The organism is Colwellia sp. F1 (genome assembly GCF_056238625.1).
This window is the reverse complement of sequence record NZ_JBWDLI010000008.1, coordinates 1-57,671: the sequence shown is the minus strand read 5'-3', so window position 1 is coordinate 57,671 and position 57,671 is coordinate 1. Positions and strand designations below refer to the sequence as shown.

General features: G+C 40.1%; 53 protein-coding genes and 1 pseudogene. 35 read left to right on the top strand and 19 right to left on the bottom strand.

Annotated features, from left to right (window positions below; all coding sequences use genetic code 11):
• Positions 1–6 precede the first annotated feature (6 nt).
• The 7 genes from tolA to AC0UA9_RS09165 all read right to left on the bottom strand — a co-directional run bounded on the left by tolA (position 7) and on the right by AC0UA9_RS09165 (position 6,433).
• The gene (gene tolA / locus AC0UA9_RS09195; protein ID WP_475659442.1) at positions 7–939 is read right to left on the bottom strand and encodes a cell envelope integrity protein TolA; all 933 of its coding nucleotides are present in this window, start codon (positions 937–939) and stop codon (positions 7–9) included.
• 1 nt (position 940) lies between these two features.
• The gene (gene tolR, locus AC0UA9_RS09190) at positions 941–1,366 is read right to left on the bottom strand and encodes a protein TolR (RefSeq protein WP_475659441.1); all 426 of its coding nucleotides are present in this window, start codon (positions 1,364–1,366) and stop codon (positions 941–943) included.
• A gap of 15 nt (positions 1,367–1,381) precedes the next feature.
• Positions 1,382–2,065 (bottom strand): protein TolQ, encoded by a 684-nt coding sequence (tolQ, locus tag AC0UA9_RS09185; RefSeq protein WP_475659440.1) that lies wholly within the window; start codon positions 2,063–2,065, stop codon positions 1,382–1,384.
• Positions 2,055–2,522 carry a tol-pal system-associated acyl-CoA thioesterase gene (gene ybgC, locus AC0UA9_RS09180; RefSeq protein WP_475659439.1) on the bottom strand — a complete coding sequence of 156 codons (468 nt, stop codon included), beginning with the start codon at positions 2,520–2,522 and terminating at the stop codon, positions 2,055–2,057. The genes tolQ and ybgC overlap by 11 nt, the downstream gene beginning before the upstream one ends.
• Before the next feature lie 556 nt (positions 2,523–3,078).
• A complete protein-coding gene (gene lolE, locus AC0UA9_RS09175) occupies positions 3,079–4,434 on the bottom strand; it encodes a lipoprotein-releasing ABC transporter permease subunit LolE (RefSeq protein WP_475659437.1) in 1,356 nt (451 codons plus the stop codon).
• 24 nt (positions 4,435–4,458) lie between these two features.
• Positions 4,459–5,178, bottom strand: coding sequence for a lipoprotein-releasing ABC transporter ATP-binding protein LolD (gene lolD / locus AC0UA9_RS09170; protein ID WP_475659436.1), 720 nt, complete (start codon positions 5,176–5,178; stop codon positions 4,459–4,461).
• Positions 5,171–6,433 (bottom strand): lipoprotein-releasing ABC transporter permease subunit, encoded by a 1,263-nt coding sequence (locus tag AC0UA9_RS09165; RefSeq protein WP_475659435.1) that lies wholly within the window; start codon positions 6,431–6,433, stop codon positions 5,171–5,173. Before AC0UA9_RS09165 ends, lolD begins: the two co-directional genes overlap by 8 nt.
• A 201-nt stretch (positions 6,434–6,634) precedes the next feature.
• Between AC0UA9_RS09165 and AC0UA9_RS09160 the strand changes: the two genes are divergently transcribed.
• The 3 genes from AC0UA9_RS09160 (at position 6,635) to can (ending at position 8,227) form a co-directional block, all read left to right on the top strand.
• Entirely contained in the window at positions 6,635–7,243 is a 609-nt protein-coding gene (locus tag AC0UA9_RS09160) for a PilZ domain-containing protein (RefSeq protein WP_475659434.1), read from the top strand.
• 52 nt (positions 7,244–7,295) lie between these two features.
• Complete coding sequence (locus tag AC0UA9_RS09155) at positions 7,296–7,487, top strand: DUF2897 family protein (protein ID WP_475659432.1); 192 nt, start codon at positions 7,296–7,298, stop codon at positions 7,485–7,487.
• 104 nt (positions 7,488–7,591) lie between these two features.
• On the top strand, positions 7,592–8,227 hold the full coding sequence (gene can, locus AC0UA9_RS09150) for a carbonate dehydratase (protein WP_475659431.1): 636 nt from the start codon (positions 7,592–7,594) through the stop codon (positions 8,225–8,227).
• 99 nt (positions 8,228–8,326) lie between these two features.
• On the opposite strand, the gene hppD is transcribed toward can, so the two are convergent.
• Positions 8,327–9,400, bottom strand: coding sequence for a 4-hydroxyphenylpyruvate dioxygenase (gene hppD / locus AC0UA9_RS09145; RefSeq protein WP_475659430.1), 1,074 nt, complete (start codon positions 9,398–9,400; stop codon positions 8,327–8,329).
• 1,578 nt (positions 9,401–10,978) lie between these two features.
• On the opposite strand from hppD, the gene AC0UA9_RS09140 reads away from it, so the two are divergent.
• From AC0UA9_RS09140 to lysA, 8 genes are all read left to right on the top strand, one after another.
• Positions 10,979–11,959, top strand: a complete 981-nt coding sequence (locus tag AC0UA9_RS09140; protein WP_475659429.1) for a hypothetical protein — start codon at positions 10,979–10,981, stop codon at positions 11,957–11,959.
• A 326-nt stretch (positions 11,960–12,285) separates the two neighbouring features.
• Positions 12,286–13,473, top strand: coding sequence for a methionine adenosyltransferase (gene metK, locus AC0UA9_RS09135; RefSeq protein ID WP_475659428.1), 1,188 nt, complete (start codon positions 12,286–12,288; stop codon positions 13,471–13,473).
• Between the two features lie 218 nt (positions 13,474–13,691).
• Positions 13,692–14,438 (top strand): 16S rRNA (uracil(1498)-N(3))-methyltransferase, encoded by a 747-nt coding sequence (gene rsmE, locus AC0UA9_RS09130; RefSeq protein WP_475659427.1) that lies wholly within the window; start codon positions 13,692–13,694, stop codon positions 14,436–14,438.
• Between the two features lie 141 nt (positions 14,439–14,579).
• Positions 14,580–15,554, top strand: coding sequence for a glutathione synthase (gene gshB, locus AC0UA9_RS09125; protein ID WP_475659425.1), 975 nt, complete (start codon positions 14,580–14,582; stop codon positions 15,552–15,554).
• 95 nt (positions 15,555–15,649) lie between these two features.
• Positions 15,650–16,312: a YqgE/AlgH family protein gene (locus AC0UA9_RS09120; protein ID WP_475659422.1), complete on the top strand. Its 663-nt coding sequence runs from the start codon at positions 15,650–15,652 to the stop codon at positions 16,310–16,312.
• The gene (gene ruvX / locus AC0UA9_RS09115; RefSeq protein WP_475659420.1) at positions 16,312–16,764 is read left to right on the top strand and encodes a Holliday junction resolvase RuvX; all 453 of its coding nucleotides are present in this window, start codon (positions 16,312–16,314) and stop codon (positions 16,762–16,764) included. The genes AC0UA9_RS09120 and ruvX overlap by 1 nt, the downstream gene beginning before the upstream one ends.
• A gap of 181 nt (positions 16,765–16,945) precedes the next feature.
• Positions 16,946–17,482: an NADPH-dependent FMN reductase gene (locus tag AC0UA9_RS09110; protein ID WP_475659418.1), complete on the top strand. Its 537-nt coding sequence runs from the start codon at positions 16,946–16,948 to the stop codon at positions 17,480–17,482.
• Between the two features lie 96 nt (positions 17,483–17,578).
• A complete protein-coding gene (lysA, locus tag AC0UA9_RS09105; protein WP_475659416.1) occupies positions 17,579–18,865 on the top strand; it encodes a diaminopimelate decarboxylase in 1,287 nt (428 codons plus the stop codon).
• Positions 18,866–18,969: 104 nt separating this feature from the next.
• On the opposite strand, the gene AC0UA9_RS09100 is transcribed toward lysA, so the two are convergent.
• Genes AC0UA9_RS09100 through AC0UA9_RS09090 form a run of 3 tightly spaced genes read right to left on the bottom strand, consistent with a single transcriptional unit; the run spans position 18,970 to position 20,274 of the window.
• On the bottom strand, positions 18,970–19,626 hold the full coding sequence (locus tag AC0UA9_RS09100; RefSeq protein WP_475659414.1) for a DsbA family oxidoreductase: 657 nt from the start codon (positions 19,624–19,626) through the stop codon (positions 18,970–18,972).
• 43 nt (positions 19,627–19,669) lie between these two features.
• Complete coding sequence (locus AC0UA9_RS09095) at positions 19,670–20,023, bottom strand: rhodanese-like domain-containing protein (RefSeq protein WP_475659412.1); 354 nt, start codon at positions 20,021–20,023, stop codon at positions 19,670–19,672.
• Between the two features lie 44 nt (positions 20,024–20,067).
• A complete protein-coding gene (locus tag AC0UA9_RS09090) occupies positions 20,068–20,274 on the bottom strand; it encodes a YgaP family membrane protein (protein ID WP_475659410.1) in 207 nt (68 codons plus the stop codon).
• A 192-nt stretch (positions 20,275–20,466) separates the two neighbouring features.
• Here AC0UA9_RS09090 and AC0UA9_RS09085 point away from each other — a divergent pair, with 192 nt between their 5' ends.
• The 8 genes and pseudogenes from AC0UA9_RS09085 (at position 20,467) to AC0UA9_RS09050 (ending at position 29,373) form a co-directional block, all read left to right on the top strand.
• Positions 20,467–20,772 carry an ArsR/SmtB family transcription factor gene (locus AC0UA9_RS09085; RefSeq protein ID WP_475659408.1) on the top strand — a complete coding sequence of 102 codons (306 nt, stop codon included), beginning with the start codon at positions 20,467–20,469 and terminating at the stop codon, positions 20,770–20,772.
• A 52-nt stretch (positions 20,773–20,824) separates the two neighbouring features.
• Complete coding sequence (locus tag AC0UA9_RS09080) at positions 20,825–24,253, top strand: efflux RND transporter permease subunit (protein ID WP_475659406.1); 3,429 nt, start codon at positions 20,825–20,827, stop codon at positions 24,251–24,253.
• Positions 24,250–25,350 carry an efflux RND transporter periplasmic adaptor subunit gene (locus tag AC0UA9_RS09075; protein WP_475659403.1) on the top strand — a complete coding sequence of 367 codons (1,101 nt, stop codon included), beginning with the start codon at positions 24,250–24,252 and terminating at the stop codon, positions 25,348–25,350. The genes AC0UA9_RS09080 and AC0UA9_RS09075 overlap by 4 nt, the downstream gene beginning before the upstream one ends.
• Before the next feature lie 56 nt (positions 25,351–25,406).
• Positions 25,407–26,078: pseudogene (locus tag AC0UA9_RS09070) on the top strand (methyl-accepting chemotaxis protein); the annotation flags it as partial.
• Positions 26,079–26,123: 45 nt separating this feature from the next.
• A complete protein-coding gene (locus AC0UA9_RS09065; protein WP_475659622.1) occupies positions 26,124–26,507 on the top strand; it encodes a CZB domain-containing protein in 384 nt (127 codons plus the stop codon).
• Between the two features lie 151 nt (positions 26,508–26,658).
• Positions 26,659–28,332, top strand: a complete 1,674-nt coding sequence (gene ettA / locus AC0UA9_RS09060) for an energy-dependent translational throttle protein EttA (RefSeq protein ID WP_475659399.1) — start codon at positions 26,659–26,661, stop codon at positions 28,330–28,332.
• 89 nt (positions 28,333–28,421) lie between these two features.
• Positions 28,422–28,790: a PilZ domain-containing protein gene (locus AC0UA9_RS09055; RefSeq protein ID WP_475659397.1), complete on the top strand. Its 369-nt coding sequence runs from the start codon at positions 28,422–28,424 to the stop codon at positions 28,788–28,790.
• An 82-nt stretch (positions 28,791–28,872) separates the two neighbouring features.
• Positions 28,873–29,373, top strand: a complete 501-nt coding sequence (locus AC0UA9_RS09050; RefSeq protein WP_475659395.1) for a glycine cleavage system transcriptional repressor — start codon at positions 28,873–28,875, stop codon at positions 29,371–29,373.
• Positions 29,374–29,501: 128 nt separating this feature from the next.
• Here the strand turns inward: AC0UA9_RS09050 and phoB are convergent, their stop codons facing one another.
• Positions 29,502–30,209 (bottom strand): phosphate regulon transcriptional regulator PhoB, encoded by a 708-nt coding sequence (gene phoB / locus AC0UA9_RS09045; RefSeq protein ID WP_475659393.1) that lies wholly within the window; start codon positions 30,207–30,209, stop codon positions 29,502–29,504.
• Between the two features lie 175 nt (positions 30,210–30,384).
• Positions 30,385–31,344, bottom strand: a complete 960-nt coding sequence (locus AC0UA9_RS09040; RefSeq protein WP_475659390.1) for a porin — start codon at positions 31,342–31,344, stop codon at positions 30,385–30,387.
• Between the two features lie 327 nt (positions 31,345–31,671).
• Here AC0UA9_RS09040 and AC0UA9_RS09035 point away from each other — a divergent pair, with 327 nt between their 5' ends.
• The 7 genes from AC0UA9_RS09035 (at position 31,672) to AC0UA9_RS09005 (ending at position 40,697) form a co-directional block, all read left to right on the top strand.
• Positions 31,672–33,414: an ATP-binding protein gene (locus tag AC0UA9_RS09035; RefSeq protein ID WP_475659388.1), complete on the top strand. Its 1,743-nt coding sequence runs from the start codon at positions 31,672–31,674 to the stop codon at positions 33,412–33,414.
• 183 nt (positions 33,415–33,597) lie between these two features.
• Positions 33,598–34,521 carry a recombination-associated protein RdgC gene (gene rdgC, locus AC0UA9_RS09030; protein ID WP_475659386.1) on the top strand — a complete coding sequence of 308 codons (924 nt, stop codon included), beginning with the start codon at positions 33,598–33,600 and terminating at the stop codon, positions 34,519–34,521.
• 38 nt (positions 34,522–34,559) lie between these two features.
• Positions 34,560–35,738 carry a phosphoglycerate kinase gene (locus tag AC0UA9_RS09025; protein ID WP_475659385.1) on the top strand — a complete coding sequence of 393 codons (1,179 nt, stop codon included), beginning with the start codon at positions 34,560–34,562 and terminating at the stop codon, positions 35,736–35,738.
• A gap of 207 nt (positions 35,739–35,945) precedes the next feature.
• Positions 35,946–36,851 (top strand): fructose bisphosphate aldolase, encoded by a 906-nt coding sequence (locus tag AC0UA9_RS09020; protein WP_475659383.1) that lies wholly within the window; start codon positions 35,946–35,948, stop codon positions 36,849–36,851.
• A gap of 378 nt (positions 36,852–37,229) precedes the next feature.
• Positions 37,230–38,114, top strand: coding sequence for a DUF481 domain-containing protein (locus AC0UA9_RS09015; RefSeq protein ID WP_475659382.1), 885 nt, complete (start codon positions 37,230–37,232; stop codon positions 38,112–38,114).
• An 82-nt stretch (positions 38,115–38,196) separates the two neighbouring features.
• Complete coding sequence (locus AC0UA9_RS09010; protein WP_475659381.1) at positions 38,197–38,970, top strand: DUF481 domain-containing protein; 774 nt, start codon at positions 38,197–38,199, stop codon at positions 38,968–38,970.
• 164 nt (positions 38,971–39,134) lie between these two features.
• Positions 39,135–40,697 carry a sensor histidine kinase gene (locus AC0UA9_RS09005; RefSeq protein ID WP_475659380.1) on the top strand — a complete coding sequence of 521 codons (1,563 nt, stop codon included), beginning with the start codon at positions 39,135–39,137 and terminating at the stop codon, positions 40,695–40,697.
• A 95-nt stretch (positions 40,698–40,792) separates the two neighbouring features.
• Here the strand turns inward: AC0UA9_RS09005 and AC0UA9_RS09000 are convergent, their stop codons facing one another.
• Together AC0UA9_RS09000 and AC0UA9_RS08995 are read right to left on the bottom strand one after the other, a co-directional pair.
• A complete protein-coding gene (locus tag AC0UA9_RS09000; RefSeq protein WP_475659379.1) occupies positions 40,793–43,258 on the bottom strand; it encodes a GGDEF/EAL domain-containing response regulator in 2,466 nt (821 codons plus the stop codon).
• Positions 43,259–43,592: 334 nt separating this feature from the next.
• On the bottom strand, positions 43,593–45,182 hold the full coding sequence (locus tag AC0UA9_RS08995) for an isocitrate lyase (protein WP_475659378.1): 1,590 nt from the start codon (positions 45,180–45,182) through the stop codon (positions 43,593–43,595).
• A gap of 356 nt (positions 45,183–45,538) precedes the next feature.
• Between AC0UA9_RS08995 and AC0UA9_RS08990 the strand changes: the two genes are divergently transcribed.
• From AC0UA9_RS08990 to AC0UA9_RS08970, 5 genes are all read left to right on the top strand, one after another.
• Positions 45,539–46,480 carry a LysR substrate-binding domain-containing protein gene (locus tag AC0UA9_RS08990; RefSeq protein WP_475659377.1) on the top strand — a complete coding sequence of 314 codons (942 nt, stop codon included), beginning with the start codon at positions 45,539–45,541 and terminating at the stop codon, positions 46,478–46,480.
• Between the two features lie 38 nt (positions 46,481–46,518).
• The gene (locus AC0UA9_RS08985) at positions 46,519–46,905 is read left to right on the top strand and encodes a CidA/LrgA family protein (RefSeq protein ID WP_475659376.1); all 387 of its coding nucleotides are present in this window, start codon (positions 46,519–46,521) and stop codon (positions 46,903–46,905) included.
• Between the two features lies 1 nt (position 46,906).
• A complete protein-coding gene (locus tag AC0UA9_RS08980; RefSeq protein ID WP_475659375.1) occupies positions 46,907–47,617 on the top strand; it encodes an LrgB family protein in 711 nt (236 codons plus the stop codon).
• Between the two features lie 196 nt (positions 47,618–47,813).
• Positions 47,814–49,994 carry a malate synthase G gene (locus AC0UA9_RS08975; protein ID WP_475659374.1) on the top strand — a complete coding sequence of 727 codons (2,181 nt, stop codon included), beginning with the start codon at positions 47,814–47,816 and terminating at the stop codon, positions 49,992–49,994.
• Between the two features lie 302 nt (positions 49,995–50,296).
• Positions 50,297–50,668: a hypothetical protein gene (locus AC0UA9_RS08970; RefSeq protein WP_475659373.1), complete on the top strand. Its 372-nt coding sequence runs from the start codon at positions 50,297–50,299 to the stop codon at positions 50,666–50,668.
• Positions 50,669–50,748: 80 nt separating this feature from the next.
• Here AC0UA9_RS08970 and AC0UA9_RS08965 read toward each other — a convergent pair whose 3' ends face one another.
• Complete coding sequence (locus AC0UA9_RS08965) at positions 50,749–51,690, bottom strand: LysR substrate-binding domain-containing protein (protein ID WP_475659372.1); 942 nt, start codon at positions 51,688–51,690, stop codon at positions 50,749–50,751.
• A 182-nt stretch (positions 51,691–51,872) separates the two neighbouring features.
• Between AC0UA9_RS08965 and AC0UA9_RS08960 the strand changes: the two genes are divergently transcribed.
• The gene (locus tag AC0UA9_RS08960) at positions 51,873–52,151 is read left to right on the top strand and encodes a peptidylprolyl isomerase (RefSeq protein WP_475659371.1); all 279 of its coding nucleotides are present in this window, start codon (positions 51,873–51,875) and stop codon (positions 52,149–52,151) included.
• 290 nt (positions 52,152–52,441) lie between these two features.
• Here the strand turns inward: AC0UA9_RS08960 and AC0UA9_RS08955 are convergent, their stop codons facing one another.
• The 3 genes from AC0UA9_RS08955 to AC0UA9_RS08945 form a co-directional block, all read right to left on the bottom strand.
• The gene (locus tag AC0UA9_RS08955) at positions 52,442–53,707 is read right to left on the bottom strand and encodes an inorganic phosphate transporter (RefSeq protein ID WP_475659368.1); all 1,266 of its coding nucleotides are present in this window, start codon (positions 53,705–53,707) and stop codon (positions 52,442–52,444) included.
• Between the two features lie 10 nt (positions 53,708–53,717).
• A complete protein-coding gene (locus tag AC0UA9_RS08950) occupies positions 53,718–54,398 on the bottom strand; it encodes a TIGR00153 family protein (protein WP_475659365.1) in 681 nt (226 codons plus the stop codon).
• A gap of 233 nt (positions 54,399–54,631) precedes the next feature.
• A complete protein-coding gene (locus AC0UA9_RS08945; RefSeq protein ID WP_475659364.1) occupies positions 54,632–56,077 on the bottom strand; it encodes a coniferyl aldehyde dehydrogenase in 1,446 nt (481 codons plus the stop codon).
• A 265-nt stretch (positions 56,078–56,342) separates the two neighbouring features.
• Here AC0UA9_RS08945 and AC0UA9_RS08940 point away from each other — a divergent pair, with 265 nt between their 5' ends.
• From AC0UA9_RS08940 to AC0UA9_RS08930, 3 genes are all read left to right on the top strand, one after another.
• The gene (locus AC0UA9_RS08940; protein ID WP_475659363.1) at positions 56,343–56,768 is read left to right on the top strand and encodes a CBS domain-containing protein; all 426 of its coding nucleotides are present in this window, start codon (positions 56,343–56,345) and stop codon (positions 56,766–56,768) included.
• Between the two features lie 151 nt (positions 56,769–56,919).
• A complete protein-coding gene (locus AC0UA9_RS08935; RefSeq protein ID WP_475659361.1) occupies positions 56,920–57,159 on the top strand; it encodes a type II toxin-antitoxin system ParD family antitoxin in 240 nt (79 codons plus the stop codon).
• A complete protein-coding gene (locus tag AC0UA9_RS08930; RefSeq protein WP_475659360.1) occupies positions 57,159–57,452 on the top strand; it encodes a type II toxin-antitoxin system RelE/ParE family toxin in 294 nt (97 codons plus the stop codon). Before AC0UA9_RS08935 ends, AC0UA9_RS08930 begins: the two co-directional genes overlap by 1 nt.
• Positions 57,453–57,671: the final 219 nt, after the last annotated feature.

The window sequence follows — 57,671 nt, the reverse complement described above, 5'->3', positions numbered from 1 at the left end:
ACACGGTTAAAATTCAGGTGCAACAATAACATCAATGTTACGCATTTCTTTAAATATTTCAGGGTCTTTAGAAACCGGTAGCGTACCTGCTTTATACACCGCCCTTCTCGCCGCTTCACAAACAACGGCATCACCACCGACATTGGTAACTTGCGTAACAAAACCGGACGAGGCAAGGCTTATTTTTAGTTTGCACGACTTGCCTTCCATGGTAGAGCGGTCGTTGATCATGTTTTGGTCAATCACATTGGTAATGAGTGCTGCATAGCGTTGAATTTCTGTCATCATTTGTTGCTTGCGTGCTTTATTACGAATTGCCATTTCTGCTGCCATTTGTTCAGCAAGTAATTTTTCTTGCTCTGCCCTTTTCGCGGCTTCTTGCGCTTTACGTTTACGTTCAGCTATTTGTTTTTGGCGTAACGCTTCTGCTTTTTTAGCTGCGGCTTCTTCGGCTAGCCTTTTAGAGCGAGCTTTGGCGGCGGCCTCTTCTGCTTTTCTTTGTTCTTGCTCTTTTTGTTTTCTTATTTTTTCAGCGTTCGCTGCTTTTGTGCTTGCTTCTTTTGCTGCTTGCTCGGCGCGTTTTCTTTCTTGCTCTTTCACTTTGCGTTGTTGCTCTAATTTTTTAATTTGCGCTTCTTCTCTTGCTCGGCGCTTTTTCGCTTCGCTGGCGCGCCGTTCAATGTCGGCCAGGCGTTTTTGCTCAGCAGACTTTTCATCTGCTTTTTGTTTTTTAATTTTGTTTATTGCTTCTTGCAGCTTGGCTCCGTCAACCACAGTAGCTTCTATGGGTTTCACGTCTTGCGCAGTAGGCATGCTTGGTTTGGGTGTTATTTCGCTGGTAAAGTTGCCCATAAATAAAACACCAAGCAAAGCAATGTGTAAAATTGCACTCAGGCAAAGTGCTTTTGTTAACGTGGTGTGATTTTTCTTTGCTGGCACTTTAGTTCTCCGGGGAATCTGTCATTAAGCCCACCGACGGCACGCCTGCCACTTCTTGTAGCAACACCATAAGCTGAATAACCGCATCATAGGAAACAGCGCCATCGCCATTAACCACCACCGGGGTGTCAGGGTTTACGGCTAAGTGCGCTTTCACTAAGGTTGCTACTTCTAACGCAGACAATGGCTCTTTGTCGTTATCACCTAAGGTAATATAGTAGCGCCCTTCGACATCAACCGACGCCACTAAAGGGGGTTTAGTGTCTTTGTCTAAGGGCTCAGCGTTTGCTTGTGGTAAGTCAACCTTAACACCTTGGGTAATTAACGGCGCTGTTACCATGAAAATAATTAACAATACCAACATTACGTCGATATAAGGAACAACGTTAATTTCTGCAACTTTGCGGCGCCTAACTCTTTGGTACATACAACAAGCCCTTATTTATTCTGCTCTAGCGGTAACGGTTTGTCTTTGTAAAATACTGGCAAACTCTTCCATAAAGTTACCGTAGCTGTTTTCAAGCTTTTCAACTTTGTGGCTAAATCGGTTAAACGCCATAACCGCTGGAATAGCAGCAAATAAGCCCATGGCGGTCGCAATAAGTGCCTCGGCAATACCTGGTGCTACCATGGCTAACGTGGCTTGTTGTACTGAACCTAAGCCAATAAATGAGTTCATAATACCCCAAACAGTACCAAACAAACCAATATACGGGCTAATAGAGCCAACGGTTGCCATAAAAGGCAAGTGTGTTTCTAAGCTGTCTACTTCACGCGACAAGGCAACGCGCATCGCTCTGTGGGTACCGTCAACAATCACGGTGGGGTTATCAATGTTGCTTTTTCGTAAACGGGCAAATTCTTTAAACCCTGCAACAAATAAGTTTTCAATGCCTTGTATTTGCCCTTTGGCGGTTATTTCGTTGTAAAGCTTACTTAAATCAGCGCCACTCCAAAACTTATCTTCAAAGTGTTGTAATTGTTGGCTGGCCATATTCAGTGCTTGTCGGCGTTGAAAAATCATCGCCCAGCAAGCGACGGAAAAAGCCAGTAACACCAGCATAACAAGCTTAACCAATAAACTGGCTTCTAATATAAGGTCAACAATTGAAAGTTCAGCAGACACGTTTAAACGCTCCTAATATAAAGTCTGGAATAGCCATTGGTTTTACTTTGTGAGAATCATGGCTGTGAAAATTAACACAAGCAACGCGCACAGTTGCTGTACAGATCAATTGTTGTGCTTGGTTTGTTATTTGTTGTTGAAAAACTAAACTAGCACGCTTTAGCGTGGTAATAGTAGAGTGTACGTTCAGTAAGTCATCGAGTTTTGCCGAGGCAATATTGTCCATTTCAACCTTTCTGACAACAAAGCCGATGTTTTGCTCTAAAAAACTCGCTTGATTAATGCCAAGCTCTCTTAACCATTCGGTACGGGCACGTTCAAAAAATTTTAAATAGTTAGCATAATAAACAATACCACCTGCATCAGTGTCTTCATAGTAAACCCTTAACGCATAGTGTTGACTTAGCTTAGGGGGGTTATTAAAACCGGTATTATTATTATGTGTATTCGTTTGCATTATTGGTATCTACAACTTTTGTTGGCTGTTTTATTGTTTATTTTATTGTGTAACGTTCACGGCAAGTTTACTCAAAAACCCTATAGTAATAGATAAAGTAGCAGGCAAACAAGGCGAAGTTAATGAATTATTACATTTTATTCTTATTTGCGTGAATTTATACTGCCGGTAAAATGCTTGTTACTGTTGTTTTTCTGCGAATGTTGCCTAGAAACGGCCTTGTTGTTTAGGTTGTCGCATTAGTTTTTCTAATGCCAAGCGATACTTTAATTAGCTTGTCACTTAAGCGCAACAAACCTATAATTTACTTGTTTTCTGGTTCAGCGCTAATATTAACAGGGAAACCATTAATATTAAGCCGCGACTTCCCCCCCAGTAAACGCATGAATAAATAACCTTGCTATTGTTGTTTTTTCTAAGATTTGTTTTATGTAAACCTTTTTATATACTTCCTTCTATCAACTTGATATTTAAGTTGGCCCGCAAAGTTTTTGCGGGCTTTTTTTTGCCTGCATTTTGCCACAAAAGCCTATATTAGTTAGGAAAAGCACATAACTTACAATTGCCCTAATACTTGTGCTGGTACAATTTTTGTTGCTCGCCAGGCGGGGTAAATTGTTGCGAATAAAGACATTGTTAGTGCAGTTAGCACGGTAATATAAACATCGGCCATGTTTAGCTGGCTTGGGATATGGTCAATAAAATAAACGTCTGCGGATAACACTTTTAGGGTAAAGACTTGTTCAATAAAAACCACTATTTCTGCTAGGTTTAATGCCAGCACTACCCCTAATATTCCGCCAACAATGCTCCCTAATAAGCCATTCACTAAACCTTGATATATGAAGGTTAACAAAATTAATTGGTTACTTGCCCCCATTGTTTTTAAAATGGCTATGTCGCCTTTTTTATCATTAACCGCCATGATTAAGGTTGACACTATGTTAAAACTTGCAACCGCAATCACCAACACTAAGACGATAAACATTACCATGCGCACCATTTGAATATCATTAAACAAATGCCCTTGGGTGCGTGTCCAGTCAGAAATATACACATAATGGTTAATGTTATAGGCAATAGTACGGGCTACGCTGGGCGCTGAAAAAACATCATTAATTTTTATTCTGATCCCTTGCACTTCATTTTCTTGATAACCTTTAATTTCAGCTGCTTGCGCTAATGAAATATAAGCGAGTGTTTCATCAACGGTACCACCAAATTTAAAAATACCAACAATTTCTACTTGGCGCTTTACTGGGGCAGCAAACACCCCCTGCTTATTTATGCTGCCTGCCACTGCTGATGGTTGGCTAGGCGGCAATAATATTTGTACGTTATCACCTAGTTTTACTGAAAGTTTTTTAGCTATGCCTGCGCCAATAATAATACCATTGCCGCTACTTTCACTGCTTGTTGCATTAGTTTTTTTGTTCGCCTCACTGGATAAAGCCTGCCAACTTCCTGCAACCATGTATTGCGCTATGTCTGACACTAGCGTTTGTAACTTGGCATCGACTCCTTTTATTTCTAATGCTTTGAGTGCGCTTTTATGTTGCATCATGCCGGTTAAATTAATCACGGGGGCGGCGGCAATAACGTCAGGGTTGTTGGCAATTTGCTGCACCGTTGACGGCCAGTTAGGTAGTGGTTTGTCTACCGATATTAACTCGGCGTGTGGCACAATAGAAAGCAGTTTATTGGCGAGCTCGCGCTCAAAGCCATTCATGGTACTTAAAGCAACAATTAATACCAGTGTACCTAAGGCAATGCCTATGGTAGAGGATGCAGAAATAAAAGTAGAAAAACCACGGCCATGGCGGCTACGCACATAACGTAAGGCTAAAAACATGCTTAAGGGCTTATATAAGGAGTGGTTAGTTTTTTGCGCGGTGTCAGTTACATTCGCCATCAGTTTTGTGCTCGGTTTTATTACTTAATTTGAGTGCTTGGCTTGGTTAAAAGCACTTTTATGGTCAGCAAATACAGATAACTTGCCATGATCTAATGTTAATTGTCTGTCCATGCGCAGCGCTAATGAAATATCGTGCGTTACTACCACAAAGCTGGTTTGCACGCTTTGGCTCAGTTGACGAATAAGCTGGTATATTTGTTCGGCAGTATCGCTGTCTAGGTTACCTGTGGGCTCGTCTGCTAAAATTAACGTGGGTTTGGTGACTAAGGCTCTGGCAATTGCTGTGCGCTGTCTTTCACCACCCGATAGTTCACTAGGGCGGTGGTGAATACGATGAGCTAGCCCAACTTGCGATAACATTTGGGTTGCGGCTTCAATCGCTTTTTTGGGTTTATCTCCCCTGATAAGTAGCGGCATTGCGACGTTTTCAAGGGCGGTAAATTCCATCATTAAGTGATGAAATTGGTAAATAAAGCCTATGTTTTTATTTCTAAAAATGGCCCTGTCTTGCTCTGACAATGTTAAAATATTCACATTGTTGATAAAAACTTCCCCTGCGCTGGGTAGGTCTAAAGCGCCAGCAAGGTGAAGAAAGGTACTTTTACCACAGCCTGAACTACCCACAATGGCAAGCAGTTCGCCTTTTTCAACGGTAAGCTCTAAATTATTTAATACCTTTGTTTCTATGTTGCCCTGGCGGTATGATTTAGACAGTTGGCGACAATGTAACACTTTATTCATTACGTAAAACCTCTGCGGGTTGGGTTTTGGATGCTTGAAACGCTGGGTATAATGTTGCAACAAAGCTCATGGCTAACGCTGAAGCACTAATCACAACCACATTAATTGGCGCTAATATAACGGGTAAGGCTTGCGCTGCATAACCGCTCCCTAAAATATTCAGGCCTAAAAAAGATAAGATGTCGTTTAAGTTTAAGGCGATTAGCACCCCTAAAATACTCCCTAACATTGTTCCCCAAAGCCCGTTGATCATCCCTTGGGTAATAAATATTTTTACAATGCCTGCCCGCGATAAGCCTAACGTTTGCAATATACCAATTTCGCCTTGTTTTTCTACCACCACCATTACTAGGGCTGACACGATATTAAACGCCGCAACCGCAACAATTAAACTTAACATCAGCCACATCATTTTTTTCTCCATATTAACCGCCGAAAAAAGCGCTCCTTGGCTGTCATTCCAGGTGGTAAAAGCTAATGCTGGCTTAGTTTGGTCTGCGGCATTTGCCGCAATTAATGTTTGGACTACTTGCTCGGCATTGAATGCATCGTCTAAATAGAGCCTTAGTTGGTCAATACCGTCGCCCTGACGGCGTAATAACTTAGCGGCAGATTCGCTGTGTACGTAAACTACGGAGCTGTCAACTTGCGAGCCCACATCAAAAATGCCGCGAATAACAAATGTACGCTGAACAGGCATTCTGCCCATGGGGGTGAAAAGCGTGATATTGGGTAACACCAGCCGCACTGTGTCGTTTACCTTCACTTGTAATTTTCTTGCTAAAGCCTGACCAATAACAATACTATAGGGCTGCTCTGTTAACTGCGTTAACGAGCCACTTAACATGTGGGTACTAATAATATTATTTTGTTCAAATTTGGGGATGATCCCTTGCAACAACACACCTTGTAAATTGTCGGATGACTGAATAAGTGCTTCACTGCTTACCAACGGGGTGACTTGTTCAATATGTTGGTGTTGCAATAATTGTACTCTTACGGCGGGCCAAGCGGTGAAATTATTGTTGTTTGACGTAGTTAACGGTTGTGAAACAATAATATGCGGTACAATCCCTAAAATGCGCTTTTTTAATTCTCCTTCAAAGCCATTCATTACTGAAACAACCGTGATCAATGATGCGACACCTAGCAAAATGCCAACGGTAGAAAAAAAGGTAATGAATGAGATAAAACCAGTGCGATTTTTACTACGGCTATAGCGCAAACCAATAAAGAGGCTAACAGGTTGAAACATTTAATTATTGTTACTAGAAAGTATAAGGATTAGTCGAGGGTAAAGCATAACACAGCTAAGGCATATTTAACCCTTTTTGTTCACCCTTAACTGAATTAAACATATTTAAATTGGTCTAGTTCTGCTATAACTTTATAATAAAATACGCTTTTTAGCACAATTAGCCCCTAATGAAAAACTGATGCAACGATAGTGACAACAATGAATAAAGAAACGACTGAGCAAAAATTAACAAAGTACGATGAATTTTTTTCTATTGAGCATCGCTTTTCTATCAATATTAAGCCGTTGCCACAGAACGCGGTCACCAGTTATGCGCAGTTTATGGCAAACATGCCAATGCCTTTTAAATTAGCTACCGACATGTCGGAGATTGACCAAGCCGCTTTGCGTCCGTTGCAAGCTTTGTCTGGTGTTACGGGCCAATTGGTTGAGTTTTTAAATCTGCAAGCGAAAAAAATTGATTTACTGATTGGTTATATTCTACAACAAGAAGACAGTGAACAAGACCGATACTCAGGGATAAGGTTTGGCGGTGGCGGATTATTGTTTTGCGCCCAAACGCCCTTTGAGCCAACCCAGTTACTGGAAATGAAAGTATTTTTGCAAAATGAAAACTATGCGGTGTATTGTTACGGTGAAGTGATAGCTGTTGAGCAAGTGGCAGACGAGTACCAGCACAAGGTGATATTTCATTTTATTCGTGAAGAAGACAGAGAAGTATTAGTGCGCGCCAGCTTGCATGAACAGTCTAAACAGCTTCAAGCACTGGCTTTACAAAGAAACTTAGCTGAAAAAAATAACACATAAACAACACAGGCAACAACACAGACAACAACACAGGCAACAACAAGGGGCGACAATGTCATTACTGGGAATAATTATAACCACCTTAGCGTTAGCTATGATCATTGGCAGCGTTTATGTTATTAAAAAGTCGGCTCATAAATTTAACTTAACACCTGAGCAACTTCAAAAAATAAAAGCGCGTAATGACGCGCTAGACAAAGCAGAGCAAGCGGAAAAAGAACAAGATGACAACCCCAGTGGTTAACGTGGTTATAGCCATGAACTTTTGACTTATTGCACAAATCACTTTTACTCGCAGGGTTATTCCCCTAAAATGTGATTCACTCTTTCTTAGTAACACTTCTCATTATGAAATCAATTACGCACTTATTTGAAAACAATAAACAATGGGCGGCTGAGATAACAGCACAAGACCCTAACTTTTTTCAGAAGCTTTCTGAGCAACAATCACCAGAATACTTATGGATAGGCTGTTCAGACTCTCGCGTACCTGCCAATGAGTTACTGGGTATGCCCCCTGGTGAAGTATTTGTACACCGTAATATTGCCAACCAAGTTATTCATACCGATCTTAATTGCTTGTCTGTTATTCAATTTGCCGTAGAAATTTTAAAGGTTAAGCACATTATTGTTTGTGGTCATTATGGCTGTGGCGGGATTACGGCGGCTTACCATGATAAAAATTATGGTTTAATTGATAATTGGCTTCGCCACATTCAAGATGTTTATCGTTTTAATAAACAAAAACTAAACCAGGTTAAAGATGAGGCCGACCGTATCAATTTATTATGTGAGCTTAATGTAATAGAACAAGTTGCTAATATATCTAACACCACCATATTACATGGGGCTTGGCTTGCTAAACAGCAGGTGACGGTACATGGTTTAGTGTATAATTTAAAAGACGGTATATTAAAAGACTTAAATGTTTCTACCAGCGAGTTTCATGAAATTATTGGCAAAAACAAATACACGGTTGATTAACAAACCCCTTACACAACGCATGGCGAGTGTGCAACTTATAGCCCGCCATGCTGAACGTGGTTAATATTTACAGGTTAACACCAATGAGCTTACCTGCAATTATAAAGTGCCGCGCTCCATTTGGTTTAGCTCAATTGATTTAAACAAGGTAGAAAAATTACCCTCGCCAAAACCTTGATCATTTACCCGCTGGATCATTTCGATAAAAATAGGCCCGAATAAATTTTTTGTAAATATTTGCAGTAAATAGGTATTTTCTGCTTGGCTGTCGACGAGTATTTGGTGTTTTTTAATTTTCTCTTTATCTTCTTTAATCCAAGGAACTCGGTGAAAAATTTCGTCGTAATACTCTGGCACAATATGCAGGGTGTCAATAATATTACGGTCAAGCTGCTCTAATGAACTGACTAAATCATCGGTGATAAACGCTAAATGCTGCACTCCTGGCCCATTGTATTCGTTTAAGTATTCATCAATTTGGTTGTTGCTTTTTCCTTTACCTTCATTAATTGGAATACAAAATGTTTCACAAGGTGATTGTAACGCATAAGAGATTAAGGCGCTTTTTACGCCCTTAATATCAAAGTAGCGCACCTCAGTAAAGCCAAAAATATCTTTATAAAAGTTTGCCCATTTATTCATGGTGCCTTGGTAAACATTGTTGGTTAAGTGGTCTACGGCTAAAAAACCTTTTTCTGCAACTATTACTGGCGCCTTATGGTTTTCAAAGTCAGTGTTGTAAATTCGCCCTTTGTTTTTACACCTTTGCTCGCTAGCAAAGTTATCTATAAAATAAATTAAACTGTCGCCAATACCAAAAATAGCAGGATACGGTAATTTACCTACTGCATTTTCTGCTGATTTAGCACCGCGTTTAACTGCTTGTTCAAAAGCAAAATCAGCATCTTCAACACGCCAGCCCATTGAACAAATAGCTGGCCCATGGCTTTGTGCAAAATCCTTTGAAAACCCCTTAGTTTCTCTGTTTAATAGAAAGTGAATATCATTTTGATTAAAGTAATCAATATCACGGCCTTTAAACTTTTTCGTTTTTGAAAAACCAAAACCATAGAAAACCTGCTCCATAAAATCAGAGTCAGGGCTAGCATATTCGGTAAATTCAATGCCACATAGCTTTAATGGGTTGTTTTTTGCCCTTGTTATATCAGTCATTTTATTATCTCTTATCGCTGAGGTTTTCACTTTTTCGTTTCACTTGCCGGTTTAACGTTAAAGTGATTATTAAGATAAGGTCATTATCTAGCGGATTTAGCGATTACGAAAGACTAAGCGCCACGGCGGCTTTAAAGCAGATGTAAATGAATATGTACGTTAAATTTAATGAAAGTGGCACGAAAAGCAGGCAAAGCGAGGCAGTGCTCGGTAACAGCTGTATTTTATAGTTTACAAATAATGGATTTACCTAGTAGCCAAGGTAAAATATAAAGCATTACTGGGGGGTATTATTAATAAATACCTGCTTACATCAAACCCGGCTATGACACTTGAGATTATTATTTAAGCTGTTATATTGAGGCTATGAATACATTAAATTCAGTAAGTTATAGTTTTTTATTTGCTTGTTATCTCTAAAACTTCCCAACGAAACAGGCAATAGTTTTACTTTATTTTGTCCCTGTTTGCTTTATGGGCGTTTAGTTCACATTAAGGAGGCTATTTGACTTGATTGATTTTTTATAATTTTTAGTTTTTTACACAAACACACGCAATTCATTTGTTATTAATTATTAGGTGAGAATATGTCTAAGCATGATAAGAAAAAACCGGTGTTAACGTTAAAAGAAAAACGTAAATTGAAAAAAGAATCAACTGCAGCGGTAGTAAAAGAAAGGAAAAAGAAAGCAAAAGCGTAAAGCTGATGGCATCCTTCCCCGCCTAACTTCGCTTATTTCGGCGGGGAATTCCCATTACTGGGCGCACACTAAATTGCTTTAATTCCCCTCCCTGCTGCTTCGCAAGGAAAGCCCTAGCCATTAAGGATGGCAATGATAATTGGCAACCATGAGGCCCCCCTTCATATGACACCGCCAAAAAACCCATCCCCCTCGAAGAAGAAAATATTTGATGCAAAACATCTACCTTATCACCAGCCTACCCTAAACAAGTAGTTAGCTGACTAAAACCTTTGCAGATACCACACTTAGAATCAATGTACTGAGCCAAGCGCATGTTCATTATCAAATAATTGACTTCCCACCTATTCGAACTGCGTTTACATCAAGCTCTGACATTACCTTTTCTAAACCATCTAACTGCAAGTTGGTTCTCGCTAATACAGCCCCCACCTTCTTTATCTTACATTTCTTGCGCTACATACCGATAAGGCTCTAATTTCAAGTTTTCTTTTTTATCACACAACTCCACATCATCTTGCTCTGATTTTAGCTTTATAAAATTTAATATAACCATAAGGTATCTCTATAATACTCACCGTACCGCCAGAATTTTTGGCGAAGTCATATCTCTTTCTATTCTATCTATAATGTATGTGTTTTTCCTGAACCAGCAAGAGCCGCTATCATGTTCTTCCGTAAACATTTATAAAACCTCTTGTTTGCATTTAAAAATAAGCACCCGTGACTTGGTGGAGGACGGCTTTTTAATCGTCAAATAGTTTTACCCGTAAAGCAGAAACACCTCTTGATTATTAAGGCGTTCTAGACTGGATTTGTTGCGGTAATTTTTTATTAGCGGATAATACTTAAAATTTATCAAAAAAGGCTTGAAAATATGAACAATACATTACGTAAAAGCTTGCTTTTACTTATAATAAGCGGACTAGCTGCATGTGGTTCTACCCCTTATAAAAAACCTACAGAATACCCCTTTGTGACCATACACTCAGAAGCAGTGTACGAGTGGAATAAAGATTACAGTTATGCTAAAAACATCGCCATGATGGTGCGCCCGTCAGGTTTGGGTTTTGGTGTTGATGACGAAAAAAAACCCAAAGACTTACCTGTGTTTACCAACAACAACACAACAGACTTCACAGCGCTAACTACCGCTTTTGTTGAAGGTGGACTAGGCGGAGCTTTGTTATTTAACTCTCTCGACAATACTGTGAAAAAGAAAAATGGATGGTCACCTATTTTAGTGGATTTTATACCTGTCTCGGTTTTACCAAACCCAAACGATAAAGATGCGTACATAACGATACGTAACATCATATCAAGTAAAATACGCAAGTCTTTGGAAAAAGAGCACCCTTTACTTGAGTGGAAAGGTGCCTATTTTAATACTAACCGTTGGGCAGCGGCAAACTCTAAAGCCTATTTTAATGATCCGTCTTGTGGTGACGCATATAACTTGGGAAACACCGATGCTAAATACACGCTTTCATCGTCAGACTACCATCCTGAGCTACTAGAAGATAAAGGCGACAACAAACTAACAGCACCTTACTGCGGTATTACATTTGAATCGTCAATAGCGGGTAAGATAATTATTGATGAAGTTGATTATTGGATAGTCATGAGTATGACCAATAAAGCCTATAACAGTCCTGATACGGTGTATTACCTACAATCATTAAATAAATCATACCCAGGGCACATACTTAACCCAAGATTGTTTCAGATGTACGTGTTTTTTGAAGGCATGAAAACAGCCAAACGCAGAACAAAAAGCAACAAATATCCATTTGTATCACATCAAGGAAACATTCATTTGTTTGATAAAGACGATAAAAACACAACCCCTAAGCTTTAGTTCAGATGGGCGTCAATCACATTGACGCCTTTTTTTATATTTTAAGTCCCTTCACTTGTCTGAGTGTTTCAGAGACTTGCCCGAACCAGCACGCCCCGTAAAATAAGCACTTCGCTATTGTTAAGGCAAAACATGCATGGTGATTATTTCTTTAAACGACCAAAGCCATTTAGACGTCTAGGCGTAAAAAAGATAGAAAAGTTATTCTTATAATAGTAAACTGTCGCCATTATTGTATTAATTTTGATACTCCCCCTTAATCTCTATTGTTCTTAATAAGTAATTATTAAGTGTTAATGGTAAACAATTCAAGCTGTTGAGGATTTATGTCTACACACTATTTCACTTCTGAGTCGGTTTCTGAAGGCCATCCAGATAAAATTGCCGATCAAATTTCTGATGCGGTTTTAGATTCTATTATTGCTAAAGATAAGTTTGCCCGTGTTGCCTGCGAAACAATGGTTAAAACCGGTGTTGCCATTATTTCTGGTGAAGTTAGCACTGATGCCTGGGTTGATTTAGAAACAATCACCCGTAATGTTATTAGTAATATTGGCTATACGTCTTCTAACGTTGGTTTTGATGGCGAAACATGTGGCATTATCAACTTAATTGGCCAACAGTCACCTGAAATAGCCCAAGGTGTTGACCGCAGTAAGCCTGAAGACCAAGGTGCGGGTGACCAAGGTTTAATGTTTGGCTATGCCACCAATGAAACTGAAACATTAATGCCTGCGCCATTATATTATTCACACCGTTTAGTAGAGCGCCAAGCTGAAGTGCGCAAATCGGGTGCGCTGCCTTGGTTGCGCCCTGATGCTAAGTCACAAGTGACCTTTATCTATCAAGACAATAAACCGGTTGCCATTGATACCGTTGTGCTTTCAACTCAGCATAATCCTGATATTAAACAAGAAGATTTAGTTGATGCGGTTATGGAAAATATTATTAAGCATGTACTGCCCGCTAACTTATTAACAAAAGACACTAAGTATCATATTAACCCAACCGGTCGCTTTGTTATTGGCGGGCCAGTAGGTGATTGTGGCTTAACTGGTAGAAAAATTATTGTTGATACTTATGGCGGTATGGCTCGCCACGGCGGTGGGGCTTTCTCGGGTAAAGATCCGTCGAAAGTAGATCGCAGTGCCGCTTATGCCGGCCGTTATGTTGCTAAAAACATTGTTGCCGCAGGCCTAGCCGAGCGCTGTGAAATTCAAGTGTCTTACGCGATTGGCGTTGCTGAGCCGACCTCAATTTCCATTGACACCTTTGGTACTGGTGTTGTTAGCGAAGCGCGTTTAGTTAAATTGGTTCGTGAACATTTTGATTTACGCCCGTACGGCATTACTAAAATGCTCGATTTATTACACCCTATGTATCAGCAAACGGCGGCCTATGGTCACTTTGGTCGTGAGCCTTTTGAAATGACCGTAGGCGACGATACTTTTACCGCTTTTAGCTGGGAAAAAACAGACAAAGCAGATGATTTACGAAAATCATTAGGCATGTAGTGCTCTGCATTGCTTAAGCGCATACTGTTTTGACTAAGCCAACACCCTATTCTCAATGTGTTGGCTTTTTTTATGGTGAAAAACGCGATAACAAGGCATAACAATAAATAATTAGACCACAGGATTGTTTTTACCGTATCAGCCCTCATATTTTAATTATTGTTATATTTTAACTAGCTACCCTTAATTACCTTTACTTTTAACAAATATTAATTTACATGACTAACACACGTATTTACCAAAATAGCGAATTAACGTTACACAGCACAGTGAACTTGTCTGATGACGCCTTTGGCCATGTTGTTAGAGTTCTACGTTTAGCAAAAGGTGATACCATTAACCTTTTTAATGGTAATGACAGTGTTCAATATACTGCTAAATTAATTGAGGTGAAAAAAAAGCAGGCAAGTGTTGAAATTATTCAGCAAGAAGCCATAGCGAATGAGTCTCCTATTCATATTCATTTAGGGCAAGGTATATCCCGTGGGGATCGCATGGACTATACTTTACAAAAGTCAGTGGAGCTTGGTGTGAGTAAAATTACCCCGTTATTTACCGAACGTTGTGGGGTAAAACTGACGGGTGAACGTTTAGCGAAAAAACGTGATCAGTGGCAAAAAATAGTGATTAGCGCTTGTGAGCAAAGTGGCCGTTGCCTAGTACCTGAAGTTGCAGAGCCTATCCCTTTGCAACAGTGGTTGGCGCAAGAAAGCAGTGCAATTAAAATTAACTTACAGCCAAAAGCGCAGCATTCTATTATGACATTACCCATTAGTGCGACTGAACATGCATTAAAATTTCGACTACTTATCGGGCCAGAGGGTGGCTTAAGCGACGAAGAAATACAGCAAGCTAACGCGGCTAGTTTTCAAGATATATTACTTGGCCCAAGAGTATTAAGAACAGAAACTGCGGCACTGACCGCTATTACAGCATTACAATGTCGCTTTGGTGATCTCGCGTAAAGCTATTGCAACCTAGCGCTCAACCAAGTTCACCATGCATGTTACCTCACTAACACAGCCTATTAACTAACAGTGTTGGCGGTAACGGCTGCACAGGTGACGTTAACCAATTTAGCAACTTATATAAACACAGGATAAAATATGACAACAGCACAAACGACCACCATAAAGCTCGGCATCGTAATGGATCCTATTAGTGAAGTTAACGTTGTTAAAGACTCTTCTATGGCGATGATGTTAGAGGCACAAAAGCGTGGTTATGAAATTTACTACATGGAAATGCAAGACTTATACCTTGACCGTGGCCAAGCGCGCGCTAACACGCAAAAAATAACAGTCTTTGATGATAGCAACCACTGGTATGAATTGTCTGACCCACAAGATATTGCCCTAAGTGAACTTGACGCTATTTTAATGCGTAAAGATCCGCCATTTGACACAGAATACATTTACGCCACTTATATGCTTGAGCGCGCAGAAGTAGAAGGCACATTAATTGTTAACAAGCCGCAAAGTTTACGCGACTGTAATGAAAAGCTCTTTACCGCATGGTTTGCTGATTTAACCCCCCGTACGTTAGTGACCAGAAGTGATGCACAAATTCGCGCTTTTCATCAAGAATTAAAAGATGTCATTATTAAACCGCTTGACGGTATGGGTGGCTCTTCTATTTTTCGTATAAAAGAAGACGATGCTAATGTGGGTGTGATTATTGAAACCTTAACCGCGCACGGCCAACAATACGCGATGGTACAAGAATACATGCCTGAAATTGTTGATGGCGACAAACGCATATTAATTGTCAACGGCGAGCCTATGCCTTATTGCTTAGCGCGTATTCCTGCCGTTGGCGAAACCCGTGGCAACCTAGCTGCAGGCGGACGGGGTGAAGCGAGGCCTTTAAGCCCAAGTGATAAACTTATTGCTGACACCATAGCGCCCACACTGAAAAAACGCGGCTTATTTTTTGTTGGTTTAGATGTGATCGGTGATAAAGTGACTGAAATCAACGTCACCAGCCCAACCTGTATTCGTGAAATAGAAGCCGCCTACCCTATTAATATTAGTGGCAAGTTAATGGATGCTATTGAAGAAAACATTAACAAAAACAAGTAAACCCGCACGTTACAAGGATGTAACTCGTGACTTTTAATCAATAACCAGCTGTTATGCATATTTTTCTGTTCAAATAAACTTATCGAGGTAAATAGATGAAAAGCTTAGAGAACCAGTTTTTAATTGCTATGCCATCATTAGCCAATGACTATTTTAATAAAACGGTTACCTATATTTGTGAGCATAATGACGAAGGCGCTATGGGGTTAATTATTAATATGCCCGTGAATATCACTTTGCATGATTTATTAAAGCAAATTGAAGAGAATGATCGCGAAGAAAGCGCGCAAAGTAAGCTGAGTAAAGCCAAAGACAATACGCCTGAAGAAGCACTGGATCAAGCGGGTTTAGCCCCTGCTTATACCCTCACTGAAGATATATTACTTGATAACAGTTTAGAGCAGTTGGTTCTTTCAGGCGGGCCTATTTCGCAAAACCGTGGCTTTGTTTTGCATAAAACACAACCCGGCTGGAATAGCTCGTTAGCCTTAAGTAAAGATATTATGATCACCACATCAAAAGATATATTAATGGCATTAGGGACAGAGAAAGCGCCTGAGCAATTTATGGTAACACTCGGTTATGCTGGTTGGGGCCCTGGCCAATTAGAGGAAGAATTACAATCTAACGCTTGGCTAACCATTGATGCCGACAGCGATATTTTATTTAATACACCAATTGAACAGCGTTGGCAAAAAGCCACCCAGAAACTTGGTATTGATGTTGCCCATTTATCTTCTGAGGTTGGTCATGCATAATGGCTAAAAAAATAGCAAATAAAGTAGGCCAACGTACGATTATTGGCTTTGACTTTGGTAAAAAATATATTGGGGTTGCTGTTGGGCAAGAAATGACTGGCAGCGCCTCACCTTTAGGGTCAGTAAAAGCCACTGATGGCATTCCACATTGGGAGCTATTAGCAGCATTTTTAACTGAATGGCAGCCTGATCTTATCGTTGTTGGCTTGCCGTTAAATATGGACGGTAGCGAGCAACAACTCACCAAAGATGCTAGAAAGTTTGGTAAGCGCCTCATTGGCCGTTTTGGCATCCCGCTTGAGTTTCAAGATGAACGCTTAACCACTGCCGATGCCAAAGCACAATTATTTGCTCGAGGTGGATATAAAAATTTAAAAAAAGATAACATTGATGCTGAATCAGCCAGGCTCATTATTGAAAGTTTTTTTGAGCAAGGCTATCAATCATATTAGCATGCTTGGTAAGAGCCTTGTTGTTTTAACCATTCACTGCAGTAAAGCAAGGCTTGAACTTAGGTAAATACGCTAAGATAATTTACCATGAACCGCTTTTAAGGTGCAGTGTGAGCAGCTCAGGGAACTAAGTGCCGTGAGTTAAATACATTTACGCAACATATCGAATAGGAACGTCTTAATGAAATTATTAGCCTTTGCCGCTAGCAACAGTTCAAAATCAATCAATAAACAATTAGCCACTTATGCCGCGGCACAATTGGCAAACAACGGTGACGTAGCAGTAGAGGTGATAGACATTAATGACTACGAAATGCCTTTATTTAGTGTAGATAAAGAAGCTGTGCTTGGTCAGCCGCAACAGGCGAAAGACTTTTATGAAAAAATAGGTGCTGCTGATGCTATTATCATTGCCTTTGCTGAGCATAATGGCTCGTATACTGCCGCTTATAAAAATTTGTTTGACTGGACTTCACGCATTAATCAAAAAGTATTCCAAAACAAACCTATGGTGTTATTGTCAACGTCAATAGGTGCCGGTGGCGCTGCCTCTGTATTAAAAGCTGCGGTAAACTCTGCGCCTTTTTTTGCTGGTGAGGTGAAAGCCAGTTTATCAATACCGAGTTTTAACGAAAATTTTGACTCAAGCAAGCAAACCTTATTAAACCCTGATTTAAAAGATCAGTTACTTAAAGCACTGTCAACCCTGCGTGCTTAACAAGCAATACAAAATAAACCAAGCGTCGATATTTACCGGTTGTCGGCTGCCGTTTAAGATACACCCTATTTATACAACTTTACTCATGGTAACCAGATGACTACACAAAAACACTTTCCCCATATTAACGGAATAATGCATGCCGAATCAGTCTCGCTTAATGACATAGCAACACAGGTTGGCACGCCTTTTTACTGTTATTCAAACACAGCTATTTGCCAAAACTATCAAGCTTACCAACAGGCATTTGCGACCGCGATGCCTGAGCGGGTTAACGAGCAAGAAACGCTTATTTGTTATGCTGTTAAGGCGAATGGTAACCAAGCCGTGTTGTCAACCTTAGCCAAATTAGGCTCAGGCGCTGATGTAGTGTCTATGGGTGAAATATACCGTGCACGAGCGGCGGGTATTCCCGCAGAAAAAATTGTTTACTCTGGCGTAGCAAAAGTGGAAGCTGAAATTGAATACGCGTTAAACGAAGGCATTTTTCAGTTTAACGTTGAGTCAGAGCCAGAGCTTGAACTGATCAGCCAAGTCGCTACACGTTTAAATAAAGAAGCGGCTATTGCTTTTCGCATTAACCCTGATGTGTGCGCGAATACGCATGCTAAAATATCTACGGGCATGGCTGAAAATAAATTTGGCGTCCCCATTAGCAAAGCACGAATTGCTTATAAAAGAGCTGCAGCCTTACCGAACATCAAAGTACAAGGTGTTGATGTACATATTGGCTCGCAACTAACTCAACTTGCCCCTTTTGAAGAAGCGTATAAACGCATTGGCCAATTAATTGTTGATTTACGCAGTGATGGCCATACCATTAGTGTGGTTGATATTGGTGGCGGTTTAGGCATTACTTACCACGATGAAGTCATTCCAAGCAAAGCGGAATATGCAGCCATAGTTAAAAAACAACTTGGCCACTTAAACTGCAAAATAGTGATTGAACCAGGCCGCTCTTTATTAGGCAATGCCGGCATTTTAGTGTCGAGCGTTGTATATGTTAAAGAAGGTGAAGAACGCCAGTTTTTAATTTTAGACGCAGGCATGAATGATATGATCCGCCCAAGCATGTACGAAGCGCACCATGATATTTTAGCGGTTAACAACAACAACACTGCCCTTGCCACCTACGATGTTGTTGGCCCTGTATGTGAAACAGGCGATACTTTTGCTAAATCACGCCAAGTACATGAGTCAAAATCAGGCGATTTAATTGCGATTATGAGTTGTGGCGCATACGGTGCGGTAATGGCTTCAACCTATAACACCCGTATGTTAGCACCTGAGGTGATGGTAAAAGATAGCGAGTTTGCTGTTGTTAGAGCACGCCCTAGTTACGAAGAAGTAGTGCAAGCTGATTCTGTACCAAGTTGGGTATAATTAGCCTGATAAGGCAGTAACTCAATAACCTCGAATAAAGTTACGAATGGCGGTTGGTTTTTCTTCGCGACTCGTAACTTTATTTCTTTATTTACTCAACAACCTTAACACCAGCTGGCTTCATTACTGGCTTTGGTTAACACCCCTTCTATGTTGGCTAACAACACCCGATACCCTACATTGCCATATAAAGTTTGTCTTCCATTATCAATAAGGTAAGACGGGCTTCCCTTTAAAGCTAAGCTTTTTGCTTGCTGGTAATTATGCATTAAAGCAGCCATAGCACTACCGTTAATAATCGCTTTATTTACTTGAGTACAGTCAAGGCCCGCCTCTGCTAGTAAAGCAAATAAAACATCCATATTACTAATGTCTTGTGCATCAACAAAAAAAGCTTTTCTAAATTTTAGCGCCAGTTCAACACTGCATTGGCTAGAGTAACTGAGCTCTATCGCTTTTAACACTAAATGAGGGTTAGCCGATGAGGTTGGCCTAACTGTAGACCAAATTGCACTGTTTATTTGCGTATATTCATAGGCCGACGCCGATTCAATAACATGCGTAGCAAAACCTTCGTAGCCTCCTTTGTCACGCCATTGTGTCGGTATTTTATTAACCGCATCGCCAAAAACATCTAAATAATGGTAGCGAATGTCAATGCGATCTTTTAGGCTGTCATTTAACGCTTCAATACGGCGCTGAGCAACCCAGGCCCAAACACATAAAATATCACTGTAGTAATCTATTTGCAGTGGCTTCATCTTTCCCCCTTATTTAATAACTTTACGCTTTGCTACCGAGCGCTTAACACGCGTTAAACTCACCGCAAATGTCATCTAGGGCACAAGTAATAACCCAAACATGCTTATAGCCAACACGAATAAGTTGCTCTGCGGCGAAGGCTGCTCTTGCACCGGTAGCGCAATGAATGAAAATGGCTAAGTTTTCGTCTGGGTACTGTTCTAGCATTTTCATTTCTAATAGCCCGCGAGGAATATTAATCGCCCCCGCACCTGACTGTGCAGCGAACTCAGCGGGCTCTCTCACATCAATTAAAATACCGTTAGTTTGCTGACGTTTAGTTGCCGCCTCGGCAGCGCTAATTGTATTAAGCGACAAAAAGGCCTGAGCCATCACTTCTGGGATTGTTTTTAACATATTTGTTCCTTGCTTCAATGAAATAGGTAAATTTTTAGTAATGGTTAACGGCATTGGGCATTAGAGTCTTTTAACCCTAATTTTTTCAAAATGGTCATCATTAAACACCATTGACTAAACGATGACTGTAACAAGTTAACACCGATAAAAGCAGTAAACCATACCCAATTTGGCGAGTGGAACTGGGTTAATAATAGTGAAACCAAAATCATGGTACCGGCCACTAAACGCAGTGCTTCATTTACTGTCATGTTGTTCTCCTAATAATCTATTTAATGGGTTAAGTGTCGTTAAGTAAAGGGTAACCAACAGCACTTGTTAAGCAACTATTAATTTAGCACAAACTAAATTACCAATTGCTTATATATTTTATATTAGCCTTTACTAAAGTAAAGTACAATAGTAGACTTAAGGAAATTTACTCGCAATAAACTCGACTCAATATGATAACTGACCAAACAAAATTACTTGAAAGCGCCCAACTTGTGGCCAGTATTTTAAAACAACTGTCTAACCCTTATCGGCTGATGGTGCTTTGTTGCCTTGCTAATGGAGAGCTTACGGTGGGTGAGCTAAATGAACAAATTGACCTGTCACAGTCGGCATTGTCACAACATTTAGCAAAATTAAGAGAAAGTGAAATAGTCACTACCAGGCGTGAGTCACAAACGATTTATTACCGTATTGCTGACCAAAAAATTAAGCATTTATTAGCAGTACTTCAGCAACAATTTTGTGAAGACAACTAACTAAACCCTTTACTAAACTGATAACTGAACAGATAACGGACACTCAACCAATATGCAAATGCCGACTAACTTTACCGCTAAATTACTGAGCACAGTGTTACACAGTAAGATGCCTTTTATCATACTGATACTTTCTATGGTTGCTGGGCTTATGGCGCTGAAATACACGCCTCGCGAGGAAGAGCCCCAAATAGTGGTGCCTATGGTTGACGTGATGGTTAGTGCTCCTGGGGTTGATGTGCAGCAAGTTGAACGCTTAGTGACCACGCCGTTAGAGAAGTTATTAGCGCAGGTCAATGGGGTTGAGCATGTTTATTCGGTTAGCCATAATAGCCAAGCAGTGGTCACTTTGCGGTTTCATGTGGGGCAAAACCGTGAACAAGCATTACTTAATACCTATAATAAACTACACTCAAATACTGATAAAATTCCCGCTATTGTCAGTAACTGGCAGGTAAAACCCATTGAAGTCGACGAAGTACCCATTGTTATGCTGGGTTTGTGGAGTAGTGACAGCAGCACAGTAGATGATTATCACTTACGTCGGTTAGCCGAAGAAGTCGCCACTTTTTTACAAGCAATCGACAACACCAGTGAAGTGAATGTGGTTGGCGGCCGTGCCAGAGAAATTCAAGTTAATATAAATCCTGAACAGATGACGGCCAGAAAAATTGCCATTAAGGACGTATTTAACGCCATTCAGTCTTCAAATGCTTTGCAATACCAAGGCAATATAACCTTAGCGCAGCAATCTTTTCGGCTAGAAAGCGGTGATGTTTTTAGAGACATAAACGCTTTACAACAAACACCAGTAAGTGTTGTTGATGGCAGTGTGGTTTTATTAAAAGACATTGCGACCATTATTGACGGCCCCAGCGAACAAAGTAACTACACTTGGATAGACTTTGCTAATGGTTACCAAAGCGAACGTTATAAAAGCCAGAGCGACCACCCTGTTGTTACTATTAGTGTTGCCAAACAACGTGGTAGTAACGCTGTTACTGTCGCGCAGCAGGTACACGATAAAATTCATCAACTGCAGCAGTCTATTTTTCCAGACAAGGTGCATGTGGAAGTATTGCGTGATTATGGCGAAACTGCCAATGAAAAAGTGAATGACCTTACCACAAGCTTAGCCTTTGCTGTATTTACTGTTGTTGTTTTTATTGCCGTATTTTTAGGCTGGCGTTCAGCCGTGGTTGTAGGTTTAGCCGTGCCTATTTGTTACGGCATTACCTTAGCGTTAGATTTACTGTTTGGTTACACAATTAACCGGGTAACGCTTTTTGCTTTGATCTTGTCACTGGGCCTACTGGTTGACGACCCCATTACTGGCGTTGACAACATTGCGCGTTACTTAAAAACACAAGGCGGCACTTTACAAGATAAAATTGTCGGCGCTATTAACGAAATACGTGTGCCACTGTTAATGTCAACCGTGACCATAGTGCTGGCTTTTGTGCCTTTAGCATTTATTACTGGCATGATGGGCCCTTACATGGCGCCGATGGCGTTTAATGTGCCGTTAAGTGTGATCAGCTCTACCCTAGTGGCCTTTTTAGTTACGCCCTGGTTAGCCGCAAAATTTATTAAACCTAAAGCGGCAACTGATAGCGCAACGCAGCATAACCCCAACCAAGGTTTTGGCCAGTTTTATCGCCGGGTTCTAACACCATTATTAGACAGTAGAAAAAAAGGCAAGTTAGTTTTATGGCTGGTATTAGTGCTATTTATTTTAGCGGCTTTATTACCCGTTATACGTTTAGTGCCGTTAAAGCTGCTTCCTTTTGACAATAAAAATGAAGTGCAAATTATTATTGATATGCCAGAAAGTGCCACATTAGAGCAAACAGCAGCAATAGCTAAACGCGTATCGACTCAAGTTCAAGCGTTACCAGAGGTGAAAGCGATTGCCGCTTATGTGGGTACCTCGTCTCCCATAGACTTTAACGGCATGGTACGGCAATACTATCAGCGCCAAGCACCCCATATGGCTGATTTACGTATAGTGTTACTTGATAAATTACAACGCGAGCATCAATCACATGCGGTTGTGCTACGCTTAAGGGCGCAGTTAAAGTCTTTAACTGACACCAGCCTTGCTGCTGATGGTATTAAAATAAAAGTGGTAGAAGTGCCACCAGGGCCGCCAGTATTAAGTACCTTAGTAGCCGAACTGTATGGCGACGAATTTACCCAGTACAGTGAGTTACAACAAGCGGCTAGCCTAGTTGAACAAAGATTAAAGCAAGAAGCCCATGTCGTTGAGGTTGACTCTACCGTTGGCGGTAACCAAACAAGTTTGCGCTTTATTACAGACAAAACCAAAGCGGCATTGTCGGGTATTTCAACACAAGACGTTAACCAAGCATTGACGGTCGCCAATAGTGGCCAAGTAGCGGGTTATTTATACACAAACCATGAAGCATCGCCCTTGGCTATTAAGGTGAAATTGCCCATAGCACAGCGCGAAAGTTTAGCTGATTTGTACCGGTTAACCATTAAGGGGCAAGCCGGCATAGTACAAACAACAAGCCCTCAAGGGATTGACATGGCTCCTCAACCACTAGTAGCTTTGGGTGAGTTAGGGCAATTTGAGCAGCACACTAGCGACCAAGCCATTTTTCATAAAGACTTAAAGCCCGTTGTTTATGTTACCGCAGATATTTCTGGTAGAACGCCAGCAGCGATCATTGCCGATATTCATAGTGATTTACGCTATGGCAACAGTGACAGTAAGCTTAAAGACGAAGAGCATACGCCGTTAGCAAGCCAAGACAGTCATTGGCAAAGCCGCACATTTTTATCCAGCGGTGGTGGTAATACCTGGTATTTACCGAGCAATATCAACTTATCTTGGGGGGGCGAAGGTGAATGGCGCATTACCGTAAGAGTGTTTCGTGATATGGGGATTGCTTTTGCTTTTGCCTTAACAGCTATCTTTTTTGTGCTACGGATACAAACGGGATCAGCGGCGTTATCCGGTATTATAATGTCTGCGATTCCGTTAACGGTTATTGGCATTATGCCTGGCTTTTTTATGCTAAATCAATTTGGTGAGCGCACTATAGCGGGTGCGCCTGAGCCTGTGTTATTTACCGCGACCGCCATGATAGGCATGATAGCGCTGGCCGGCATAGTAGTGAGGAACTCGTTAATTTTAATAGAGTTTATCACACAAGCACGTGACAACGGCGAACCCATCAAAGAAGCACTTATTCAAGCGGGTTCAGTACGCATGCGCCCAGTATTACTGACCGCGGGTACAACCTTGCTCGGCAATTTAATTATTACGTTAGATCCGGTTTTTAGCGGCTTAGCGCTTGCCATTATTTTTGGCATTATTTCGTCGACTATTTTTACCTTACTGGTTGTCCCTATTGTTTACTTACTGATATTTGACCAAGAAAATCAGCAAACGCCAGTAAATAAGCAAACGCCAGCAAAGCCAAACAATGCCTTAGCACAGGAAAAATCATGACTCAACAAAACAGACAAACAAAACTACAAGCAAGCACGTTAAACAAAGTGCTACTGCCGATTGTCGCGATAGCTATTTTATTAATCATGGTGGCTTGGCTAGCGGGCTCATTTGATGAAAAAGTAGCACCTGGCTTAAACAATACGGCAAGTGCAACAAGCGTTAAAACCAGTGATATTTATCATGTTGTCGCAAAGCCTAGCGCTATATTTGAGCCTGTTGCTGCAAGTATTGCCGCTAAACAAACCACTATTATATCTTCTCGTTTACTTGCCAGAATTAAGACCATTGAAGTAAATGCCGGCGACAAAGTAACCCAGGGTGACAAATTAATAGCACTGGAGAGCGAGGAGTTAACATCACAAGTATTACAAGCTAAGCAAAATGTTATTGCCTTACAGGCGCGTTACCAAGAAGCGAAACAAAATTTTAAGCGCACCAAAGAACTACTGGCAAAACAATTGATTTCAACCGTGGACTTTGACCAGGCTACGGCGGTTTATCAAAGTATACTTGCTGAATTAACCGCTGCTAAACAACGGCTATCTCAAGCAGAAACAGCGCTAAGTTATGCCACATTAACCGCGCCCATTAGTGGTTTAATTGTTGACCGCTTTGCACAACCTGGCGACACGGCACAAGCAGGTGCTAAGTTATTATCCTTGTATAACCCGTTACTGTTACAAGTAGAAGCACAAGTGCGAGAGCAATTAGCGCTGACACTCACCGTTGGCCAAAAAATTGATATTGAATTACCCAGCATGAATAAAACCATTGTTGGCCAAATTGAAGAAATTGTTCCGGCGGCTAATACCGGTTCGCGCACCTTCTTGATTAAGGCAAGAATTACCACCAATGAAAGCTTATTACCTGGCATGTATGCACGCATATTAATACCTGCAGGCGAGCAAACCCGTATTATTATTCCGGCTGATAAGGTGGCTCGCGTTGGCCAATTAACCTTTATTTGGCTAAAGCGTCATGACACAATTGAACGCCGTTTTGTGCAATTAGGTAAAATGCTACCTAATAACACTGTAACTGTTATTTCAGGCTTAACAAATGGCGATGAAATTATTGCACCTTTACACAATTAGCGGTAAATTGTTCATTATTGTAGTATAAAAAAATTATAACAAAGGGATGATAGTCAATGTTCGGATTACCCAGTAAAGCTGCTTATAGTGCGTTGCAGCAAGAAAATGCAAAGTTGAAAGAACAAATTACGTTATTACAAGCGGCAGCCGATAACGCTCACCTTGAAAACCAACAGTTAGTGCAAGACATGGCCAGTAATACCGAACGTTATCGCCACCAAGAAGAAATAAACGCCTTGTGGTTAGGCTCGGCTGAGTTAGTCGATAATGTTCGCCAAGAACTTGCTGCAACCGCTAGCGAACTGGTGGAGCACCGCGATGAATTTCAATCATCTCAAAACTTGTTCAACGACATTCTCGCTATGTTGTCGACCACCAGCACCAATACTAGCCAAATTAACAGTGATAGCCAAAGCGCCTCAACCTCGGTTGATAACTTAAAATCGGCCACTGCGGGTATTAATGATTTTGTTAATATTATTAAAGGTATTTCTGATCAAACCAACTTACTTGCTTTAAATGCTGCGATTGAGGCAGCAAGAGCCGGTGAGCAAGGGAGAGGTTTTGCCGTTGTTGCCGATGAAGTAAGAACCTTAGCACAGCGCTCGGCAGAAGCGTCTAATGAAATTTCAAACCTGATTGAACAAGTAAACCAACAAATGGAACAAGTGATTGAAGATATTCATGGTGTTGGCACAAAAAGTAGTGACATTAGTGACAGTACTGTCACCATAGAAGCTACGGCCAATAATATTGTCGATCTCTCTAAGAATATGTATTCGGTTATTACGCATTCAACGGCTGACGCTTTTATACAAACCGTTAAAATGGATCATGTGGTTTGGAAGCTAGAAATTTACCAAACTATGCTAGGTCTGTCTGATAAAGGCGCAGATGATTTTGCCAGCCATCGCGACTGCCGCTTAGGGCAATGGTATTTTAATGGCGAAGGCGCCGAAAAGTATGCTGACTATAGCGCCTTTAAACAACTGGATAAACCCCATGCCCAAGTGCATGACTACGGGTTAAGTGCATTAGCAGCAATAAAATCAGGTAATATGGCACAAGCTGTTAAAGACTTAGCGGTAATGGAAAGCGCCAGTGTTGAGGTGATAAATATACTTACGTCCTTGTCACATCAAATTAAACGTCAGTAAACGCCACTCAAACTCCCCCTAAATGCTCGGTTAGCTAATTAATTTACGCTAACCGATTGTTCAATACTAAAGCAAAGTCTCTTCCCCTTGCTAAGATGTGGCGAGTTACTTAAAATGACGTTAATTAATTCATCGACCTTTTTGGATTCTCATGGCATTACCAGATAAATTTATATTTTCAATGAACCGCGTAAGTAAAGTGGTTCCTCCTAAGCGTACTATTTTAAAGAATATTTCACTGTCATTTTTCCCTGGGGCTAAAATTGGCGTGCTCGGTTTAAATGGCTCTGGTAAGTCTACCTTGCTACGTATTATGGCGGGCATAGACACAGAGTTTGAAGGTGAAGCTGGCGCACTAGCGGGAACAAAAATTGGTTATTTACCGCAAGAGCCACAGTTAGATGAAAACAAAACCGTACGTGAAGTTGTTGAAGAAGCCGTTGCTACGGTTAAAAACGCACTAAAGCGCTTAGATGAAGTATACAATGAGTATGCTGAAGAAGGTGCTGACTTTGACGCCCTTGCCAAAGAGCAGGGCCAATTAGAAGACATTATTAACACCCAAGACGGCCATAATATTGATAATGTGTTAGAGCGTGCCGCCGACGCTTTGCGTTTACCCCCTTGGGAGCAAAAAATAGCGGTGCTTAGTGGTGGTGAACGCCGCCGCGTAGCGTTATGTCATTTATTATTACAAAAGCCCGACATGCTGCTGCTAGATGAACCGACCAACCACTTAGATGCTGAGTCTGTCGCTTGGTTAGAGCGTTTCTTGCATGACTACCCTGGTACGGTTGTTGCGATCACCCATGACAGGTATTTCCTTGACAATGTGGCTGGTTGGATTTTAGAGCTTGACCGCGGCGAAGGGATTCCATGGGAAGGTAATTATTCGTCATGGCTTGAGCAAAAAGATGCCCGTTTAGCTCAAGAAGGCAAGACGGAAAACGCACTACAAAAAACCATTAAACAAGAACTAGAGTGGGTACGCTCAAATCCAAAAGCGCGCCAAGCTAAAAGTAAAGCACGTATGGCCCGCTTTGAAGAGCTTAGTAGCCAAGAAAGCCAAAAACGTAATGAAACTAACGAACTTTATATTCCACCAGGGCCACGTTTAGGCGATAAAGTACTTGATGTACACAATTTACGTAAGTCGTTCGATGGCCGTGTATTAATTGATGACTTAAGCTTTAGCATTCCTAAGGGCGCTATTGTTGGCATTATTGGCGCTAATGGTGCAGGTAAATCAACCTTGTTCAAAATGATGACAGGTACAGAGCAACAAGACTCTGGCACCATTGACATTGGTGACACGGTTAAACTGGCCAGCGTTGACCAATTTCGTGATGACATGGACGAAAACAATACGGTTTACCAAGAAATATCAGAAGGACATGATATTTTACAAATTGGCACTTACGAAATACCTAGCCGCGCCTATTGTTCGCGCTTTAACTTTAAAGGTAATGACCAACAAAAGTTAATTAAAGACTTATCAGGTGGTGAGCGTAATCGCGTTCATTTAGCCAAGTTAGTGAAAACTGGCGGTAATTTATTATTATTAGATGAGCCAACCAATGATTTAGACGTTGAAACTCTGCGCGCGCTTGAAGAAGCCATTTTAGAGTTCCCTGGCTGTGCTATGGTTATTTCACATGACCGCTGGTTTTTAGACAGAATAGCCACCCATATTTTAGATTACCGTGATGAAGGTGAAATAAACTTCTTTGAAGGTAACTTTAGTGACTATGAAGCATGGTTGAAAAAAACTTTAGGTGCTGCAGCCATTGAACCTCGTCGCATTAAATACAAAAAAATAGGTTAAAGAAACACTAGGCACTTAATTTTTAAGTGCCTTTTTTTTAAAAGGCAGTTATGCTAAAACTATAATTTAAACAACGACGACATACTTAGATGAACGATAGACGACAATTTACCCGTATATTATTTTCAATCACAGCTGAGCTTAATATTGAGGGTGAGATCTATCCGGTATCTATTCATGATATTTCGCTTAATGGTGCTTTAGTCAGCCTAATAAATGCTGAGCAAGGCCTACAAGGTAAGTTAGGTTCGTTGATATTTTTCTTATCTGATAACGAATTACAAGTTACCATGGACATTGCTGTAGTGCATGAGCAAGGTAATGAGATAGGCTTACAATGCAATGCGATAGACATTGACAGTGTAACCTTGTTACGCCGTTTAATTGAGTTGAACTTAGGCGATAACCAGCAACTGCATAAAGAAATAAAGCAACTGACCCGAATAAAAGCGCCGTGACAAACCCCTTGGTGGTTTACCATGAAACAAACGCTATGCTAGAAAATTAATTTAAACAGGTTTTACCCCTTAAGGATTTCTGATGAACCATATTGTAATCTCATGCATTGGTGCCGACAAAACAGGCATAGTAGACTCTTTATCTGATGTGATTAATCAGCACGAAGGAAACTGGCAAGTCAGTAGCTTACATCATTTGTCTGGTTTTTTTGCTGGTGTTATTGAGGTGGCCGTTAGTAAAGAAAATACCCAAGCACTGGTGCATGCCCTTAGCCATATTGACGGCTTAAGCTGCCAAGTAGAAATAGCCAAGGCAAGCTCAGAAAAGGCAAGCTCAAACTTAATACTTGAACTCACCGCGAATGACAGAGTTGGTATAGTGCAAGAAATTTCATCGGTTATTCACCAACAAGAAGGCAACTTAATTAAGCTGGTGAGCGCACAAGTAAGCGCCCCGCATACGGGGCAGTTAATGTTTAATGCTAAGGCACAAGTTGCAATACAGGACGCTAAAATAGACTCATTAGTTAGCGCTCTAGAGCATATTGCCGACGATTTGATGGTAGATATTGCCAGAGTTTAACACTTAACATAAGGCAAACAATTGCCAATAGTGCCACTGTGTTTGCTTTAATAGGTGAAGCAAATGCTGTTATTAGCTTTGTCTTTAGCGTTTAATAAAACCAGCGGTATTCGCCACTGGTTTAGTTTTTAATTTTTTACCTTTTGTGTGGTTTTACCAGAAAAACGGTAACCTGCCCCGCGTACCGTTTGAATAAAGTCTTCATGGCCTGAGCCTGAAATAGCTTTTCTTAGTCGACGAATATGCACGTCAACGGTTCTGTCTTCAACATAGACATTAGTGCCCCAAACGTTATCCAGTAATTGCTCCCTTGAATAAACACGCTCTGTGTGTGTCATAAAAAAGTGCAATAAACGAAACTCGGTTGGGCCAAGATCTAATGCAACTTCATCAATCGTGACATGATGAGAAACAGGATCAAGCTTTAAGCCATGAAACTCTACTTTTTCGGCTAATAAGGTGGGTGACACTCGGCGAATTACCGCTTTAATACGAGCAATTAATTCTTTAGGTGAAAAAGGTTTCGTGACATAGTCATCAACGCCGGCATCTAGCCCTCTTACTTTATCGTCTTCATCAGCACGTGCGGTAAGCATAATAATAGGAATATTACGGCTATATTCTCCTTGCTTTAACTCCTTCGCTAACTTCACGCCTGTGCCGCCGGGTAACATCCAGTCTAACAAGATCAAGTCAGGATAAGGCTCTACAATTTTTTCCTTTGCTTCTTTTATGTCAACCGCTTCTACCGCGTTAAAACCATTTTGTTCTAAAACAAAAGTGATCATTTCTCTGATAGGTGCCTCATCTTCAACGACTAAAATATAACCACTCATACTTATCCCTTACTTCCAGTAATTTTCAATGTCGCTATTATGCAGAACAAAGATGACACTTTTGTGACAGCCCGCCACGCGACAAAATTAATTAACCGCTGATAATTAACGTTTTATATGGCAGGGCTGCTGTTAAACACCGTGAATAACTTTTATCTCACGTTAATGACTGGTGTTAAAATTCATACTGAATACCCACCCCTAAATAGTCGGCATCTGTATTTTTCGCTTTAAGGTCAAAGGTGGTATAAAAAGCATAGAGTTTAGTGCTTGCTGCTAACTTATAATCTAGACCGGCTGAAATACCAGCATGCTTACTTCCCCCTTTGTGGTCGGCCATTTGATATTGCCCTTTTATGGTTGCAGCACCAAGTGGGTATTTAGCCGACAGCAAAATACCGTCCATTTCAGCACCGCTCGCCACACTTTCTTGATTTTGTAGCACCAAGCCAAGCGTAACATCCGCCAATTTGCCCTGCACCGTTGCTCTGATGGTGTTATATTTTTCTGCCTCGCCGTTTTGATCACTTGCTATGCCGTCTTTTGACTTACCTATGACTTCAGCGTCATAAGCAAGTGCAGCATAGAAGGTGGATGTTTTAAGGTTTTTATCACCATAAAAAGCTGCCAGTGAAAATGCTTCTTTACCATCAGCAATATAAGTAGCGCCTAAGTGAAAACCATTTAATGTAGGGGATTTGTAGGTCACACTGTCACTGACACGGTTTTCACCGACCCAAAGGTAGCTAATATCACCATTTAAATCATTAAACAAATCTACTTTACCTTGTGATTGTTTTAATATGGAGTCGTTTTTCCCTAATAAAACCTCACCAAAAACGCCTTTTAAACCAATATATTGATTACGCGCAGTAAAGGCATCGTCAGCATCACCATCTATATCGACTTGAAATTCAGCTTGGTAAACCACTTCAAAGAAGTCATTCACTTTTTCTGTTCCTTTAAAGCCAATGCGTGATGCATTACTGTTCATTTCAGTATAACTACCATAGCCATCATCAGAAGATTGTAATGAGACATTTGCTCGCCCATAAATATCAATATTTGCCGCGAATGTCGGTAGGGCTATCACTGAAGACAGTGCTAGTGCCAGTGTACTTTTTACTCGTTTCATTTTTTGTGCCTCTTATCATTAAAATAGCTTTCTATTTTTAATGTGTTTCATACAATAGAAATCATTGCAGTGCGTTAATTTACTCAAGCGAATGTAGCTACCTGGGAATTTTTCGTCTGTGTTAACGCTATTATTACATATATATGACAGTATAAGAGGACAAGCAGCTTAATTACAGCAACCTAGCACCATTTAAAGTGCAAAACTTTATGAATGGTCACTTACTCACCTTATTTTGCTATTTTATTGTAAAAACATTGTAATCTTTTGATAAAATTAGCTAAAGTCATAAGAATACTACTGTGAATATTAACAAAGTTAATTTATATGAAAATAAAAAGCCTCTCTCGTAAACTGCTCACTCGAGTATTATCTTTTTATTTTATCTTAACGGTTACCGTAACCGGTATTCAAATTGTTGCTGAGTATTTCAACACAAAAAACCATATTAATAGTGAACTACTGACCTTAGAAAAAACGATTAGCGGTAGTTTAACGCGCGCGGTATGGGAGTTAAATACTCAGCAAGCTATTGATATTTCTGAGGGGCTTGTCGCGTTTCCGATGATCAAAGGTATTACGGTAACTGACGAGTCAAATAAAATTATTGCGCAGTTAGGCGAGGTAATATCCCCCGAAAAAGTCAATATTGAAAAAGTTTCCTTAAATGGCTCTGAGGGTATTAGCTCGATATCAGAAGGTTTATTTGGTCACTCATTTCCACTTGTGTTTGAGTTTTCGGGGCGCACCACTTCTGTCGGACGCGTTACACTATTATCAAGCGATGCCGTTATTTTTAGCCGGATCAAGGTGGGTATCTATTTTCTTATTGGCAATGCCTTAGTGAAAACCGCTTTTTTAGTGTTTTTATTTACCCTCGCTTTTAATAAGCTTTTAACCACACCGCTAAATGAACTCACCTTACAAATTAGAAGCTTTGATTTAGATGATCCCGAGGCTTCTAAGCTACATTCTGTCAACTACGAAAAAAACGAGCTGAATATTCTCGAAGACGCCTATAACAACTTAATCAGTGAATTGGTTGAGTTTAAAGAAAAGTTGGCGCTCTCAAAACAAGAAACCGACAAAGCCAGAGATCAACTTGATGAAAACAATTTATTACTTGAGCAAGAAGTTGCCAGTAAAACCTCCTCGTTAAGCAGCACCATGCTGGAAATGGAGGTTCAACAAAAAGAACTCTTAGAACAAAAACAAAGTTTGCAAGCAGAGAATGCTCGCCACCGTAAAACTGAGCAAACCCTTACCACAACCAATAAAGATTTAATTCGCTCTATTACTGAATTAAATAAAGCAAAAGAGCGGTTACTAGAAACAGAGAAGCTGGCGTCACTAGGGCAAATTTCTGCGGAAGTATCTCATGAACTAGCCACCCCTCTTAGCATAAGTATCACTTCATCCTCTTATTTACTTGAACAAATAAACCAGTTACAACAAAGCCTTGATCAGAAAAAAATAACCAAAAGAGGCATAGAAAACTTTATTGAAAATGCCAAACAAAGCACTGAGTTGTTAACCAACAACCTATACAGAGCGTCAGAGCTACTTAATAGTTATAAACATATTGCAATAGACCAGGCCAGTGACAAAGTTCGTACCATTAATGTTGCCAGCTATCTTGATGAAATAATACAGTCTATTCACCCTAAGTTAAGAAAAACCAATCACAGCATAAAAGTGACCTGTGACAAATCAATTGAAGTGTATAGTCACCCGGGCGCCATAGCACAAATAATCATTAATATGATAATGAACTCTATCATTCATGGCTTTGAGCAAATTAATCGCGGTGAGATAACCATTGACGTAAAGCACCAAGACGAAAAACTTATTATTCACTATGCTGATAACGGCCATGGCGTAAGCCCGCAAGGCATGGATAAGTTATTTGACGCATTTTATACGACTAAGCCGGGCGAAGACGGCTCTGGTTTAGGCACGCATATTATTCACAACCTAGTAAAAGACACCTTAAACGGTACTATTACCGCCCAAAGTGAAATAGATAAAGGGTTAACTTATCACATAGAAATACCCGACATGCGCAGCTAGCAGTGTTATTATTTAAGTGCTGTTAACCTAACAAGCATCGATAGATGACTGGTGACGAAACTTTTGATAATAAGTTTTCATAAATGCTAATGATCCACCTGCGCTTTTCAGGTAATATAGCCTTCTTTAAAATTAGCCTCACGTCTGATTAACACTGTGAGCAATTAAGCTAGGATTTAGCATATGTGGTTTAAGAACCTATATTTTTTCGCTTTTACTCGCCCTTTTGAACATTCAGAACAAACGTTAGAAAAACACCTCAATGAACACCTGTTCACCCCGTGTGGCTCAACAGAAATGTCGCATTTTGGCTGGGTTAATGCCTTGGGTAAACATGGGCAGTCAAGTGTTCACACGGCTAATGGCAACTTCTTAATTTGCGCAAGAAAAGAAGAAAAAATATTGCCTGCACCTGTTATCAAAGACATGGTAGAAGAAAAAGTGAACCTACTTGAACAAGAGCAAGGTAGAGGGGCAACTAAAAAAGAAAAAGAGCAGTTTAAAGAAGATATTATTTTTGAATTACTCCCGCGTGCTTTTTCACGTATTTCAGACACTCACGCGTATATTAGCCCTAAAGATAACATTATTGTTATTAACGCCAGTGCCCGTGGTAAGGCTGAAGACTTACTGGCACTGCTGCGCAAAGTATTAGGTACCCTGCCTGTGACAAGTTTAGAGCCAGATGTTCAAGCCGATGAAACCATGACTGATTGGTTAATAAAACAAAATTTGGGGCCTAAATTTACCTTAGGAATGGAAGCAGAATTTAACGCCTTAGGAGATGATGGAGCCGTTATTCGGGTTAAGAACCAAGACCTGGGCAGCGAGGAAATCAAGTCTCACCTAGACGCTGATAAATACATGGTAAAGGTCGCGCTAGAATGGGATGAGTCTTTATCTTTTATGCTTTGTGATGATTTATCAGTTAAGCGCATTAAGTTTTTTGACGTTATTCAAGAGCAAAACGACGACATAGATAGCAGCGATGTGGTGGCTAAACTCGATGCTGATTTTGCCTTAATGGCTGGTGAGTTAAACCGCTTTATTCACGACTTACTTAACGAATTTTCACTTAAAACAACTGATTTACTAGAAAATGACTAAAATATTTTAATCAAAAAAATTATTTATTTGGAGTAACAATGACAATTATCAAAATGGCAGACTTAACACTAACCAATAAGCGTGTGTTAATTCGTGAAGATTTAAACGTGCCTGTACACGACGGAGTGATTACCTCTGATGCTAGGTTGCAAGCAGCCTTACCAACCATTAAACATGCATTAGAAGCAGGCGCTAAAGTGATGGTTATGTCACACCTTGGCCGTCCTACTGAAGGCGAACACACCGAAAAACACTCTTTAAAACCAGTGGCTGATTACCTAGCGGGCGTGCTTAATTACCCCGTACGCCTAGTTAAAGATTACTTGTCGGGTGTTGAAGTGGGCGCTGGTGAACTGGTTATTTTTGAAAACGTACGCTTTAATCAAGGCGAAAAAAGTAATGATGACGCATTAGCCAAACAACTAGCGAGCCTTTGTGATGTGTTTGTCATGGATGCATTCGGTACAGCGCATCGTGCACAAGCAAGTACGCATGGCGTAGCAAAATTTGCCCCTGTTGCCTGTGCAGGCCCTTTATTAGTGAATGAGCTTGATGCACTAGCAACAGCACTAGACAACCCTGCCCGCCCACTTGTGGCCATTGTAGGTGGTTCAAAGGTCTCTACTAAGTTAACGGTATTACATTCATTATCAAAAATTGCTGACACTGTGATTGTGGGTGGCGGCATTTCAAACACCTTTGTGGCTGCAGCAGGCAATGAAGTTGGAAAATCACTCTATGAAGCTGATTTAATCCCTGAAGCACAACGCTTATGTAAACAGACACAAGTGATATTTGCCGACGATGTTACGGTAACACATGACGAGTTTAGTGACTGGAAACACGATTCAGCCACGGTAATTAAAGCGGCATCTGAGGTTGACGCTGAAGACGACATTATTGATTACGGGCCAAAAACCGCTGAAAAAGTGGCCAATATAATTAAAGATGCTGGCACGATTTTATGGAATGGCCCTGTTGGTGTGTTTGAAATAGATGCTTTCGCTAAAGGCACTGAAGTTATTTCAAATGCAATAGCGCAAAGTACAGCGTTTTCAATTGCTGGCGGTGGCGATACGTTAGCCGCGGTAGACAAGTACAATATTAAAGATAAAGTGTCTTATATCTCTACAGGCGGCGGCGCTTTCTTAGAGTTTTTAGAAGGTAAAAAATTACCTGCTGTAGAAATATTAGAACAAAGAGCTAAAGCGCAGTAGAATACTCGCAACGGGAAAGCAGGCCTAGCTAGCTTTCCCGTTATTTTGCGCTACAGGCGCGTTAATACCTGTAACAAAATTAAAACCCTCATCTTACTAAAGATGAAAAACATATAAAATAAAGACTATACTCAAATATATGAGTAAGTTACGCACCCAAATCAACTGAGTTTTCAACGTAGGAAACTCAAATCTAAGGAGAATATTATGTCTTCAGGTTCATCTGCAATAGCGTCAATGCTTAACAAAGTGACCTCTGAAAATGGATTTATCGCTGCACTCGACCAAAGCGGCGGCAGTACCCCAAAAGCACTGGCTTTATATGGTATTGAAAGTAGTGAGTTTGCCAATGACGAGCAAATGTATGATTTAGTACACCAAATGAGAACTCGCATCGTCACAAACAGCGCCTTTACAGGTGACAAACTACTTGGCGCTATTTTATTTGAAAACACACTAGACAGAGCCTTTTTAGGTAAGCCCGCTGCACAATATTTGTGGCAAGAAAAACAAGTTGTCCCTTTTCTTAAAGTTGACAAAGGACTGTGTGACGAAGCCAATGGTGTGCAATTAATGAAACCAATGCCAGCGCTTGATGCTTTACTTGATAAAGCCGTTGCTCAAGATGTTTTTGGCACTAAAATGCGCTCTGTGATTAAGTTAGCAAACCAGCAAGGTATTAATGAGGTGGTTGCTCAACAGTTTGCCGTAGCTAAACAAATACTTGCCAAGGGTTTAACGCCAATTATTGAGCCTGAAATAGACATCAACAGCCCTGAAAAATCAGCCGCTGAAACCTTGCTTAAAGCAGCATTACTGAGTGAGTTAAATAATTTAGCTGACGAGCAAAAAGTGATGTTAAAACTCACCTTACCTGATACTGATAACTTCTACCTTGATTGCATTAACCACAAAAATGTTATTAAAGTCGTCGCCTTGTCTGGTGGTTATACTCGAGAAGATGCCAACAATAAAGTTGCTGCTAATCAAGGGATGATTGCTAGCTTTTCTCGCGCATTAACTCAAGGGCTTAACGCTAAACAGTCTGAAGCAGAGTTTACAGCCACGTTAAATAGCACCATCGACAGCATTTACGCTGCGTCAATCACCTAATAGCCCTACCTCAACCCAAGCTTTGTTATTTCACTAAGCTCAGGTTAATGAGTAAACCGCCCTTATGTATTGCCTTTAAAAGGGATAGTAAAGGCGGTTAACTTCCTTACAACACCCCAAAATAAAGGTTATTGTTCCCCTTTACCTACTGAGCTAACGGGTATAAAGTGGTAAGTTCTGCCCACTTTTTAGACGTTAAGCCAAAAACTTACTTTAAAATACGAAGAACTTCTTTATAATAGCGTTATTTAAAGTTTTGATTTACTTTTAGCCGAAATTACGCCTCGCTTGTACATTTGCTTATAAATCTGCTTTTACTTGGTTCTGAAGCGCCGATACGCCTTTAGTAATATTATTTCGCATAAAATTGAGTCTACAATGCTTCGTTCATTTATTTTTTTATTGCTTTTTACTTTGCCCTTTAGCTTATATGCACAAATAAGCCATACTGCCGCTGATCACACTCAGCCTTTCGTCAGTGATAAAAAGCCAGCTTCCAGAGCAAGTGCCGCAGATGTTATCGCCAGCCTTGAGCCACCTGTGCAAGCTAAAAGTATTAGAACACCTCCACTTTTAAGAGGTTCACTTGAGTTAGGGTTACTGTATAAAACCGGTAATACTAAAAGTGGTGATGTTAGAACAGGCTTAGATTTTCGCTTTGAAAGAGATGCCTGGGTAAGTTTATTAAATGTAGATTTACTGTTAAAAAAAGCAGATGTTGAAAACAGCGATGGTGATAAGAAGTTTAAAGTAACCGACCAAAAGTGGACCGTGTCTTCACAAACAAACTATAACTTAGATAATAAAGAAAAAAACTATATCTATGGCAACTTATGGTATGAAGAAAATGAGTTTAGTGGTTTTGAAAGTCAAAGCTCTATCTCTACTGGTTGGGGTCGCCATTGGTATCGAAGTAACGACGCCTCACTTTGGGGGGATATAGGCCCAGGGTATAAGCGTGATTTATACAAAGCAACCGATACTGACGCTGCGTATTCAGCCGCAACCTTTATTGTGCAAATGCAAGGGCTGTATATAATAAAGTTAAGTGAGCACCTCGAATTAAAAGAACATTTAAGCGCAAAACAAGCACTTGATACCGATGAAAATAGCATTTATAAGTCTGAAACAGTCATTACAACCAAACTGATTTCAACATTACAGTTAAAGTTTACCTTAACCTTGGGTTATAATACTAAGGTTGATGCAGACCAGAAGAATCTAGACACACAAACAGCAGTTACCTTGGTCTATAGCTTTTAGTCCAACTAAACTAACACTAATTGAATAGTTAGTGACCTTCATATTCGCATCGGGCATGGCCCAACATTAACAAGGAATAACAATGAATCGTACATTCGCACTTTCAGCTTTATGCTTATTACCATTAGCAACATATTCGGTAGCCGCAGCAGAAGAAAAATCACCTTATTCAGCGTCAAGTGAATTAGGTTTTTTATATAAAACAGGGGACAGTAAAAGTACGGATGTTAAAGCCGGCTTTAACCTAAAGTATGAGAAAGAAAAATGGCGCTCTACTTTAGCTTTTAGTATTTTAGCGAAGAAAACAGAAACAGAAAACGATGACGGTACTAAAGAGTTTGAGACAACAGATAATAAGTGGGATTTGATCACGCAAACTAACTACACTATTGGTGAAGAAGGTAAAAACTACCTTTATGGTAACCTAGCGCACGAACAAGACAAGTTCAGTGGTTTTGAGTCACAAAGTTCATTCTCTGCTGGTTGGGGACGTCAATGGTATAAGAATGACACAAGCTCTTTTTATGCCGATATTGGCCCAGGTGTAAAGTATGATGTAACCCGTGCTACTGATACAGTCGCCTCAGAAAGCAACACCAATTTAATTATTCAAGCACAAGCGCTTTATACCCATAAATTCAATGACAATGTAGAGTTCAAACAATACTTTGTAGCGAAACAAGCAACAGAGTCGGGTGATAATAGCGCCTATAAATCTGAAAGCTCTATTACTGCTCAATTAATTGATGCCCTACAGTTAAAATTTGCGGTACGTATCAATTATGACTCAGAAGTGAAGCCTGAGTTTGAAAACACCAACACAGAAACTTCAATGACGCTAATTTACAACTTCTAACCGCGAGTTGTTTGCGCTTATCAAGTTAAGAGCGTACGCGTACTGCGATTATTGTTTGCTTTAGCTAAAGCAAACAATAATCGCTGCAAAAATCTTCTTTCTATTCTTAATAATATTCCCTACTCTATTAGTTAAGCTAAAATAATTAAGTTAACCTTTAATCAATGACCAGCAGCCAAGGCAATAAGCTTACTCGCACCCGCTTTAAACAACAACTACTGACCCTGCTGCTCACCAGCTCAACGCTCGTAATTATGTTTTTCGCAGGGCTGCTAGCATGGCAAACAAACCAAGCTTTAGCACTAGATACACTTAACACTAACTTGCAACTTACTGACAGTTTTGCTAAAAAATCAGCCGCGGCACTTCTTACCAACAATAAAAAGCACGGGCAAACAGCCATCAGCAACACATTAAGCACGCCCAATATTGTCGGCATTAGCATTTACCAGGCGAACCTTGCAATATTCAGCCAGTCAACAAACAACCCGATAACCATTCCCCCGTTAAACACGACATCATCATTAAATAAAACACAGCAGTTTTCTGAGAATGAAACCGTGTGGCTTTATAGTGCCCCCGTGATAAATGAGGCAAACAGTGTTGGCGGGCAAGAGCTTGACTTTGCCGCGCCCCCAGCGACAGAACAAGTTTTAGGTTATGTGTTTGTCCAATTTAGCAAAAAAGCACTGCACCAACGACAACACTCAATTTTTGTGAATCATATTATGATGGGAGTTTTCGTTGCGCTTCTTTTAGCCTTATTTATTGTGCTTATTATTAATTTTTTAACTAAACCACTGCTTGCCTTAGCGCAAACGATGGCTGATGCACTAGAGTCAGAAAAGCGCGAACAAGCCGAGGTTAATGGTGCGTACGATATTAGGCAAATGGCGCAGGCTTACAACCAAATAATAGCAACACTTAAGCAGCAAAAGGACATCGTAGCTAAAAATCAAAACTTACTGGAGTCTGAGGTAGAAATAAGAACACAAGAGTTTGTCGCCGCAAGAGACAGTGCCTTAACAGCAAGCCGGCATAAAACTGAATTTTTAGCGAACATCAGCCATGAGTTGCGCACACCATTGCAGGCGATTATTGGCTACAATGACCTTGTTCGAGAAACGTTAGAGTTTGAACAAATGGATGCTCAAGTAGATGACTTAAATAAAAGTATTCGTAGTGCTCAGAGCCTCTTAGCCTTGATAAATAACATTTTAGACTTATCTAAAATTGAAGCTGGGCGTATGGATTTGTATTTAAAAGCGGTCAATATTAAAAACTTGGTGAATGAAGCGGTAGATACTGTATTACCCATTGCTAACGCGAATAATAATGACTTAAAAGTTTCTGTTAACCTGGCACCGGCGATATTTCAAGTTGATCAACAAAAACTCTTACAAATATTGCTTAACTTGTTGAGTAACGCCTGTAAATTTACCCAAAATGGGCTGGTTATTTTTAAGGTTTATAATGATAAAGACCACTTGTATTTTTCTGTTACTGACACAGGTTTAGGCATTGCCAAAGAAAAAATGCATTATATATTCGAACAGTTTACTCAGCTTGATGGCGGTCAAACACGGCAGTTTGAAGGGACAGGCTTAGGGATGGCTATTACCCATAACTTTTGCCAACTTATGGGCGCTACAATGACGGTTGACAGTGAACTGGGCAGTGGCTCTGTGTTTTCGGTTAAACTCCCTTTACAAAATACGGTTGCTTAGCTTAACGCTTGTAACCATAATGAGAAACGACGCCATTATTGTCAAACAGCTAGTGTCTCTATTAAAGCTAACTAAGCCGAGAGCAGCTTCAATGATTAAAGCTCCCTGACTGGTTTTGGTTTACCAAAGTAATATCCCTGCGCATAACTTACGCCAATATCAGCCAAAATTTGCAGCGTTTCTTCATTTTCGACAAACTCAGCCACTGTGTTTTTCCCAAGGGCGGTCGCCACTTCATAAATGGCTTTCACTAAAGCTAAGTCCACTTGGTTCGTTGCTAAATCAATAACAAAAGAGCCGTCTATTTTTACCGAGTCAGCCGGTAGCTGTTTAAGGTAGTTAAAGGTACTAAAACCAGTGCCAAAGTCGTCAATTGAAAAACCACAACCCAGGGCACTCAGTTTTTGTACCATTTTTTGCGTAGCCGTTATATTGCTTAAACTCGCGCTTTCGGTTAGCTCAAAAATAATGCGATTGGGGTCAATATTATGCGTGTGTAATTTTTGTTCAATAAGCGGTAATAAGCGCTCATCACTAAAGCCTTGTGCCGATAAATTAATAGAGATTTTCGTTAACACAGGGTATTTCGCTAAATAATAAATCGCCTTGCTAATGACTTGCCTGTCAAGTAAGCTCATATCGCCTTCGCGCTCAAGTGCCGGAATAAATTCTCCCGGCATGACCACTTTTTCATCAAGTATTAACCTAACCAAAGCCTCATAATAAGCTACCTTTTGGGTTGCAACTTCTATAATTGGTTGAAAATGTAAGATCAAATTGTCATCTGCAACCGCTTGATGGAGTGTTCTAGTCCACTCAAGGCTGGCTTTTAGCTCTTTACTTAGGCTGTCACTTTCATCATAAATATGTGCTAAGTTTCGTCCCAACCTTTTTGCAGCATACAAGGCAATATCTGCTTGTTTCATGTATTCTTCAAAGGGATATGTGTCTCCATTAATGGCTGCAATACCAATTGAGCAATTCACTTTTAACGTTTTATCATTGATTTTACATTGATATTCTTCTAGTAATTTACAAATATCACGGGCCAGAGTTAAGGCTTCATTTTGATCAACATTCGGGATTAATAAAGCAAACTCATCTCCTCCAATGCGCGCAAAAAAGTCTCCCTCTCTAAGCCTTGATGAGATGAGTGAGGCCGTATTTTTAAGCACCATGTCACCGTAGTTATGCCCAACGGTTTCATTAATTATTTTAAAGTGATCAAGGTCTAAATACAGTAACGCATGTGGGCCATTGCCGCGGGCAGCGGTTGCTGAGAGCTGTTTTAATTCTTGTTCAAAGTACAACCGATTGTACAAGCCCGTTAACCCATCGTGCACTGCTAAGTATTCTAATTCGTTTTGGGCTTTTTTCCGTGAGGTAATATCTTCTATTGTCCCTGAAATACAAAAATTATTATCGCCAGACTGCTGTGTAATATTAAAGCGCCCTTCCACCCATAAATTTCTCTTAAGCTGGTTTTTTAGCTTAAACTCAAATTGATGCGTTGCTCTGTTGCCGGCTAATAAGGCGTTGACCTCTTTAGCAACACCAGCACTGCTTGGGTTGTCGATAAAACTTAAGAGTGGTTGCTGGTTTGCTCGCTCGATGGTATAGCCTGTTATTTTTTCCCAAGCTTTATTTAAAAAAACAATATTACCTTTTGCATCAAGCTCGATAATAATAGTACTGAGTTGATCTAATAACTGTTGGTGTTGCTGTGATATGTTTTTATACTCAGCACGGCTACGATTAAGTGATTTTATTTTATCTGCAAATTGTAAGTTACTGATAATAAAATCTTCTCGCCGTGCTGCTGTTTCACAAACTCGGCGTAATTGTTCAGCACGAAAAGGCTTAGTGATAAAGTCAGCCGCACCTTTTAGCATGACTTCTTCGGCTAACTCCATGGTATGGTTTGCTGTCATTACCACCACAGATTGCGATGGTTTTACAAGCATGATGTGATCTAATACTTCCTTACCCGACATGCCAGGCAGCATTAAATCAAGGAGTACCAGTTCATAGGTGTTGTCACGCCATAGTGCCAATCCTGCTTCACCGTTATCGGCAGAGTTAATGGTAAACCGGCTACTTAATATTCTACTTACGAGGTGAAGCGTATCAGGGTTATCTTCTATTACTAATATTGAGGACTTATCCATGTCTTCAAGCGGTGCGAGTTGTTGATTGTTAAGAATATCGAGTAGTTTCTCGCGCTCAGAAAACGCGATAAGGCTATTGATACCAAACTCCCGAGCCGTCGTGTTCGCTAAGTGTTCACACCAGGTATTAGCCACCACAACAAATGGAGTGTCGGCAGCACATTTTAAGACACCTGAGCGAACCATACGCGCTAAACGCCAAGCGTCTAAATCATTAAGGTTAATATTACTCACCACAAAATCAATGCTTTTATTTTTTAATATATTGATAGCGTCAATGGTGTTGCTTGCCGATAAAATAGTGTAGTCATTAGCACAGACTAGCAAATCTTCAAGCTTAGCGAGCCGCTCAGCATGGGTGTTAAGTAGTAATAATTGCTTAGTAGCTTGCAAGATTGTTCCTTGGATTAACAAAGCTCTGGCGCAGGCCTAACGCGGTTTTTGTACTGATTCACCTAAGGTGAGGTGTTCCTGTATTATTAGCGTAATTTTGCGTAGTCTAACGTTAAAAAATAAGTGACTTTTATTTAGCGTTACAATATAGCAATAATTTTTTAAAAGTGTAACCTCTTTGCCACTGTCTTCCTTTAAATTTTCTATCTCTTGCATATAACACATTGACTGAACAGCTTTTCTTTCGTTTGTTTTTATCCCTACTTTCATCAGGTTAACATAAAAAAAGCGACCTAAAGGTCGCTTTTTGTCAGTCGTTTAGCCGTAACTTTTCTTAATTAAACTGGTTAGAAGTGTTTTTTGCGCCGCCAGCTTTAAGTGCGTTTTCACCCGCAAAGTATTCTTTGTGATCATCACCAATGTCTGAGCCAGACATATTTTGATGTTTAACACAGGCAATACCTTGACGAATTTCTTCACGTTGTACCTTCTTAACATAACCAAGCATTCCTTGTTCACCGAAGTACTCTTTAGCTAAGTTGTCTACTGACAATGCCGTTGTGTGGTATGTTGGTAATGTGATCAGGTGATGGAATACATTTGCTTCACGTGCGGTGTCTGCTTGGAAAGTACGAACTCGCTCATCAGCAATAGCAGATAACTCCGTGTTATCGTATTCAGCATTCATCAGGTCAGCACGAACATAACTCGATACGTCTTTACCTTCTTCAACCATAGTGTCATAGGCTTGTTGACGGAAATTTAAAGTCCAGTTAAATGAAGGTGAGTTATTATAAACAAGCTTCGCATCTGGGTGAACTTTACGCACATCATCCATCATTGCAGCAATTTCGTGTACTGTTGGTATGGCCGTTTCAATCCAAAGTAAGTCTGCCCCTGCATTAAGCGCGCCGATACAGTCAAATACACAACGCTCGTGACCAGTGCCAGGACGGAATTGATATAAACCAGAAGGTAAACGCTTAGGGCGAACAAGTTTTCCGTCACGGTTAAAGCATACATCGCCTTCACCCATGTCGGCTACGTCAATTTCTTCAACGTCAAGGTAAGAGTTATAGATATCTCCAGCATCGCCTGGCTCTTTCACAACCGCAATTTCTTTGGTTAGGCCTGCACCTTCAGAGTCTGTACGAGCCACAATTAACCCGTTATCTATGCCTAGTTCTAAGAAAGCATGGCGTAAAGCGCGAATTTTTGCATGGAAATCAGCATGAGGCACAGTAACTTTACCGTCTTGGTGACCACATTGTTTTTCATCCGCTACTTGGTTTTCAATTTGCAGCGCACATGCACCTGCTTCGATCATTTGCTTAGCCATTAAGTAGGTTGCTTCAGCATTACCAAAACCAGCGTCAATGTCTGCAACAATAGGTACAACATGTGTTACATGATTATCAATTTTATCTTGAATGGCTGCTTTTTCACTTGCTGTTGTCGCGGCATCTAGTTCACGGAAAAGCCCCCCTAGCTCACGTGCATCGGCTTGACGTAAAAATGTATATAGTTCTTCAACTAAAGAGGCAACAGATGTTTTTTCATGCATTGATTGGTCTGGCAACGGGCCAAATTCACTACGAAGTGCGGCAACCATCCAACCAGAAAGATATAAGTATCGACGGTCAGTTTTGCCATCAAAATGTTTCTTAATTGAAATCATTTTTTGCTGTCCAACAAACCCATGCCAACATCCTAACGATTGCGTATATTTAGTTTTGTCTGCATCAAAGGCAGCCATGTCAGCGCGCATTATATCAGCAGTGTACTGCGCTATTTCTAAACCAGTTTTGAATTTATTCTGCGCTCTCATACGCGCTACTGACTCAGGGTTTATGGCATCCCAAGAGCTACCTGCTTTTTCTTTTATTGCTTTAACAGCTTCAATCGCGCTTTGATAATTAGACATAATATTCTCCAATGGTCTTATTTACATTATTCTAGGTTAGGTATTTAATAGGTAATAGGTTTGATGTAACTGTTGATGAAAGCAATCACACCCGACAACAAAAATAATAATCAACTCATCAACATTAATAAAATATATAATTACTATTACCGCCATTCACACAGAAAATATAAAAGAAACAGGTTAAACGATGAAAAACAATATCAATAAAAAACAGTACCTTACAAAAAGACACTGCGATTCCTGTCTTATTACTCTTTAATAAAATAACTTTTTTTTACTTATTATCGTTGTGTGTGAGCTAAACTTAGCTTATATTCACTTAAATTATACCAGCCAAAAAGGTTATTAAACTGATGAATATTTCTAAAGTTGATTTGAACTTACTTGTGTATTTAGATGTACTACTTAGAGAGAAAAATGTAACCCGGGCAGCTGGACAACTGAATATTACTCAACCAGCCATGAGTAATGGTTTAAAAAGGTTAAGAACATTATTCAACGACCCAATACTGGTTCGTACTTCTGATGGTATGTCGCCCACAGAGCGAGCAAGAGCGCTTGCGCCTGCTATTAGAAAAGTACTGCTTGAATTAGAAGAAACATTGCAAGGCGAAGAAGAATTTAACGAAAAAAACAGTACGCGTGTATTTCGTATTATGGCAAGTGATTATGCTGCTTCAACCTTATTACCAAGGTTATTAATGTTGCTAAACAAAGTGGCACCCAATGTAACCATTGATATTATGACGCCCAGTGATGTTACCTTTCACGATGTTGAGGCTGGTAAAATAGATATGGCTATTAATCGCTTTGACGAGCTCCCACAGTCTTTTCATCAAAAATCTATTTGGCGTGATTCTTTTTCGTGTTTATTAAGTGCAGAAAACGCTGTTGTGACTAAATTTAACTTAAACTCGTATTTAGCAGCAAAGCATGTGTGGGTGTCTAAAACAGGTTTTGGGGTTGGGGTTGGAATGAACCCAAACGATGTACAAAAACTGGGTTGGGTGGATGAAGCGCTTGCTAGGCTCGGTAAGAAACGTGACATAAAAGTTTTCACGCGAAACTACCACGTGGCCATGCAATTAGCTTTTGAAGATAATTTAATTGCTACTTTACCAACGAAAGCGGCGATGTTACATAAAAGTGATGCGAATTATATTATTGTTAAGCCCCCATTTGAAATTCCTGATATGGAGTTAAAAATGATCTGGAGCCCTTTACTTCACCATGATGCAAGCCATATTTGGTTTAGACACTTAGTCATTGAAGCGGCAAGACAAATACAAGAGTAATACGCTATTACTCAATCATTTAGCGAACAGAGTTGCCAATGAGAAATACCCTTTACACCTTTTTTATTATTTTTATTTCTTTACTCGCAGGCAAAGCACTACATACCAGTGTCGGTGGATTGCCTGGCAGCTTATATGGCATGATCATCTACTGCTTGCTGTTACAACTCGGCTGGTTTAAACCTGATAAGGTACATCAAGCCAATCAATGGATAATAAGGAATATGGGCGTTTGTTTTATTCCTGCGGCTGTTGGCGTGATCAACCACTATACCTTATTCAAAAACCATGGTTATGCCATTATTGCTATTATTTTGTTGACTACCTTTTTATTGATCACTTTTGTTGCTGTACTCGCCGAAAAATATTTCGCCACAACACCAAGCAGCTTAAATAACGCTGATAAAAAGACAACTGGTTGCTAATATGGTTTTAGAAAACATAAACTTAGTAGAGTCTTTAGTATTCACCCTGCTTACTTTACTACTTTATCAAAGCGTGGCTTGGCTTCAACACAAATGGCAATTGATTTGGTTAAACCCCATGCTGTTTACCATTGCCATTATCGTACCTTGTTTACTGATAAATGAAATAAATTACGCGAGTTACCGTCAGTCAACCCTGTTGATAAATGCCTTATTAGAGCCAGCTACTGTTGCCTTGGGTTACCCGTTATATCAACAACTTAGGCACATAAAGCGCTATTGGAAACAATTACTGGCACTGCTAACATTGGGTATTGTTATTGTGCTAACCATCAGTTTTACTCTCACGATGTTTTTCATTAATAAAGAAGCGATCGCGATTGCTTTATCACTCAAGTCAGTTACCACTCCTATTGCTATTACACTCACTGAGCAGCTTAAAGGTGATAGTTCAATTACTGCCTTTGCCGTAATGATCGCCGGCTTTTCTGGTGCATTGTTAGGCCCTGCTTGGCTTAAACTTATTAATATTCGCAGTGATATTGCCACTGGGCTGGCTATTGGTGCAGGTAGTCATGTTATTGGTAGCATCATCTTATCAAAAAATAATGTTCAACAAGGAGCTTATAGCTCTGTGGCATTAATTATATCAGCGCTATTAACCGCCTTTATAATCCCTGTGCTAGTACCTTTGTTACTGTTAGCTTACTAACTTTCATCACAACAGGTATAGTTAAAACAGCAGTAAACATAAGAAAGCATTCATGTAGCTTATAATAGCTATAATAATATGGCGATTGCTAGTCGATGTTATTCGCAATAGGATAGAGCAAGACAAGATAAAAAGAAGCAAAAGCTCAACGCTCCCATCAAACCGTTAGCATACCAGCAAAGTAAGCGAGGAAAATATGACGCACACCGTAAAATTAGCAGGCTTAACAATAAACCAAAATTTATTTGATTTTATTGAACATGAAGTATTACCTGACTCAGGGATAGCTTCGTCACCCTTTTGGCAAAACTTTGCTCAAATCATTGATGATTTATCTGAGGACAATGCTAAGTTACTTAGTCAACGTGATGCGTTGCAAGCACAAATAGATCTTTGGCATCAAAATAACTTTGGCGATAAATTTAACTTTGCTAACTACAAACAATTTTTAACTGACATTGGCTATTTGGCCCCAGTGGTTGATGACTTTACTATCAGTACTGAAAATGTCGACGCGGAGCTTGCAAGCATAGCCGGACCTCAACTTGTTGTGCCTATTATGAATGCACGCTTTGCATTAAATGCGGTCAATGCGCGTTGGGGCAGTTTATATGATGCTTTATACGGTACTGATGCAATTAGCAGTGATAATGGCGCTGACAAAACTTCCGTTTATAACCCAGTGCGCGGCGCGAAGGTGATCAGTTACGCCAAAGCCTTTTTAGATGAAGCAATCCCGTTAACTAACGGTCGTCATGAAGATGTTGTTGCTTACCACTTAAATGGCCAACAACTGATTGCCAGTTTAAATAATGGCAAGCAAAGCGCATTACAAAATGATGATGCTTTTGTAGGTTTTACCGGCAGTATTAACCAACCAAAAATATTAGCCTTTAAGCATAATGGTTTGCACCTTGAACTGGTGTTCGACGCCACCAGTGATATTGGTAAATCTGATCCCTCAACCTTAAGTGATGTGTTGCTTGAGTCAGCTTTAACGACCATTATGGACTGTGAAGATTCTGTTGCTGCGGTTGATGGCGAAGATAAGGTTATAGCTTATCGCAATTGGCTAGGGTTGATGAAGGGCAACCTAACGGAAAAGATCAACAAAGGTGGACGCACATTTACCCGAAAAATGAATAGCGACAGAGAATATCAATCATTATCTGGCCAGCCTGTAACGCTCAAAGGTCGCAGTTTAATGTTTGTTCGTAATGTTGGTCACTTAATGACAAATAACGCCATTATTGACCAACATGGGCTTGAAGTACCTGAGGGCATACTCGATGCTATGATCACTTCATTAATTGCCCTGCATGATTTAAAAGGCAATAGTAGCTTAAGTAATAGCAGTGAAGCGTCTATTTATATTGTAAAGCCCAAAATGCATGGCCCCGATGAAGTTAAGTTTGCTGACACTTTATTTGCCCGTGTTGAAAATGCCCTGCAATTGCCGCGTAACACCATAAAAATGGGGATTATGGACGAAGAAAGGCGCACCAGTGTTAATTTAAAAAACTGCATTCATGCCGCAAAAGAGCGCGTGGTTTTTATCAACACTGGGTTTTTAGATAGAACGGGGGATGAAATTCATACGTCTATGGCTGCAGGCCCTATGGCACGTAAAGCCGACATTAAACTAACCCCTTGGATTGGCGCTTATGAAAACAACAATGTTGACGTTGGCTTAGCTTGTGGCTTTAGCCGCAAAGCCCAAATAGGTAAAGGAATGTGGCCAATACCCGACCAAATGGCTAACATGATTGCGACAAAAATAAACCATGTAGAAGCAGGCGCAAATACCGCTTGGGTTCCTTCACCAACTGCCGCAACGTTACATGCATTACATTATCACCGTGTTGACGTTTTTACCCTGCAAGAAAAACTAATGCTGCGTGAAAGCGCTGATTTAGATGACATACTCACTATTCCATTAGCAAAAGACACTAACTGGAGCCTTGATGAAATCACCCAGGAACTCGATAACAATGCCCAAGGTATTTTAGGTTATGTGGTTCGCTGGATAGACCAAGGCATTGGCTGCTCGAAAGTACCTGACATTAATGATGTGGGCTTAATGGAAGACAGAGCAACATTGCGTATATCTAGCCAGCACATTGCTAACTGGCTACAACATGGTATTTGCACACCAGAGCAAGTACAAAGCAGCTTAGAAAAAATGGCGAAGGTTGTCGATGGTCAAAATGCCAATGATGCGAGTTATCAAGCCATGAGCGATGATTTTGCTAACAGCATTGCTTTTAAAGCCGCCTCGGCTTTGGTATTTGAAGGAGCAAAACAACCAAGTGGCTATACTGAGCCATTACTACACCAATTTAGGTTGGATAAAAAGGCGAGCGATGCGGCCAAATAATTGCCTTGGCAATAAAGACTCGTCAATAGTAGCCAAAGTGACTCTTTGGCTACTATACTTTCCCTCTTTTATACCAACCGCTTCTTTTTCTGGTAATTATTAGCACAAGAATTACGATAAAATGTGTTAATAGTATTTACGTTTATTCAAAATTACCGTTATAATATAACAGTGATTATCATACCTTAGTTGTTGATAATACCTATGGCTCGGCGTCTATTGATCAATATTGGCAATAGCGTCTATTGATAAGCACAGTATTCATTATTACGCGTTATAACTAAACAAAACAGGAGATTTACATGAAAACACTACTTTCACTATTTTTGATTGTTTCAATTGCTTTTATTTCATGGTCTGCCTGCGCAAAGCATACGGTAATTAACGTTAATACACTTTATATTCAGCCTTCTACTACATTAAGCTCAAACGTATTAAGCCCATATTTATCAAGACGAAACCTTGATGAAAGCACTGTGCTACCCATGAAAAAAAACGAGTACAATAACAACTTCTTTGAAATGACCATGGTTTTCAATGATAAATTACAACAGCTTATAGCCTCTTTTAAAAACTCTCAGCACAGTGTTAAAGAAATAGCCAAAAGCCATCAACAAACATTTAATCACAGTAATAGCGCCGCGGCTAAAGATTGCCAAGAAAGCAGTAGTTAAATAAAGCATTGGCTACTATATTTGCGCTGTTACCACGGTACTCTGTTCTTGTAGTACACCTAAAAGTTATAATTAAAACGTTATTTTATTAGCTTGGTTGGTGTTATTGGCTTAAGTAAGGTTGCGATAATACCACCAAGCGCCTGAAAAGATTGTTTTCGCATACTTGTTTTACGCCAAACCATGCCAATTTCTCGATACACATCGCCTGGAACTGACTCAATAGTTAACCCCTCAAGCTGACCAACTCCTTTTTGTATTGCCATTTGCGGTAAAAATGTCACCCCTCGATGAAATGCCGTCATTTGTACTAAGGTTGCTAAACTCGAGGCAGAAAAGCTATTAATACGGCTGCTATCTGCTAGTTTACAAGCAGAAACCGCATGTTCGCTTAAGCAGTGTTCTTTATTGAGTAAAAAAACACTCTCTTTAGGTAGGTTGTTGTAATCTAGGTTGTTTTTAAGCTGTTGAATAAGCGCTTTATCGCCGGCAATAAAAAAGTTATCTTTGCCTAAGAGGTTAAATGAAAAATTATGCTTGGGAATAGGGAAAGCTAAAATGGCGCAATCAATTTCGCCCTGCTCTAGCTGCAACATTAAGTTCTCTGTCGTGTCTTCACACAAGTATAAACCGAGCCTAGGAAACTTTTGCTGGCTTAACTGAACTAAGTCAGTTAATAAAAAGGGCGCTATGGTTGGAATACACCCTAGCCGAATGCTTCCTGCGTCTTGTTCGTCTTGCTGTTTAGCGAAAGTAACCAACTCATTAGCACTGAGCAGTAGCTCTTTTGCCAATAAGATTACTTGCTTGCCATGGTGAGTAAAAACAAAACTTTTATGGCTACGCTCGAGTAGCTGGCAAGAAAGCTGTTCTTCTAATTTTAAAATAGCACTACTTAGGGTTGATTGACTCACAAAACACGCTTGTGCTGCTCTGTTAAAGTGCTGGTGTTTATCAAGTGCAACTAAATAATTTAAATGCTTTAGGTTTGGCAGGTTATTATTAAACATAGTATCAGGCATTGTTAAATCAATTTTAGTCTTTTAATTTAAAATTTATATTAATAAAATCGATGTAATAAAACAATCTCCTTGCTGGTAAAAGCTGCTCTACAATAAAATAAATAGCCGTTATCTTTAAATTTCCTTAGACATACGTTATTCTGCTTGCAATGATTATCGTACATTAACCAATAGGAAATACTATGTCTCAAGCAGCAGCACGTCATTTATTAGTTGATACAGAAGCACAATGTTTAGCGTTAAAAGCCGAAATAGAAGGCGGTAAAGACTTTGCGCAAGTCGCACAAGCCCACTCTAACTGCCCGTCAAAAGCACAAGGTGGTGATTTAGGTACTTTTGGCCCAGGTCAAATGGTGCCTGAATTTGATAAGGTGGTATTTTCTGCGCCACTTAATGAAGTACAAGGCCCAGTACAAACACAGTTTGGCTATCATTTACTGGAAGTCACTGCCCGCAGTTAATAGCCGTTTTATTAAGTTTGTGATCTTGTTGTGCGTAGCAAAAATATTTCAGGGCACAGGTTCTTTGTTCCCGACATAACCTAAGTTCCTATATCCATGTAGGCAAGGCGCTTGATTGAACAATAGCTCGTTATTGGGATTGAGAGCAACAACGCATGGCGTATTTTAACTAGCACAGTGGGCAATAATTTAGTAACGTTGGTATAAGCTTACCTTATTCAGGGTGGCTCAGTGACTCAAATAAAAAAGCCGTAACATGTTACGGCTTTTTTGTTGCTAAGTTTTCTTAATTAAGAAAAGATGGCTTGTATCATCCAGAAGAATAGAATGGATAAACCGGCACCAACAGGCAAGGTAATCACCCAAGAAATTACAATATTACGGACAACGCCTAAATTAATAGCAGCAATACCACGTGCCATGCCTACCCCTAACACAGCCCCTACTAAGGTTTGTGTTGTTGAAATAGGTAAACCTGCACCTGAGGCAATAACAACGGTACAAGCTGCGGCTAATTCTGCTGCAAAACCACGGCTTGGCGTTAAATGAGTAATGCCCTGACCAATGGTTGCAATCACTTTATGACCAAAAATAGCTAAGCCCGCCACAATACCAAAACCACCCAGTGGTAATATCCACCAAGCTATTGATGAGGTAGCCGCTATTTGGCCACCATTATCAACAATACTAACGACCGCAGCTAACGGACCAATAGCATTAGCAACGTCGTTTGAGCCATGGGCAAATGCCATACAACAGGCTGTTACTATCATTAATGCGGCAAATACTTTTTCTACATTGGCATAGTGTGTTTTAAGTGCTGCAGACTCATCAAATTTAATTCGTGTAATAGAGTATTTACCTAGTACCGCCACAAGCGTCGCCGTAATTGCCGCATAAATCAGGCCGTCAACATTATCAATATGTAAGTTTAAGTGTTTTAAGCCTTTCGTTATTGTTACTAATGCAAGCACAAAACCAGCCAAAAACATATACATTGGTACCCAACGCTTTGCTTGCTCTAGTGGTTTGTCCGTGTCAAAAATAAGTTTTTGTGCACTATTAAAAATAAAGAAGGCAATAACACCTGAGATCAATGGAGTAATTACCCAACTGCCGACGATACCACCAACTTTTGACCAAGTAACTGCGTCAACACTCACCCCTACAGCGGCAAAGCCAACGATAGCACCAACAATGGAGTGTGTTGTTGAAACCGGCCAACCCAGCGCAGATGCAATAAGTAACCATGTTGCTGCGGCAAATAGCGCTGAAATCATCCCAAAGACAAGTAACTCGGGTGCGTCAATAAAAAAACTAGCGTCAATAATACCTTTACGGATGGTTGACGTTACCTCACCACCCGCTAAATAAGCGCCGGCAAATTCAAATACCATAGCAATAATGATGGCTTGCTTTATGGTTAAGGCTTTTGAGCCCACGGAGGTTCCCATGGCATTCGCCACGTCATTAGCCCCTATACCCCAGGCCATAAAAAGACCAACGACAGCGGCAATAATCACTAAAATAGAGCCTGAATTTTGTAAAATTTCCATCGGTTAAACCCTATTTTCTAGCAAGAAGAATTTCTAAACGTGCACCAACACGCTCAGCAAGATCAGCTAAATCACCAACCCAGTCAATGATTTGATATAAGAACATTACATCAACAGGATTTAGCTCACTTTCTAGAGCCAGTAAATCTTTGCGCAATGATATTTGTATATTATCGGTGTCTTTTTCAATTTCATCTAGTTGGTTGATCATTTTTTCAACCAATTCGACTTCACGGCCACGAAAGCCAGTTTCTAATAAGTCGCCTAGTTCACCAATTGCTTGTTCGGCTTTTTTGGTTGCTTCAATGCAACGCGCTAAATAAGTATTAAACTGTGCTTGCAAGCTTTCAGGTATCTCAAGTTTTCTACCCAGAATACGACCCGAGATATCTTTTGCTTTATTGGCTATTTCGTCTTGTTGCGTTAATAACTCAAGTAGATCTGCTCGGTCTACTGGCATAAACAAACCACCTGGGAGCTCTAAACGTAATTGACGTTTTAACACATCGGCATCTTGCTCCAACTTTGACAGTTTACGACGCACTTTCGCCGCTTCACTCCAGTTTTGTTCATGACAAGCGTTAAAGAACGGGATGAGTTGGTTGCTACACTTAACAACTAATTTTATATGTTTTACTAATGGTTTAATTGGGGATTTTGCAAAAATACTCAATATAGAATTGCCAGCCATAAAGTTTTCCAGTTATGTTTTCGTAGTAATACCAATTTGGTATGGATAAATTAATGTGGATCATAACGCATTTAGCCTTGCTATAAACAGTTAAATCACAACATTATGGATTAATTTATTTAATTGCTCGGCAGTATATGACACTAATGTGACAGTTTTATTACAACTAAAGTGCCATTAAATAGCGCTATTACCGATTCTAATAAAAAGCACATTCGCTGTTATTAACAAGTTTACCTTAAAAATAGTGTATAAATAAGCTTATGAATTAACTTACCATACGGGGGAAAGGCACTTGTGGCAGTATTCATTTTACCTTTTTTAAAAACGGCCTTCGCTTTAGAGAAGGTTAAAAAGCCTTCGTGTCCATGGTAATGCCCCATACCTGAAGGACCAATACCACCAAAAGGCATATCATCTTGAGCCACATGCATGGCGGCATCATTGATACAAACACCGCCTGAATGCGTATTCTCTAATACTTGCTGTTGTGTGTCTTTATTATGGCTGCACAAATACAAAGCAAGTGGTCTGGGCCTTTCATTAATATAGCTAATTGCTTCTGCTAAACTGTTATACCCCACCACAGGCAATAATGGCCCAAAAATTTCCTCCTGCATTAGCAACATTTCATCATTTACATTATCAATTAATGTTAAAGGAATTTTTCCTACTGCCATGCATTGTTCAATACTTTCACTCCCTAATGTTGTGAGGTTTGCCCCTTTAGCTTTCGCATCAACTAAGTACTGTTGTAACCTTTGTAACTGTGTCTCATTAATAATAGCGCCATAGTCGTGATTGTTAGCTACCTTAGGGTACATTTTTGTAAACTTTTTGCTGATTGCTTGTTTTAATTCTGCTATTCGATCGTTAGGGCAAAGAATGTAATCTGGCGCAACGCAAGTTTGTCCAGCATTAAGCGTTTTTGCTAAAATAAAACGCGAGACTGCATCCGTAATAGTCATTTCATTGTCGATAATGGTGGGCGATTTTCCCCCTAACTCTAAGGTAACTGGGGTTAAATTTTCAGCAGCTGCTGCCATCACTAGTTTTCCTACTCGCGTCGAGCCTGTAAAAAGAAGGTGGTCGAAGGCTTGGGCGGAAAAGTATGCAGCAACATCAGGCCCACCATTGATCACAGCGACTTTCTCTTGGCTAAAAATACTGGCTAGCATTGCTTTAATAACTTGGTTCGTTGCGGGTGTAAACTCTGACATTTTTATCATTGCCCTATTACCCGCAGCCAGTGCGGTTGTTAAAGGCCCAAGGGATAAAAACACGGGATAATTCCAAGGCGTAATAATACCGACAACCCCTAATGGTTGGTACATAACAAACGCTTTTGCCGGCTGAAAAAGCAGCCCTACACGGCGTTTTGAAGGTTGCATCCACTTTTTAATATGCTTGATGGTATAATTAATAGCCATTACGGTAGGCATTAAGTCGGCCATTTTACTGTCGTCGACACTTCGACAACCAAAATCTTTTGTAAGCGCTTCTAACAAGGGCATTTGGTATTCAAGTAATGCTGACTTTAATTGAATTAAGTCATTAATTCGCCTTGTTGCTGATAAGTAGGGAGCAAGTGCGAAAGCTTTTTTTTGTTGTATTAAAGTAGCTTTAAGTTGTTCTATTTCATCTTGGTCCTCGGTTGCACTGTATGAATTATTCGCCATTGCTCTCTGCCCTTACTCTAAGAAGTTACTCAGTATTAGCCATAATAAAATAGTTATTAAAGCTATTGCTATCTTAAATAATATTGATTAGTTTATTAACAAGCAATACATATATTAAGCCGTTAGCATCCCATCAGCATTTAACTTGCTGTGCTAGTAATTGCATTAATAGGCCTAGCAATAATAATATTTAACAGCGCGTGACTATTATTTGCCCATACGCACACTAGCCCCATACTCTTGACGATAAAGTTAGAACAAAGCTATGAAAATTGAAAAAATAATGAATACTGATTTAATTAGCCTTTCAATGGATGCACCACTAAGTGATGCAAAAGCGCTCTTTGAAAAGCATAAAGTACATCATATTATTATTACGGATGATAACGGCTGGCTTGCTGGTGTGATAACCGACACAGACTTATATAAACATTTAAGCCCTACTGCAGGTACACACCAGGAAACCCACAGAGACACAAGTTTACTGCAAAAAAAGATGCATCAAATTATGTCTAGAAATGTTGTTGTTGCCCAAGCAGAACAATCGTTAATTGACGCTGTATTATTGTTTCACGATAAGCGGGTTTCTTGCTTACCTGTTGTTGATAAACAAAATTTTCCCATAGGCATTATTACATGGCGTGACCTGCTCAAAGTGCTTGCGTTAAGGTATAAGAAGACCAAGGTATAAGAAGACCAAGGCCTCACTAAGAGGCAAATGACAGTTGGTTAAAATAAGCGACGCAGGAGCAAAAGCCAACTGTTTTTTGTCCGTTTAATTGCCTTGTTATATTTTTTATACCATAATCCAATAGATATTGGTATCGAAGGGGTTTTACATTATGGCTAAAAATACAAGCGTAACATTAGGCGAACATTTTGATCAATTTATAAATCAGCAACTTAGCTCTGGCCGTTATGGTTCAGCAAGTGAAGTGATACGAGCCGGTTTAAGAGCCTTAGAAGATCAAGAAACAAAAATGCTTAATTTACGCAATATGCTGATTCAAGGTGAAAACAGCGGCATTGCTGAATACTCGTATGATTCGTTAATCTCAGAGCTAGACAAAGATAACCACTAATGTCGAAGTTCGAATTATCAGGAAAGGCCAAAAACGATTTAATAAAGATAGCCCAATATACTCAGTTAACTTGGGGCACAGCACAACGAAATGAATATTTAAAACAACTAGATAATACATTCCATCAACTAGCAGCAGAACCGATGCTAGGAGTTTGCTGCGATTATATAAGAGAAGGTTATCGAAAACGCCCTCAAGGTAGCCACACCATTTATTATAAAGAATACAAAACAAACCAAATTTTGATTGTAAGAGTATTGCACAAAAGTATGGATGTTAACCGCGCTCTTTAAAAAGTATCGACACAATGTAGTGGTCAACTAATTAAAGCAGCTACAACCCCAGCAAGAATATTATCAGTCAATGCCAAACCTCCTTATACGGCTAGACATAATGACTCCCCACGAGGTGCTAGCCTCCAAATTCGTGGGTTAGTAAAACCAGAGCCATAATTAGTGTGTTAAACAACTAAAACTGGAGGCTAGCATGTATAAACATAACATAATTTTTAT

Coding starts and splice junctions, on each gene's coding strand:
- tolR (WP_475659441.1), bottom strand. CDS start 1,366: ATGTACCAAAGAGTTAGGCGCCGCAAAGTTGCAGAAATTAACGTTGTT.
- ybgC (WP_475659439.1), bottom strand. CDS start 2,522: ATGCAAACGAATACACATAATAATAATACCGGTTTTAATAACCCCCCT.
- lolE (WP_475659437.1), bottom strand. CDS start 4,434: ATGGCGAATGTAACTGACACCGCGCAAAAAACTAACCACTCCTTATAT.
- lolD (WP_475659436.1), bottom strand. CDS start 5,178: ATGAATAAAGTGTTACATTGTCGCCAACTGTCTAAATCATACCGCCAG.
- AC0UA9_RS09165 (WP_475659435.1), bottom strand. CDS start 6,433: ATGTTTCAACCTGTTAGCCTCTTTATTGGTTTGCGCTATAGCCGTAGT.
- AC0UA9_RS09160 (WP_475659434.1), top strand. CDS start 6,635: ATGAATAAAGAAACGACTGAGCAAAAATTAACAAAGTACGATGAATTT.
- AC0UA9_RS09155 (WP_475659432.1), top strand. CDS start 7,296: ATGTCATTACTGGGAATAATTATAACCACCTTAGCGTTAGCTATGATC.
- can (WP_475659431.1), top strand. CDS start 7,592: ATGAAATCAATTACGCACTTATTTGAAAACAATAAACAATGGGCGGCT.
- hppD (WP_475659430.1), bottom strand. CDS start 9,400: ATGACTGATATAACAAGGGCAAAAAACAACCCATTAAAGCTATGTGGC.
- AC0UA9_RS09140 (WP_475659429.1), top strand. CDS start 10,979: ATGAACAATACATTACGTAAAAGCTTGCTTTTACTTATAATAAGCGGA.
- metK (WP_475659428.1), top strand. CDS start 12,286: ATGTCTACACACTATTTCACTTCTGAGTCGGTTTCTGAAGGCCATCCA.
- rsmE (WP_475659427.1), top strand. CDS start 13,692: ATGACTAACACACGTATTTACCAAAATAGCGAATTAACGTTACACAGC.
- gshB (WP_475659425.1), top strand. CDS start 14,580: ATGACAACAGCACAAACGACCACCATAAAGCTCGGCATCGTAATGGAT.
- AC0UA9_RS09120 (WP_475659422.1), top strand. CDS start 15,650: ATGAAAAGCTTAGAGAACCAGTTTTTAATTGCTATGCCATCATTAGCC.
- ruvX (WP_475659420.1), top strand. CDS start 16,312: ATGGCTAAAAAAATAGCAAATAAAGTAGGCCAACGTACGATTATTGGC.
- AC0UA9_RS09110 (WP_475659418.1), top strand. CDS start 16,946: ATGAAATTATTAGCCTTTGCCGCTAGCAACAGTTCAAAATCAATCAAT.
- lysA (WP_475659416.1), top strand. CDS start 17,579: ATGACTACACAAAAACACTTTCCCCATATTAACGGAATAATGCATGCC.
- AC0UA9_RS09100 (WP_475659414.1), bottom strand. CDS start 19,626: ATGAAGCCACTGCAAATAGATTACTACAGTGATATTTTATGTGTTTGG.
- AC0UA9_RS09095 (WP_475659412.1), bottom strand. CDS start 20,023: ATGTTAAAAACAATCCCAGAAGTGATGGCTCAGGCCTTTTTGTCGCTT.
- AC0UA9_RS09090 (WP_475659410.1), bottom strand. CDS start 20,274: ATGACAGTAAATGAAGCACTGCGTTTAGTGGCCGGTACCATGATTTTG.
- AC0UA9_RS09085 (WP_475659408.1), top strand. CDS start 20,467: ATGATAACTGACCAAACAAAATTACTTGAAAGCGCCCAACTTGTGGCC.
- AC0UA9_RS09080 (WP_475659406.1), top strand. CDS start 20,825: ATGCAAATGCCGACTAACTTTACCGCTAAATTACTGAGCACAGTGTTA.
- AC0UA9_RS09075 (WP_475659403.1), top strand. CDS start 24,250: ATGACTCAACAAAACAGACAAACAAAACTACAAGCAAGCACGTTAAAC.
- AC0UA9_RS09065 (WP_475659622.1), top strand. CDS start 26,124: ATGTATTCGGTTATTACGCATTCAACGGCTGACGCTTTTATACAAACC.
- ettA (WP_475659399.1), top strand. CDS start 26,659: ATGGCATTACCAGATAAATTTATATTTTCAATGAACCGCGTAAGTAAA.
- AC0UA9_RS09055 (WP_475659397.1), top strand. CDS start 28,422: ATGAACGATAGACGACAATTTACCCGTATATTATTTTCAATCACAGCT.
- AC0UA9_RS09050 (WP_475659395.1), top strand. CDS start 28,873: ATGAACCATATTGTAATCTCATGCATTGGTGCCGACAAAACAGGCATA.
- phoB (WP_475659393.1), bottom strand. CDS start 30,209: ATGAGTGGTTATATTTTAGTCGTTGAAGATGAGGCACCTATCAGAGAA.
- AC0UA9_RS09040 (WP_475659390.1), bottom strand. CDS start 31,344: ATGAAACGAGTAAAAAGTACACTGGCACTAGCACTGTCTTCAGTGATA.
- AC0UA9_RS09035 (WP_475659388.1), top strand. CDS start 31,672: ATGAAAATAAAAAGCCTCTCTCGTAAACTGCTCACTCGAGTATTATCT.
- rdgC (WP_475659386.1), top strand. CDS start 33,598: ATGTGGTTTAAGAACCTATATTTTTTCGCTTTTACTCGCCCTTTTGAA.
- AC0UA9_RS09025 (WP_475659385.1), top strand. CDS start 34,560: ATGACAATTATCAAAATGGCAGACTTAACACTAACCAATAAGCGTGTG.
- AC0UA9_RS09020 (WP_475659383.1), top strand. CDS start 35,946: ATGTCTTCAGGTTCATCTGCAATAGCGTCAATGCTTAACAAAGTGACC.
- AC0UA9_RS09015 (WP_475659382.1), top strand. CDS start 37,230: ATGCTTCGTTCATTTATTTTTTTATTGCTTTTTACTTTGCCCTTTAGC.
- AC0UA9_RS09010 (WP_475659381.1), top strand. CDS start 38,197: ATGAATCGTACATTCGCACTTTCAGCTTTATGCTTATTACCATTAGCA.
- AC0UA9_RS09005 (WP_475659380.1), top strand. CDS start 39,135: ATGACCAGCAGCCAAGGCAATAAGCTTACTCGCACCCGCTTTAAACAA.
- AC0UA9_RS08995 (WP_475659378.1), bottom strand. CDS start 45,182: ATGTCTAATTATCAAAGCGCGATTGAAGCTGTTAAAGCAATAAAAGAA.
- AC0UA9_RS08990 (WP_475659377.1), top strand. CDS start 45,539: ATGAATATTTCTAAAGTTGATTTGAACTTACTTGTGTATTTAGATGTA.
- AC0UA9_RS08985 (WP_475659376.1), top strand. CDS start 46,519: ATGAGAAATACCCTTTACACCTTTTTTATTATTTTTATTTCTTTACTC.
- AC0UA9_RS08980 (WP_475659375.1), top strand. CDS start 46,907: ATGGTTTTAGAAAACATAAACTTAGTAGAGTCTTTAGTATTCACCCTG.
- AC0UA9_RS08975 (WP_475659374.1), top strand. CDS start 47,814: ATGACGCACACCGTAAAATTAGCAGGCTTAACAATAAACCAAAATTTA.
- AC0UA9_RS08970 (WP_475659373.1), top strand. CDS start 50,297: ATGAAAACACTACTTTCACTATTTTTGATTGTTTCAATTGCTTTTATT.
- AC0UA9_RS08965 (WP_475659372.1), bottom strand. CDS start 51,690: ATGCCTGATACTATGTTTAATAATAACCTGCCAAACCTAAAGCATTTA.
- AC0UA9_RS08960 (WP_475659371.1), top strand. CDS start 51,873: ATGTCTCAAGCAGCAGCACGTCATTTATTAGTTGATACAGAAGCACAA.
- AC0UA9_RS08955 (WP_475659368.1), bottom strand. CDS start 53,707: ATGGAAATTTTACAAAATTCAGGCTCTATTTTAGTGATTATTGCCGCT.
- AC0UA9_RS08950 (WP_475659365.1), bottom strand. CDS start 54,398: ATGGCTGGCAATTCTATATTGAGTATTTTTGCAAAATCCCCAATTAAA.
- AC0UA9_RS08945 (WP_475659364.1), bottom strand. CDS start 56,077: ATGGCGAATAATTCATACAGTGCAACCGAGGACCAAGATGAAATAGAA.
- AC0UA9_RS08940 (WP_475659363.1), top strand. CDS start 56,343: ATGAAAATTGAAAAAATAATGAATACTGATTTAATTAGCCTTTCAATG.
- AC0UA9_RS08935 (WP_475659361.1), top strand. CDS start 56,920: ATGGCTAAAAATACAAGCGTAACATTAGGCGAACATTTTGATCAATTT.
- AC0UA9_RS08930 (WP_475659360.1), top strand. CDS start 57,159: ATGTCGAAGTTCGAATTATCAGGAAAGGCCAAAAACGATTTAATAAAG.